51 protein-coding genes (1 of these 51 only partly in view) are annotated in these 56949 nt (G+C 62.8%); 13 read left to right on the top strand and 38 right to left on the bottom strand.

Annotated elements, in window-relative coordinates:
* The first annotated feature begins 335 nt into the window (after positions 1-335).
* Complete coding sequence (locus tag HWE01_RS02320) at positions 336-617, top strand: hypothetical protein (protein ID WP_241821000.1); 282 nt, start codon at positions 336-338, stop codon at positions 615-617.
* Positions 618-1010: 393 nt separating this feature from the next.
* On the opposite strand, the gene HWE01_RS02325 is transcribed toward HWE01_RS02320, so the two are convergent.
* Positions 1011-1919: a LysR family transcriptional regulator gene (locus tag HWE01_RS02325; protein ID WP_008327080.1), complete on the bottom strand. Its 909-nt coding sequence runs from the start codon at positions 1917-1919 to the stop codon at positions 1011-1013.
* A gap of 109 nt (positions 1920-2028) precedes the next feature.
* Here HWE01_RS02325 and HWE01_RS02330 point away from each other — a divergent pair, with 109 nt between their 5' ends.
* A complete protein-coding gene (locus HWE01_RS02330) occupies positions 2029-2835 on the top strand; it encodes a substrate-binding domain-containing protein (protein ID WP_241821001.1) in 807 nt (268 codons plus the stop codon).
* 57 nt (positions 2836-2892) lie between these two features.
* Positions 2893-4200, top strand: coding sequence for an MFS transporter (locus tag HWE01_RS02335; protein WP_241821002.1), 1308 nt, complete (start codon positions 2893-2895; stop codon positions 4198-4200).
* Here the strand turns inward: HWE01_RS02335 and HWE01_RS02340 are convergent.
* From HWE01_RS02340 to HWE01_RS02435, 20 genes are all read right to left on the bottom strand, one after another.
* Positions 4104-5786 carry a methyl-accepting chemotaxis protein gene (locus tag HWE01_RS02340; protein WP_241821003.1) on the bottom strand — a complete coding sequence of 561 codons (1683 nt, stop codon included), beginning with the start codon at positions 5784-5786 and terminating at the stop codon, positions 4104-4106. The genes HWE01_RS02335 and HWE01_RS02340 overlap by 97 nt on opposite strands.
* 230 nt (positions 5787-6016) lie before the next feature.
* On the bottom strand, positions 6017-7102 hold the full coding sequence (locus HWE01_RS02345) for a porin (RefSeq protein ID WP_034350054.1): 1086 nt from the start codon (positions 7100-7102) through the stop codon (positions 6017-6019).
* Between the two features lie 256 nt (positions 7103-7358).
* Complete coding sequence (locus tag HWE01_RS02350; RefSeq protein WP_175343068.1) at positions 7359-8306, bottom strand: PDR/VanB family oxidoreductase; 948 nt, start codon at positions 8304-8306, stop codon at positions 7359-7361.
* A 54-nt stretch (positions 8307-8360) separates the two neighbouring features.
* Positions 8361-8804 (bottom strand): RidA family protein, encoded by a 444-nt coding sequence (locus HWE01_RS02355; protein ID WP_008327075.1) that lies wholly within the window; start codon positions 8802-8804, stop codon positions 8361-8363.
* Entirely contained in the window at positions 8801-9850 is a 1050-nt protein-coding gene (locus HWE01_RS02360) for a Rieske 2Fe-2S domain-containing protein (RefSeq protein ID WP_008327074.1), read from the bottom strand. The genes HWE01_RS02355 and HWE01_RS02360 overlap by 4 nt, the downstream gene beginning before the upstream one ends.
* A gap of 49 nt (positions 9851-9899) precedes the next feature.
* Positions 9900-10133: a recombinase-like helix-turn-helix domain-containing protein gene (locus tag HWE01_RS02365; protein ID WP_034350517.1), complete on the bottom strand. Its 234-nt coding sequence runs from the start codon at positions 10131-10133 to the stop codon at positions 9900-9902.
* A complete protein-coding gene (locus HWE01_RS02370; protein WP_034350516.1) occupies positions 10133-10438 on the bottom strand; it encodes a hypothetical protein in 306 nt (101 codons plus the stop codon). Before HWE01_RS02370 ends, HWE01_RS02365 begins: the two co-directional genes overlap by 1 nt.
* 41 nt (positions 10439-10479) lie before the next feature.
* Positions 10480-11634: an FAD-dependent monooxygenase gene (locus tag HWE01_RS02375; RefSeq protein WP_241821004.1), complete on the bottom strand. Its 1155-nt coding sequence runs from the start codon at positions 11632-11634 to the stop codon at positions 10480-10482.
* Positions 11635-11658: 24 nt separating this feature from the next.
* Entirely contained in the window at positions 11659-12630 is a 972-nt protein-coding gene (locus HWE01_RS02380; RefSeq protein ID WP_241821005.1) for a VOC family protein, read from the bottom strand.
* A gap of 19 nt (positions 12631-12649) precedes the next feature.
* A complete protein-coding gene (locus HWE01_RS02385; protein ID WP_008327064.1) occupies positions 12650-14128 on the bottom strand; it encodes an aldehyde dehydrogenase in 1479 nt (492 codons plus the stop codon).
* A 22-nt stretch (positions 14129-14150) separates the two neighbouring features.
* Positions 14151-14951, bottom strand: coding sequence for an aspartate dehydrogenase (locus HWE01_RS02390; RefSeq protein WP_008327063.1), 801 nt, complete (start codon positions 14949-14951; stop codon positions 14151-14153).
* 10 nt (positions 14952-14961) lie between these two features.
* On the bottom strand, positions 14962-16683 hold the full coding sequence (locus HWE01_RS02395) for a thiamine pyrophosphate-binding protein (RefSeq protein ID WP_034350049.1): 1722 nt from the start codon (positions 16681-16683) through the stop codon (positions 14962-14964).
* Positions 16676-17500, bottom strand: a complete 825-nt coding sequence (locus tag HWE01_RS02400) for an SDR family oxidoreductase (protein WP_034350046.1) — start codon at positions 17498-17500, stop codon at positions 16676-16678. Before HWE01_RS02400 ends, HWE01_RS02395 begins: the two co-directional genes overlap by 8 nt.
* Position 17501: 1 nt before the next feature.
* Positions 17502-18335, bottom strand: a complete 834-nt coding sequence (locus tag HWE01_RS02405; RefSeq protein ID WP_034350045.1) for an IclR family transcriptional regulator — start codon at positions 18333-18335, stop codon at positions 17502-17504.
* A gap of 5 nt (positions 18336-18340) precedes the next feature.
* Positions 18341-19228: an alpha/beta fold hydrolase gene (locus HWE01_RS02410; protein ID WP_008327055.1), complete on the bottom strand. Its 888-nt coding sequence runs from the start codon at positions 19226-19228 to the stop codon at positions 18341-18343.
* A gap of 17 nt (positions 19229-19245) precedes the next feature.
* Positions 19246-19782, bottom strand: a complete 537-nt coding sequence (locus tag HWE01_RS02415) for a cupin domain-containing protein (RefSeq protein WP_008327053.1) — start codon at positions 19780-19782, stop codon at positions 19246-19248.
* Between the two features lie 61 nt (positions 19783-19843).
* A complete protein-coding gene (locus tag HWE01_RS02420; protein WP_175343073.1) occupies positions 19844-20614 on the bottom strand; it encodes an SDR family oxidoreductase in 771 nt (256 codons plus the stop codon).
* Between the two features lie 40 nt (positions 20615-20654).
* The gene (locus HWE01_RS02425) at positions 20655-21515 is read right to left on the bottom strand and encodes an ABC transporter permease (RefSeq protein WP_175343074.1); all 861 of its coding nucleotides are present in this window, start codon (positions 21513-21515) and stop codon (positions 20655-20657) included.
* 2 nt (positions 21516-21517) lie between these two features.
* Positions 21518-22513: an ABC transporter substrate-binding protein gene (locus tag HWE01_RS02430; protein ID WP_008327048.1), complete on the bottom strand. Its 996-nt coding sequence runs from the start codon at positions 22511-22513 to the stop codon at positions 21518-21520.
* Between the two features lie 65 nt (positions 22514-22578).
* Entirely contained in the window at positions 22579-23364 is a 786-nt protein-coding gene (locus tag HWE01_RS02435; RefSeq protein WP_241821006.1) for an ABC transporter ATP-binding protein, read from the bottom strand.
* 717 nt (positions 23365-24081) lie between these two features.
* Here HWE01_RS02435 and HWE01_RS02440 point away from each other — a divergent pair.
* Positions 24082-25710: a methyl-accepting chemotaxis protein gene (locus tag HWE01_RS02440; protein ID WP_241821007.1), complete on the top strand. Its 1629-nt coding sequence runs from the start codon at positions 24082-24084 to the stop codon at positions 25708-25710.
* Positions 25711-25732: 22 nt separating this feature from the next.
* On the opposite strand, the gene HWE01_RS02445 is transcribed toward HWE01_RS02440, so the two are convergent.
* The 9 genes from HWE01_RS02445 to HWE01_RS02485 all read right to left on the bottom strand — a co-directional run bounded on the left by HWE01_RS02445 (position 25733) and on the right by HWE01_RS02485 (position 34067).
* Positions 25733-26407, bottom strand: coding sequence for an amino acid ABC transporter permease (locus tag HWE01_RS02445; protein ID WP_175343076.1), 675 nt, complete (start codon positions 26405-26407; stop codon positions 25733-25735).
* 12 nt (positions 26408-26419) lie between these two features.
* Positions 26420-27091, bottom strand: coding sequence for an amino acid ABC transporter permease (locus HWE01_RS02450; protein WP_008327044.1), 672 nt, complete (start codon positions 27089-27091; stop codon positions 26420-26422).
* A gap of 3 nt (positions 27092-27094) precedes the next feature.
* On the bottom strand, positions 27095-27844 hold the full coding sequence (locus HWE01_RS02455; protein WP_241821008.1) for an amino acid ABC transporter ATP-binding protein: 750 nt from the start codon (positions 27842-27844) through the stop codon (positions 27095-27097).
* A gap of 60 nt (positions 27845-27904) precedes the next feature.
* The gene (locus tag HWE01_RS02460) at positions 27905-28777 is read right to left on the bottom strand and encodes a transporter substrate-binding domain-containing protein (protein WP_008327039.1); all 873 of its coding nucleotides are present in this window, start codon (positions 28775-28777) and stop codon (positions 27905-27907) included.
* Between the two features lie 38 nt (positions 28778-28815).
* Positions 28816-29775, bottom strand: a complete 960-nt coding sequence (locus HWE01_RS02465; protein ID WP_034350039.1) for an N-carbamoyl-D-amino-acid hydrolase — start codon at positions 29773-29775, stop codon at positions 28816-28818.
* Positions 29772-31244 (bottom strand): dihydropyrimidinase, encoded by a 1473-nt coding sequence (hydA, locus tag HWE01_RS02470; RefSeq protein WP_241821009.1) that lies wholly within the window; start codon positions 31242-31244, stop codon positions 29772-29774. The genes HWE01_RS02465 and hydA overlap by 4 nt, the downstream gene beginning before the upstream one ends.
* 15 nt (positions 31245-31259) lie before the next feature.
* Positions 31260-32039 carry an SDR family oxidoreductase gene (locus tag HWE01_RS02475; RefSeq protein WP_241821010.1) on the bottom strand — a complete coding sequence of 260 codons (780 nt, stop codon included), beginning with the start codon at positions 32037-32039 and terminating at the stop codon, positions 31260-31262.
* 10 nt (positions 32040-32049) lie between these two features.
* Positions 32050-32991 carry a dihydrodipicolinate synthase family protein gene (locus HWE01_RS02480; RefSeq protein ID WP_008327032.1) on the bottom strand — a complete coding sequence of 314 codons (942 nt, stop codon included), beginning with the start codon at positions 32989-32991 and terminating at the stop codon, positions 32050-32052.
* Between the two features lie 131 nt (positions 32992-33122).
* Complete coding sequence (locus tag HWE01_RS02485) at positions 33123-34067, bottom strand: LysR substrate-binding domain-containing protein (RefSeq protein ID WP_241821011.1); 945 nt, start codon at positions 34065-34067, stop codon at positions 33123-33125.
* 118 nt (positions 34068-34185) lie between these two features.
* Here HWE01_RS02485 and HWE01_RS02490 point away from each other — a divergent pair, with 118 nt between their 5' ends.
* Positions 34186-34872 (top strand): aspartate/glutamate racemase family protein, encoded by a 687-nt coding sequence (locus tag HWE01_RS02490; protein ID WP_241821012.1) that lies wholly within the window; start codon positions 34186-34188, stop codon positions 34870-34872.
* Positions 34873-34880: 8 nt separating this feature from the next.
* The gene (locus HWE01_RS02495; protein ID WP_241821013.1) at positions 34881-36296 is read left to right on the top strand and encodes an FAD-binding oxidoreductase; all 1416 of its coding nucleotides are present in this window, start codon (positions 34881-34883) and stop codon (positions 36294-36296) included.
* A gap of 81 nt (positions 36297-36377) precedes the next feature.
* Here HWE01_RS02495 and lpdA read toward each other — a convergent pair whose 3' ends face one another.
* The 4 genes from lpdA to gshA all read right to left on the bottom strand — a co-directional run bounded on the left by lpdA (position 36378) and on the right by gshA (position 44829).
* Complete coding sequence (gene lpdA / locus HWE01_RS02500; protein ID WP_241821014.1) at positions 36378-38141, bottom strand: dihydrolipoyl dehydrogenase; 1764 nt, start codon at positions 38139-38141, stop codon at positions 36378-36380.
* A 30-nt stretch (positions 38142-38171) separates the two neighbouring features.
* Positions 38172-39830 carry a dihydrolipoyllysine-residue acetyltransferase gene (aceF, locus tag HWE01_RS02505; protein ID WP_241821015.1) on the bottom strand — a complete coding sequence of 553 codons (1659 nt, stop codon included), beginning with the start codon at positions 39828-39830 and terminating at the stop codon, positions 38172-38174.
* Between the two features lie 163 nt (positions 39831-39993).
* Entirely contained in the window at positions 39994-42690 is a 2697-nt protein-coding gene (gene aceE, locus HWE01_RS02510) for a pyruvate dehydrogenase (acetyl-transferring), homodimeric type (protein ID WP_008327017.1), read from the bottom strand.
* 543 nt (positions 42691-43233) lie between these two features.
* Complete coding sequence (gene gshA, locus HWE01_RS02515) at positions 43234-44829, bottom strand: glutamate--cysteine ligase (protein ID WP_241821016.1); 1596 nt, start codon at positions 44827-44829, stop codon at positions 43234-43236.
* 294 nt (positions 44830-45123) lie between these two features.
* Between gshA and folD the strand changes: the two genes are divergently transcribed.
* Together folD and HWE01_RS02525 are read left to right on the top strand one after the other, a co-directional pair.
* Positions 45124-45969, top strand: coding sequence for a bifunctional methylenetetrahydrofolate dehydrogenase/methenyltetrahydrofolate cyclohydrolase FolD (gene folD / locus HWE01_RS02520; protein WP_241821017.1), 846 nt, complete (start codon positions 45124-45126; stop codon positions 45967-45969).
* 69 nt (positions 45970-46038) lie between these two features.
* Positions 46039-48114, top strand: coding sequence for a M3 family metallopeptidase (locus HWE01_RS02525; protein WP_241821018.1), 2076 nt, complete (start codon positions 46039-46041; stop codon positions 48112-48114).
* Positions 48115-48243: 129 nt separating this feature from the next.
* Here HWE01_RS02525 and HWE01_RS02530 read toward each other — a convergent pair whose 3' ends face one another.
* Positions 48244-49014, bottom strand: coding sequence for a hypothetical protein (locus HWE01_RS02530; RefSeq protein WP_241821019.1), 771 nt, complete (start codon positions 49012-49014; stop codon positions 48244-48246).
* Positions 49015-49326: 312 nt separating this feature from the next.
* Here HWE01_RS02530 and HWE01_RS02535 point away from each other — a divergent pair, with 312 nt between their 5' ends.
* From HWE01_RS02535 to HWE01_RS02555, 5 genes are all read left to right on the top strand, one after another.
* Positions 49327-49746 carry a DNA polymerase III subunit chi gene (locus HWE01_RS02535; protein WP_008327001.1) on the top strand — a complete coding sequence of 140 codons (420 nt, stop codon included), beginning with the start codon at positions 49327-49329 and terminating at the stop codon, positions 49744-49746.
* 22 nt (positions 49747-49768) lie between these two features.
* Positions 49769-50188 (top strand): hypothetical protein, encoded by a 420-nt coding sequence (locus HWE01_RS02540; protein WP_008327000.1) that lies wholly within the window; start codon positions 49769-49771, stop codon positions 50186-50188.
* A 192-nt stretch (positions 50189-50380) separates the two neighbouring features.
* Complete coding sequence (locus tag HWE01_RS02545) at positions 50381-51691, top strand: D-amino acid dehydrogenase (protein ID WP_241821020.1); 1311 nt, start codon at positions 50381-50383, stop codon at positions 51689-51691.
* A 385-nt stretch (positions 51692-52076) separates the two neighbouring features.
* A complete protein-coding gene (gene lpxO / locus HWE01_RS02550) occupies positions 52077-52976 on the top strand; it encodes a lipid A hydroxylase LpxO (protein ID WP_008326998.1) in 900 nt (299 codons plus the stop codon).
* 560 nt (positions 52977-53536) lie between these two features.
* A complete protein-coding gene (locus HWE01_RS02555; RefSeq protein WP_008326997.1) occupies positions 53537-54604 on the top strand; it encodes a GGDEF domain-containing protein in 1068 nt (355 codons plus the stop codon).
* 330 nt (positions 54605-54934) lie between these two features.
* On the opposite strand, the gene HWE01_RS02560 is transcribed toward HWE01_RS02555, so the two are convergent.
* From HWE01_RS02560 to HWE01_RS02570, 3 genes are all read right to left on the bottom strand, one after another.
* Complete coding sequence (locus HWE01_RS02560) at positions 54935-55267, bottom strand: helix-turn-helix domain-containing protein (protein WP_034350035.1); 333 nt, start codon at positions 55265-55267, stop codon at positions 54935-54937.
* The gene (locus tag HWE01_RS02565) at positions 55251-55505 is read right to left on the bottom strand and encodes a type II toxin-antitoxin system RelE family toxin (protein WP_241821021.1); all 255 of its coding nucleotides are present in this window, start codon (positions 55503-55505) and stop codon (positions 55251-55253) included. Before HWE01_RS02565 ends, HWE01_RS02560 begins: the two co-directional genes overlap by 17 nt.
* 156 nt (positions 55506-55661) lie before the next feature.
* Positions 55662-56949, bottom strand: the 3' portion of a protein-coding gene (locus HWE01_RS02570; RefSeq protein WP_241821022.1) for an FdhF/YdeP family oxidoreductase. Its footprint extends 1034 nt past the window's final position; 1288 of the gene's 2322 nt are visible here — the last part of the coding sequence; the start codon falls outside the window, past its right edge — the gene reads right to left on this strand; its stop codon occupies positions 55662-55664.

Genomic DNA, 56949 nt, shown 5'->3' on the forward strand with positions numbered 1-56949 from the left:
ACACGACGCGTCGCGCGCCTTGCCAGCGCCCTTTCTGGACAGAACGCATCTCACGCCTATTTATGAAATGGGTTCTAATTATTTCTTGCGCGCTGCAATGAGATGGCGCGCGCCATTTCGAGAGGGGCGGCTGGACTTAGTTCCCGTATTGCAAGAACTATCGGTTTTACCGGCCCAAGTGGGGACGCGAGTGCATTAGACGAAAAAGGGGCCTATGACCAATCCGGCAGGCATCAAAGAGTTGCGGCTTCCAATGCAGGCGTCTCTCCCAAAGAACTGCTAATCGTCATTCAACGATCAGAACGCGCGGTCAAGCTCAACGACTACCCCCGGAAATGAAAAACCTTCTGCTCCTGCTCTCTGTATTGTCGCTGCCCGGCTGTAGCCAGCCCGAAGGCACATGGCAGGCAACCCAGGACGTGACAGTATTCAAGGCTGCCGATGAGGCCGATGAACCGGCTTTCTTCCTGCGCAAAGGAGAAACCTGTGCCTTGGGCCGGGAGCAGATCGTCAAGGCCTTCATGTATCGGGAAGTCTCCTGCGCACAGGGCAAAGGCTGGATCATCTACGAAGCGGGCTACCCCTTCGTGCGCAAGAATCCCTCTCCTTCTGAGTGAAAATAATTTTCTCAATCGAGCAGTATCATTTTTCCGCCCATGGCTATATAATCGCCCCCTCTTCGAAAAAAGACCGCTGCAGCAGCGTCCCTCGTCATAGCGCAGGAAGCCATTTTTCGACGAGCTGCGGGAATCGCAAAACGGCATCAGACACAGCCGGAATGGCAAAGAACATCCACAAAAAGGCCCTCGCTTGCGAGGGCCTTTTTTATGGCCAACAGTTTTGCAAATAATTTGCGCAACCTCCCCAGAAACCGCGCCAGCGCTGGAAACTTATCCCCGTTTTATGTGCATAAACTTGTGGATAAGCTCCTTTCACCCCACGCAAGTGCCGTCCCCGCCTGCCCTCCCAATAAACCGCACAAAATTTAGGCAAGCTGCAGAGCCCGGAAATCATTTCCGGCCCTTGCCGGCCATGGCTTCCCGCAAGGCTTGCGCCAGCGTTGCCGCAGCCGGTTTCAGCACGCGCCCCTTCAAGGTAATGAGCCCCATCGCGCGGCTCAACACCGGGCTGGTGACGGGGCGCGCCACGATGCCCTTGTACGGCGCATTGCGAATGGCCAGCTCCGGCAGCAGCGCCACGCCCAGACCGGCAGCCACCAGGCTGATGGCACCGGCCACGTGATTGGTCTCGTACTGGATCACCGGCCGCTGCGGCACCCGCGCAAAGGCATTGTCGATCAGGCTGCGGTTGCCGCTGCTGGAGGACACCGACACCAGCTTCTCCCCCGCCAACGATTTCCAGTGCAAAGTACTCTGCGCGGCCAGCGGATGATGGGCCGGCATCACGGCCAGGTAGCGCTCGCGCGTCAATTCCTCGAAATCGATCTCGGCTTGCTGCGCACCGATGAAATTCACGCCGAAATCAGCCTCGCCCTTGCGTACGCTCTCCAGTACGTCCGCCGCACTTTCATCAATGATGCGCACCCGCACCTTGGCATGGCTGCGCGCATACGGCTTCAAGACCTGCGGCAGCAGATTGTTGGCCACCGAGGGGACGCAGGCCACCGTCACGTGTTCGCGCCGATGCGCCATACCCTGCTCGACGCTCTTGACGGCCAACTCCAGCTCTTCCATCACGGCCTGGGCATGCACCAGGAACAGCTCGCCCGCAGGCGTGAGCGAGACACGCCGCGTGGTGCGGTCGAACAGTCTTTCCTGCAAGGCCTGCTCCAGATTCTCGATGCGACGGCTCAGCGCCGGCGCCGTGATGAACAGACCCTCGGCCGCCGCGCGAAAGCTCGACTGCCGCGCCACGGCGAGGAAGGCCTGTAATTCCGCTGTCTCGATATTGATGCGCATTTTTTATCAATCCCAAGATTAATTGCAATTAACTTTTCAAAGGATACTACGCAAACTGCCGGGTCTCGCTCCCCATTACAGCAAGATAAAACACTCACAGGAGATCCGCATGATCCGTTTGAAGCACCCTGCGCGCAGCTTGCGCACGTCTCTTTTCCACCGCAGCGTGCTGGCGCTGGCCCTGGGCGCAGTCAGCACGCTGGCTGCCGCCGCCGATATCCACGTGGTCAGCTCGGGCGGTTTCGCGGCGGCCTACAAGGCGCTGGCGCCCGTCTTCGAAAAGAAGACCGGCCACAAGCTCATCTCCGGCTGGGGCCCCTCCATGGGACAGACGCCGCAGGCCATCCCCAACCGCCTGCAGCGCGGCGAACACATCGATGTGGTGATCATGGTGGGCGACGCGCTGGACAAGCTGGTGGCAGAGGGCAAGGTCTCCAGGTCCGAGCACAAGCTGCTGGCGCTCTCGCGCATCGGCCTGGCCGTCAAGGCTGGCACCCCCAGGCCGGATATTTCCACCCTTGACGCCTTCAAACGCACCTTGCTCACCGCGCACTCGGTGGTCTATTCGGACAGCGCCAGTGGCGTGTTCCTCTCCACCAGGCTCTTCAAGCGTCTGGGCATCGACCAGCAGATGGCCTACAAGGGTCGCATGATCCCGGCCGAACCGGTCGGTGAAGTGGTCGCCCGGGGCGAGGCCGAAGTCGGTCTGCAGCAGATCTCCGAATTGAAGCCGGTCAAGGGCATCGACATCATCGGCCCCATCCCCGAGAGCGCCCAGCAGATCACCCCCTTCTCCGCCGGTGTCGTGGTCGGCACGCAGGAGCCCAAGGCGGCCCGGGAACTGCTGGACTTCCTCGCCTCGCCCGAGGCTGTCGATGCGATCAAGGCGTCGGGCCTGGATCCGGCCGCGCACTGACAAAAGTGAAGGAACGCGCTCAACAACTGCGCCAGAGAGAGAAAGAGAGACACCGACATGAACATAACAACCAAAAACGCCAAGCACTCCAAGCACTCCAAGCTGTCCACCGTCCTGCGCGTGACCAGCGGCAACTTCCTGGAGATGTTCGACTTCTTCCTGTATGGCTTCTATGCCAGCTACATCTCCAGGACCTTCTTCCCGTCGGATAACGAGTTCGTCTCGCTGATCCTGACCTTCGGTACCTTCGGTGCGGGCTTCCTGATGCGTCCCCTGGGCGCCATCATCCTGGGCAGCTACATCGATCGCGTGGGTCGCCGCCAGGGGCTCATCGTGACGCTGGCCATCATGGCTGTCGGCACCCTGCTGATCGCCTTCGTGCCCGGCTATGCCACCATCGGCGTGGCCGCCCCGATCCTGGTGCTGACGGGGCGCCTGCTGCAGGGCTTCTCGGCGGGAGTGGAACTGGGAGGAGTGTCGGTCTACCTGGCCGAGATGGCCACACCCGGCAACAAGGGCTTTTACGTGAGCTGGCAGTCGGCCAGCCAGCAGGCCGCCATCATGGCTTCGGCGCTGATCGGCTATCTGGTCAGCCAGTGGCTGTCGCCCGCGCAGATCAGCCAATGGGGCTGGCGCATCCCCTTCTTCATCGGCTGCATGATCGTGCCGGCCATCTTCGTCATCCGCCGTTCGCTGCAGGAGACCGAGGAATTCCTGGCGCGCAAGCGTCATCCCGGCTTCGGCGAGATCATGCACTCCATCGCGCAGAACTGGAAGATCGTGGTGGCCGGCATGATGATGGTGGTGATGACCACCGTGTCGTTCTACCTCATCACGGTCTACACGCCGACCTTCGGCAAGAACGTGCTCAAGTTGTCGGCCGCCGACAGTCTTGTCGTGACCTTCTGCGTGGGTCTGTCCAACTTCTGCTGGCTGCCGGTCATGGGCGCGCTCTCCGATCGGGTGGGACGCCGTCCGGTGCTGGTGGCCTTTACGCTGCTGACCTTGCTGACGGCCTATCCGGTGATGTCCTGGCTGGTGTCGGATATCAGCTTCAAGCACCTCCTGATCACCGAGCTGTGGCTGTCCTTCCTCTACGCCAGCTACAACGGCGCGGCGGTCGTGGCGTTGACCGAAGTGATGCCGGCGCACGTGCGCACGGTCGGCTTCTCGCTGGCCTACAGCCTGGCTACCGCGATTTTCGGCGGCTTCACGCCGCTGGTCTCGACCTGGCTGATCCAGACCTCCGGTGACAAGGCCGCGCCCGGTTACTGGATGAGCTTTGCCGCCATCTGCGGGCTGATCGCCACGCTGGTACTGTATCGCGGCAAGACAGCGAGCGCGCCTGCCAGTTCGGTTGCCTGAGTAGCTGCCTGAGTAGCTGCCTGAGCGGCTGCCTGCGGCTGCGCCCCGGATAGCCGGAACACGCCCACCAGTTCGCGCAGCCGCTGCGACTGATCCTGCAAGGATTGCGCAGCGGCGGCCACCTGCTCCACCAGCGCGGCATTCTGCTGGGTGGTTTCATCCATGTGCGTGATGGCCTGGTTGACCTGCTCGATGCCGGTCCGCTGTTCCTGCGTGGCCTCGCTGATCTCGCCGACGATGTGCGAGACCCGCCGCACGCTGCCCACCACTTCTTCCATCGTTGATCCCGCCTGCTCCACCAAGCGTGCGCCGGCATCGACCTGCGTCACGGAGTCATCGATGAGCGCCTTGATTTCTTTGGCGGCGCCGGCTGAACGCTGGGCCAGCGAACGCACCTCGGAGGCGACCACCGCAAATCCCCGGCCCTGCTCACCGGCACGTGCCGCTTCCACTGCGGCATTGAGGGCGAGGATGTTGGTCTGGAAGGCAATGCCATCGATCACGCCGATGATGTCCACGATACGGCGCGAGGCCAGGCTGATGCCGGCCATGGTCGCCACGACCTGCTGCACCACCGCGCCACTGCGTGAAGCCACTGCCGAGGCTTCTGCCGCGAGCTCGTTGGCGGCCCGGGCGTTGTCGGCGTTCTGGCGCACGGTGGAGGTGAGCTCTTCCATTGCCGCAGCCGTCTCCTCCAGCGATCCTGCCTGCTGCTCGGTGCGCGCGGAGAGGTCAAGATTGCCGCCGGCAATTTCGGACGAAGCGGTGGCAATGGTCTCGGCACCATGACGCAGCTCTCCGACGATATCGGTCAGGCTCCCGTTCATCTGCCGCAGCGCCTCCAGCAACTGGCCGATCTCGTCGCTCTTGCCCGGTTCGATAGGACTGGCCAGGTTGCCGCAGGCCACCTGCTGCGCGACCTCGACCGCGTGTCGTACCGGGCGCGTGATGGAACGCGTGATCCACCAGGCAAACCCGCCGCCGACAAGCACTGCCAGCAGGGCGATGCCCAGCATGATGCGGGTCTTCTGGTGATATTGCGCAGCGGCTTCTTCACCGCTGCGCTCCATCATCCGGGTGCCGACGGCGATATAGCCCTTCAGGCGCGCAATAGTGTTCTCCTGATCCTGGCGCAAGGTGGTCAGCAGCAATTCGGAGGCGTCCATGGTGGCACCGGTGGAGGCCAGTTGCAGGAAGCGCTGCTGCCCCTGCTGATACTTGCCACGCAAGGCCACGATCTCGGCAAAGGACTTGCGCCCCTGCTCGCTGGACAGGCGCGCCTGCAGCTGGTCCAGCGTGGCCGTGATGGCCGCTTCGCCGCTGGCGATGCGCGCAATCTCCTCGGTCAGTTTCTGATGGTCATCCAGCAGCAGCAGGTTGCGCATGGCGCTGGCGTTTTCGCTGATGCGCAGGAGCACGTCATTGGCCAGCAGGACCTGCGGATACCGGTCCTCGACGATCCGGCGCGTATCCTGGTGCAAGGTGGACAGACTGGCGATGGCCAGGGCCGTGATGCCCGCCAGCAGCGCCAGCACCAGGCCGAAGCCCAGCGCCAGGCGCGCGCCCAGTTTCAGTTGTGCAATCATGAAGTTTCTCCGCAACGCAAGAATGCCGGCGGACCTGCAAGGATGCCGTCCGGCAATGAATTCGGTCTGGACAAAAAAAGGCGGAGAAGAGCACTTCCCCGCCCAAGGCACTACGAAGCGCCCATCCGCTCCAGAATGGGCGCACGCAAGACAAGACTGTTCACAGAAGGTAAAGCTGGCCCTCGCAAGAGGACCTCATGCGAACCTCAGATCCTCAGATCCTCAGATCTTCAGAACGAGTGGTGCATGCCGATGGTGGTCACCAGCTGACTGCGCCCACCGGAGACGCCGGTGGCGCCACCTGCACCGGTACCGTTCATGACGGCAAAGCGCGCATCGCCGCCGGCACGCTGGTAAGCCGCCTGCACATACCACTGGGTACGCTTGGAGAACTCATGCACGTGCGACAGGCTCAAGGTGTTCCAGCGCGCGCCTTCCAGCTTGGAGAGTCCGTAGCCGAAGTTGATGGTGTCGAGCGTCGCATAGCGCCAGGCCGCCCCCAGATCCAGGTTCTTCTGCTTGGGCGTGGCACCGCTGGGCAGGGCCAGCTTGACCTGGGTGTAGGACGTGTTCAGGCGGACGCTGCCGATGGTGTAGCCCAGGCCGGCGGCCGTCGTGGTCAGACTGTTGAAGACCGTCGCCGCATTGCCCAGCCCCACGCTGGTGAGGAAGGTCCCGGCAAAACCGGCAGCGCGGTTGTTCAGCTTGGAATAGGCCAACGCCGCGCGCAACGGACCATTGGTGTAGGTGCCGCCGGCACTGACATTGCGACCATTGCTGCTGTCACCCGCCACTTCGCCAAAGCCGTACATCAGGCTTCCCTGGAATCCGCCCAGGGTCGGCGAGGTATAGCGCACCGCATTGTCGAACTGGTAGGTGTTGGCCAGGCTATCCAGATTGCCCGGATGGAACAGGTACCAGTTGGTCAGCTGGAAACCGTTGGAGAGCTTGCCCACATAGTCGAACACCACGTCGGGCATGTGGCCCAGGGTCACCGCGCCAAAGTCACCGGACAGGCCGATGGTGCTGTAGCGGTTGAACAGCTTGGACGAATTGGGCGTGGCACCGGTATCGGTGTAGAAGCCCGCTTCGAGCTGGAAGATGGCCTTCAGGTTGCCACCCAGATCCTCGGTCCCGCGAAAACCGATGCGGTCCGGCTGCATGGTGCCCTGGTCCAGGCGCGATACCGAGCCGCCATTGAGGTTGTTGATATAGGCTACGCCAGCATCAAGGCTGCCGTAGATGGTCACGCTGCTCTGCGCAAAGGCACCTGCCGACAGGCAGGAAGCCACTGCGGCCATCATTAACTTCTTCATCAAACTCCCCTTCAACGAATAAAGTCCAAACACGCGGCCAGGCCGCATTCACTCACTGCTCCCCTGTGCCCCGTGCGCAGGAAAGGTGACTTCTGCCGGCAAGGCCGCCGCTGCATGGTCAGCGGGCGGCGCAGGCTTGCCGGGTGGTCCGGGTCCGGTGATATTTGTTTCACCTATGGATCGCCGTTCCAAAAATTTTTCAGGCTCAAAAAAATGCCCGGTGCCTGGGCACGGGCATGGTCTTGCGCGAAAACGGCTAGAGATCCAGCACCAGGCGCTGTCCCTTGCAGCCGGAGACGCACACCATCATGGTCTTGCCGGCGGCGCGTTCGGCCTTGCTGAGCACGCCGTCGCGATGATCCAGTTCCCCCTCCAGTACGCGCGTCTCGCAGGCACCGCACACGCCTTCGCGGCAGCTGTGATCGACCGCGATGCCGGCATCGAGCAGGGCATCGAGCAGCGATTTGCCGGCCGGGATGGTGAGGCTGGATTTGCTGCGCGCCAGTTCGGCCACATAGCTGCCGCTCTGCACGGGTGCCAGCTTCTCGGCGGCGAAGCGCTCGATGTGCACATTGGGCAAACCCAGTTCTTCGCAGAGGCTTTCAAAGGCATTGAGCATGGGGGTCGGACCGCAGCAATAGAAATGCGCCTGCTTCGGATAGGCCGCGAGCACTGCACGCAGGTCCGGCGGTGCACCGGCCTCGTCGTCGAAATGGCTGCTCACGCCGGGCTGTCCCAGCAACTGCGCGGTGAAGGCAGCTTCCTTGCGCGAGCGGGCGCAGTAGTGCAGCACTGCCTCCCTGCCCTGGGCGCGCAGGTGGTGATACATGCAGGAGATCGGCGTGATGCCGATGCCTCCCGCAATCAGCACCGACAGGCTCGCCGATGCGTCCAGTGGAAAATTGTTGCGCGGTGCCGAGATCGACAACGTGCTACCGACCCGCAATTGTTCATGTACGTAGCGCGATCCGCCACGACTGCTGCGGTCGTTAAGTACGCCCACCACGTAACGATGACGCTCGAGCGGTGAGTTCGACAGCGAATAGCTGCGCACCAGCCCATTGCCCAGATGCAGGTCGATGTGCGCGCCCGCCTCGAAGGCGGGCAACTCGCCGCCGTCGGGCAGGCACAGTTCCACGCTCACGACACCCTGCGCCTCCCAGCGCATGGCCTGTACACGGACGGAAAGAAGAGGACTGCTCATGAATGCACCACCATCAAATCAGATTCGTTCAAACAAGCTCATGCGGTCACGCGGTCACGCGGTCATGCGCTCTGCGCGCCGCAGATCCACACCCAGACGGGCATACGCATCGATCTCCACCGTCAGTTCCGGAAACACCAGGGCGCTGACTTCCACCAGCGTGGAGCAGGGATACGGACCGTGCTCACCGAAGAAGTCACGGCGCGCACGTCCAACCTCGTCCTTGTGCGCGATATCGGTCAGGTAGATCACCAGCTTGGTGATGCTGCCCGGCGTACCGCCGGCAGCGCGCACCAGGTCGGCGATCTTGCCCAGCACCACCAGCGTCTGCCGGTAGGTATCCAAGGTCTGCTGGCGTGTGGCCGGATGCGCCGTCATGCCGGACATCATGATGTCCTCGCCGATCACCAGGCAGTTGGACCAGGTAGCCGATGCCAACTCCGGCACACTGGCGCACTGCACATGGCGCACGACGGGCGCGTGGGTGGCGTCGTTCATGCCGCGCGGACCGGAGCCTTGGCTGCGGCCAGTTCTTCCTCGCGTGCCAGTTGGGCCTTGGCCAGCCCGCGCAGATGACGACGCAGGCGCACGATGCCCATGTCATGCTGGTACAGCATCTCGCGCTGGTTGGCATCGGGCTCCATCAGTTCCAGCACCACACGATCCTGCTCCAGCACGTTCCAGTGGCGTGCTTCCAGGCGGTTGCGATAGAGGAAGCGCCAGGTGTCCCGCTGCCAGCCCGAGAGCTTGCGGCAGCGCCAGTGGAAGACGGCGGCGATGTTGTCCACGATGGGCGTGTAGCTGCCGATGATGACGAAGCTGCCGCCGGGGCCACCGGTCTTGGGATAGGGAATGGCCAGGCGCATCCAGTGCAGGCCGGTATCGCCCCATTCGGTCCAGTCAAAGTTGACGTCGCGCTGGCCTTCCTTCTCGAAGACGAAACCGATGTCAGTCTCGCGGATGCCGAAGCTGGCGGTATTGTCGCCCTCGGCCATGGAGTGCGACTGCTTGTGCAGGAAGGTGCCGTGCATCGGGTCCATGACATTGTCCAGCACGTAGCGGTAGTCGCCCTTCCATTCGGTGTAGCAGAGGAAGTTGGAATACTCGGGGCTGGTCAGTTCTTCCGGCAGGCGCAGCGGCGGCGGTGTATCGACATCCTCCAGGCTGTTGTAGAGGAAGATGGCACCGGCCGCTTCGGTCACGTGGAAGCGCCGTGTTGCCTTGGCTCCTTCCAGCTTGCAGCCGGGGCTGCCGGGCACACTGGTGACCACGCCGTCGAAGCGCACCTGCACGCCGTGATAACCACAGGCGATACGGTCGCCCATGGGAATGCCCATGGACAGCGGCGCACCGCGATGCGGGCAGTGGTCTTCCAGCGCATGCAGCTTGCCCGAGGGCTCGCGCCAGAACACGAATTTCTTGCCCAGGCGGCGCAGCGAGACCGGCTTTTCAGCCACGAACTCGGACGGGCAGATCGGATACCACAGGTCTTTCAGGCCGACGGCCAGGACGGCATCGACGGGATCATGGGCGGCAGTTCTCATTTCGGGTCTCTCCTGTTAGGGCTGGCAGGCTGGCGATGGACGATGGTCCTCAGGCGGCCAGGCGGGCGATCTCTTCCTGGTAGTTGGCTTCGGTCCAGATACCGGCGTTGTAGGGGCAGCTCGGGCCGGTACGATTGAGATGCGCCACCAGCGCACTCAATTCATGGATACCGGCGGCGTAGGCGCGCTCGATGGAGTCGCCCAGCAGGTCCTCGAACTGGGTCGGCGGGCGGCGGCGCGCCTGGTGCGGGTTGAGATAGATATCGGTAACAGTTGCAACCATCATTGGCCTCCATTTCTGACGCGCTCGCGGATGCGTTCGCGCACGGGAACAAAATCGTAAGTGGGATAGCACTCGGTACGGAACACGCCCCAGGCCGAGCGCTCAAGTTCGACATTGACTTGCGGCAGCAGCGCCGGTGGCAACGCCAGCGTGACGATCTGGCCCAGGCCCATCGCTACGGTCCAGGACACCACGCGGGTCCCTTCAACGGGAAAACGCTCCCACCAGTCCACCTGTTTCATGTGCGCCTGGATCTGCTCGAGATTCATCGACTGGTCATGCTTGAGGACGATGGTCAGCAGCATGGTGTCGGCGGAGGTTTCCGGATTCACTGGCGCTCCTTGTTTCATGCAGTGACGACTTCAGCTTGCGGCTGCAGCGGCACCTGCCAGGCATCGTAGCCATATACCCAGTCGGCATTGCCGCCTTCACGCAGCCAGTTGTTGCCACGTGATCCGATCTGGATGGTCGAGGCGCGCTCCATGCGCAGTTGCGCGTAGCGATGCAAGGCTGCAGGCACGTCGCCCAGCGCAGCGACGCTGGCCAGGCAACGCGCCAGCACCACCGCGTCTTCGATGGCCATGCCAGCCCCCTGTGCCATGAAGGGCATCATGGGATGGCAGGCATCGCCCAGCAGAACCATATTGCCCTTGGCCCAGGCCGGCAGCGGATCGCGTTCGTAGAGGGCGGTCTTGAGCACCTCATCGCAGGCGTCCAGCAGGGCTGTGGCATCCGGATGGAAGCCCGCATAGCTGTCGCGCAGTTCCTGCACGTTGCCCGGCGTGGTCCACGATTCCAGATGCCAGCTTTCCTGAGCGGTGGTGGCAAAGATGAAGATGTCCTGGCCGCGATTCAACGGGAAGGTGACGATCTGGCTTTCCGGATTCGGTCCCCACCATTTGGTAAAGGCCTGCAGGTTGGGCACAGCGGCCACCTTCGCTGCCGGGATCACGGCGCGGAAAGCCACCACCCCGGTGAAGCGCGGACTTTCCGCGCCGAACATGGCAGTGCGTACGGCGGAGTGAATGCCGTCGCCGCCGATGAGGACATCGACACGATCCTCGCTGCCATCGGTGAAGTGCAGGACAATGCCATCGCCCTCCTCCCGGATCGTTTCAGCTCGCTTGGAAAAGCGCACCTGCTCCAGCGGGAACACGTCGGCCAACGCGGCCAGCAGATCGGCACGATGGATGGTCAGCTGCGGCGCACCGTATTTCTGTTCGGCGGTATCGCCCATGGCCAGGCGCGAGGTTTCCTCGCCGGTATTCCAGGTGCGGCTGATGCGATGGGTGGGACGCGCGGCGGTCCGGCGCACGGCCTCGCCGATGCCCAGGCCATCCAGTGCGCGCACTGCATTGGGGGTCAGGTTGATGTCTGCCCCCACGCGCAGGAATTGGCGCGACTGTTCATACACCACTACCTCATGTCCGGCGCGCTGCAGGGCGATGGCTGCCGTGAGGCCGCCAATGCCTGCACCGAGGATTCCGATCTTGAAGGACATCTGGATTTCCTTTCGTGAAATGTCTTACTTGCCGACCGGCGCGCGGTCGGTCAGGAATTTGCCGCTCGGCCCCTGGGCGTTTTTCTGGCGCCGGGTGTTGCCGTCGATGCCGCCATCGATGGCCCATTCGGCAAACACGGTCGGGCCGGGTTCGAAGTCGCGCGGCTCCCAGTGCGCATCGAGCTGGTCTTCGTCGGCGTAATACTCGATGAGGCCACCGGCCGGATTCTTGAAGTACCAGAAATAGGCCGAGGAAATCGGATGGCGGCCCGGCCCCAGTTGCGTATCCCAGCCCTGACGCGACATGTGCATGCCGCCACCGAAGACCTCGTGGATATCGCGCACGGTAAAAGCGACGTGATTGAGTCCGGCGCGCGCTTCGGGCGGTTGCAGCAGGAAAATGTCGTGATGGCCGCCGACGTCGGCGCAACGCAGGAAGGCGCCGCGTTCCGGATAGCGGTCGGAAGGGACGAAGCCGAAATGCTCGCAATAGAATTTTTCACAAGCCTTCACATCCTTGACGAAGAACACCACGTGCCCCACTTCGATGGGCGCAGCGCGCTCGTAGATGGGGCTGCGCTGGTTGATGCGATTCTTCTCGTTCCAGGTGTTCATACGGGCGCATTGCACCTCCACCTCACGCTTGACCGAGACCTGGAAGCGCACCGCCAGTCCGTTGGGATCGGTGCAGCCCACGCGCTGACCATCGTTGACGAAGCCAGGCAAACCACTGATGCGACTGGCGAACTTGTCCAGCACCGCCGCCGAAGAGACGCCCCAGACCACTTCGCGCAGGGTCGGACCGGCTTCGATGGCCGGGGGCAGGCTGGGGTCGGCGCTGTCGCGCACGATGACACGGCAGCCGTTGTGCGATTCAAAGACCAGCCCGGCGGCACTCTCCTCTACCAGCGCCATGCCCCAGTCGAGGAAGAACCGGCGGCAGGTCGGCAGGTCGTCTGCGCCGTAGATGATTTCGTCGATACCCAATACGTCCATGTGACTCTCCAATCCGTGTTCAGCCCGCCCAGGGCAGCGGCTGTTCGTTCAGGCCCCAGTACATGGCCTTCTGCTCCATGTACTGCAGGATGCCCAATCGCCCCTTCTCGCGTCCCAGGCCGCTGTCACGCCAGCCGCCGAAGGGAGTCGAGATCGAGAACTGCTTGTAGGTGTTGATCCAGACATTGCCGGCTTGTACCGCACGGCCCACGCGCCAGGCGCGCTTGTAGTCGCGCGTCCAGATACCGGCGGCCAGGGCGTAGACGCTGTCATTGGCCTGCCGGATCAGATCCTCTTCATCGTCGAAGGGCATGGCGACCAGCACCGGACCGAAGATTTCTTCCTGGCAGATGCGCTGATCATTGCGCAGTCCCTCGATGATGGTTGGCGTATAGAAGTAGCCACGCTCGAAGGCTGCGCCCTTGGGGCGCACGCCACCAGTGCGGATGCGGCCGCCGTCGGTGACGCCCATGTCGACGTAGCGCTCGATGCCCTCGCGATGACGGGCGGTGATCAGCGGTCCCATCTGGGTGCGTTCGTCGGCCGGATCGCCCACCCGCAGGGCGGCCGCACCGGCGGCCAGGCGCTCCATGAAGGCTTCATGCAAGGAGCGCGCCACGAACAGGCGTGAACCGGCGATGCAGGATTCACCGGAGCTGCTGAAGATGCCGTAGAGCACACCGGCGACGGCATGATCGATATCGGCATCCTCGAACACCATGGTCGGCGACTTGCCGCCCAGTTCCAGTGATACCGGCATCATCTTGTCGGCGGCAATGTGGGCGATGTGTTTGCCGGTCGTGGTGCCGCCGGTGAAGGAGACGCGCTTGACCAGGGGATGCAGGGTGATGGCATCACCGATGACCGAGCCCTTGCCCGGCAGTACGCTGATGAGGCCCGCAGGTACGCCGGCCTCGATGCACAGACGCGCCAGCGCCAGCGCGGCCAGCGGCGTGACTTCCGCAGGCTTGACCACCACCGCGTTGCCGGCCGCCAGCGCCGGTGCCATCTTCTGTGCCTCGCTGGCAATGGGCGAATTCCACGGCGTGATGGCGGCCACCACTCCCATGGGCTCATGCACGCTCATGGTGAGATTGTCGCCGCGCATGGGGGTGAGCGTTTCTTCCAGGGTCTCGCAGGCAGCGGCAAAGAACTGGAAGGTGGCAGCGGCACTGGCTACCAGATTGCGCGTCTCGCTGATGGGCTTGCCGTTGTCCAGGCGCTGCAGTTGCGCCAGCGCCTCACCGTTCTCGCGGATCAGTTGCGCCACGCGATAGAGCACGGCAGCGCGTTCATGCGCTTTCTTCTGCGCCCAGCCGCTGGTACGAAACGCCCGGTCAGCACCGCTGATGGCTTCCTCCACGTCGGCTACGCTGGCTGCGTGCAGGCTCGCCACGGCTTCGCCGGTGGCCGGATAGAGCGTGGCATACCGATCCCCGCCCCCCAGGCGCCATTGACCGGCGATGCAGATGGGCTGGATATCGTTCAGATTCAACATGGTTCTTTTCTCCTGCCCCGGTTCAGATCGAGAGCGCATGGGCACGATTGCCCAGGGCGCGCACGACGCTGTAGACGGTCAGCGCCGATGTCTTGGGATTGGCCGCCAGCGGCTTGCCGCGCATGGTCAGCTCAAAGCCGCCAAAGGCACCGCTGGCCTCCACGTGGTGGATGTTCTCGCTCACGCCGGGGTCGGCGTAGAGCCGTACCCGGGTCTGGTCCAGGCCCAGCCCGGCCAGCGACAGCGTGGCCGCGACATTGGCATTCTTGGGATACAGGCGCGCGGCCTCGCGGGCACTGCCCTCAAAGATCACGGTCGCTTCCTGCAAGGCATCCAGATCGAAAGCCGTCTCCGCCGGCGTGTCTTTCCATGCGCGCGGTGGCTTGCGTCCGGTGTAGACCACCGCGTCCAGACCGCCGACCTTGGCCGCCGCCAGGGCATCGATGGCACCGATCGCACCGGAGAGCAGTTGCACCTGGGTGCGGCCGGCACGGGCAGCGGCTTCCAGCTTGTCGACCAGGCCGGGCTCGGACAGGGCACCGATGGAAACCACCATGCAGGGGATACCGCGCTCCAGTGCCGGGATGATGTGTTCGCCGATGGCCTGGTGGCCCGCGCATTCGATGAGCAGGTCGGGACGTTCCTCCCCCAGGCGCGAGACCACCCGCGCCGAAGGGGCCAGCGTGGAGACGGCGCTGCGGGCGCGGTCCATGTGGGCCTCGGGCACCACCACCATGTCGAAGGCGACCTCGGGATCGCTTTTGAGGATTTCCATGACGCCCACTCCAATGGCGCCGCATCCGATCATCGATACGTGCAACATGCGCTTCTCCTTATGCCGTGGCCGCAGTGGCCGCAGCGGCAACCACGGCAGCAGCGGCGGCAGCGGCCTTTTCCTTCTCGTTGACCGGCGGTCCGGCAAAGGCAGTCTTGAAACTGCCGATGGCCAGCATGTCGATCTCCAGCAGGAAGGGGCCCGGTGCAGACGAGGCCTCCTTCAGTGCAGCCGCCACCTCGCCCAGGTTGCCCACGCGCTGGTGCCGCAGCTTGAGCGCCGAAGACAGCTGGGCATAATCGGGCGTGTGCAGATCGACGTAGTGGCGGCGACCACCGTATTGCGCATCCTGAATGTTCTTGATGACGCCGTAACCCTTGTCATTCATCAGCACGATCACCATGTCGGCCTGTTCCTGCACCGCCGTGGCCAGCTCACCCAGATTGAGGATGAAGCCGCCGTCACCGGCCAGGGTGAAGGTCTTCTTGCCCGAGCGCGTGACCGCCGCGCCGATGGCCGCACCGATGCCCATGGCCAGACCCTGACCAATGCCGCCACCCAGGGCGTGCACGCCGGCGCGCGGATCGAAGATGCGCAGATAGCGATTGCCCCAGGTACTGTTGGAGACGGTCACGTCACGCACCCAGTTGAATTGACGACCGGCGCTCTGCTGCAACTGCTCCACCAGGGCACTGTAGGGGCCGAGCCCATCGACCAGTCCATGCACGGCCATCTCGCGCGCCTTGCCCAGATCGCCCATGAAGGCCGGATCGACCTTCAGCGCCGCCAGACGGTCCGCCAGCCCGGCCAGCACCAGCGCCGAATCTCCGCAGACGAAGTAGTCGCTGGTATAGCAGCGGCCTTCGGCCGCCGGGTCAGCATCGACCCGGTACAGCGGGCGCGGCAGCTTGAGTTCATATTTGAGGGTTTCATTGCCGCGCAGGCGCGAACCGACCACGAGCATGGCATCGCAGCTCTGGTAGAACTGCTCCACCGGCTTGTGCAGGTTGAATGCACCCAGCGAGCGTGGGTCATCCTCGGGCACGATGCCGCGCCCTTGGGTACTGGTCACCACGCCAAAGCCCAGATCCAGCAGGCGCTGTACTTGTGCACCGGCATGGCGGGCACCGCCGCCCAGCCACAGCAGAGGACGCTTGGCCTTCATCAGACGCTCGGCCAGTTCATCCAGCGCGCGCGCCGACGGTACGCTCTGCGGGATGGCCAGCGGTTGCAGGTTGATCGGCATGGGGATCATGGCCGCCTGGATGTCGATGGGAATCTCCACCGAGACCGGGCCCATGGGCGGCGTCAGCGCCGTCTGCACGGCCAGTTTGATGGTACTGATGGCAGTCTCGACGCTGCGGATGCGGAAGGCCGCCTTGGAGATGGCCTTGAGCATGCTCAACTGGTCCGGTGCTTCATGGATGTAGGCCAGGCTCTGGTCCAGATAGGGTGTTTCGATCTGGCCGGTCAGGTGCAGCAGGGGCGTACCGGCGGTGAGTGCCTCGACCATGGCACCGGCGGCGTTGCCGGCGGCGGTGCCGGTAGAGGTCAGGCAAACGCCCAGGCCAGCGGTGGTACGGGCGTAGGCATCGGCCATGTTGGCGCCGCCGGCTTCGCCGCGCGCCGGAATGAATCGGATCTTGCCGCGCTCGCCGAAGGCATCGAGGATGGGCATGTTGTGGATCGAGATCACACCGAAGGCAGCCTTCACGCCGCACTGCTCGAGGAAAGCCGCAATGGCGCAGCCGACGGTGACTTGGGGTTGGGTATTAGGCATGGCGGGAAAGTCCTCCTGAAACATCGATATGGCTGCCTGTGGTGTACGAGGAAAGCGGCGTGGCGAGGAACATGATCGCCTGCGCGGCTTCCCGGGGAAGGCCGAGACGGCCGAGTTGGATCTGTTTTCTGGCGGCCAGCGCAGCGGTCCATTGGGCCCAGCTCTGATCCTGCTGCTCCGGGCCACGGGCAGCGTAGCGGCGGCGCCATTGGCCCGACTCCACCAGGCCGATGAGGATGCCGTTGACGCGTACGCGTGCGGCTTCGCCGCCGGCCAGTTCGGTGGCCAGCGAACGCACCAGGTTGTGTACTCCGGCGCGGGCCGCCGAGGTCGCCACCATGTGCGGCTCGGGTTGCGTGGCCAGCAGCGAGTTGACGCAGACGATGGCGGCATCGCCATCTCGCGCACTCATGGCCTGCAGCTGCGGCAAGAAAGCGCGGGTGGGGTAGATCACCGAAAAGAATTTCAGACGCAGCTCTTCGCTCCAGGCCTCATCGGCCGTGTCGGCAAAGGTCGAGACGCGTCCCTGTCCGGCGTTGTTGACCAGCATGGAGACCGGGCCCAGCGTGCTTTCCACCGAGGCTGCAAAGGCTTGCACCTGCTCCTGCGCCAGCACGTCACAGGGCGCGCTGTAGAGTCGGGCTTGGGGATAGCGTTCACGCAGCGCGGCCTCAGCCTGCTTCAGGCGCTCGCCATCGCGGCCGCAGAAGGCCACCGCCGCACCGGCTTCCAGCAAGAGTTCCACGGTGGCCAGGCCGATGCCGGAGGAACCACCGGTCACCACGGCCACCCTGCCCTGAAGAGAAGTCATGGGCATCTCAGCCTCGCCACATGTTGACGACCTTGGCACCACGCTCGGGCGCATGGTCCAGCAGGCGCGAGAGTTCGGCGGCGGTCTCGCGGACCCGGGCCACGATCACGTCCAGCTGGCTGGCGTCGATGTGTGGTGAGGGAATGGTCGCACCCAGCGCCGCCACCACATTGCCGGAATGATCGCGCACCGGGGCGGCGACGGTGGAAATGCTGGTTTCGAAGAAGCCTTCCTGCAAGACGAAGCCGCGCTCCTTGTCGGCCTGCACCATGTCGAACAGCTCGACCACGGTCTTGGGCGTGTTGCTGGAGAATACTTCCAGGTGTTCTTCCGGATACAGAGTGCGCAGTTGCGGCAGGGTCAGGTCTTCCAGCAGCACGCGGCCCAGCACGGTGGCATGCGCGGGCAGGCGGGTGCCGACGTTGACGTGGCTGGTGAAGGCGGTCTGGGTGACCGACTTGGCGACGTAGACGATGGAACGGCCATCGCGCACCACCAGGTTGCAGGAGTAGCCGATCTCGTCGCGCAGGCGCTCCAGCAGCGGGCGGCCGATCTCGGTCAGCTCCAGCGAGGCCAGATATTCAAAGCCCAGGCGCAGTACCGACATGCCCAGACGATAGTCACGTCCGCCATCGGCGCGCTCGACGAAGCCCATGCGTTCCAGCGTGGCCAAGAGACGGAACACGGTGGAGCGCGGAATGTCCAGGCGGCGCGCCAGCTCGGGAGCGGAGAGGGTCTTGTCCTGGCGGCTGAATTCGCACAGCAGGCGCAGGCCACGTTCCAGGCCGGGGACGGAGTACTTGTCTTGCGACTCTTCTTCTGGCATCACTGGTTTGTTCATGATGATTATCTGTTCTGGTTGGTTGAGGTGAACTGCGCGCGCACCAGCGCGGCAAAGGACGACGGCTGCTCGATATAGCAGGCATGGCCGGCGCCGTCCACCAATTGAAAGGGAAGTTCAAACTGCCGGGCCAGCCCTTCACTGGCCTGCGGGGTGGTGACGATATCTTCTGCACCGCAGGCCACCGACACCCCCCGTCGTGGCGCTGCCTGCAGATAAGTCGCGATATCATCACCGCACAACAAGTGCACCGCCTGGGTATAGCCCTGCGCATCGAGCCGCTGCATGTTCCAGCGTACCCAGGCGTGCTGTTCTTCACTGGCCTGTGCCGACAGCAGGCGCGTGCGCTGCAAGGCCAGACCAGCCACACCCAGCCGCTGCAAGGCATCCAGGCGCTCCCGGCGCACCTGCGCAGACCGTTCTTGCTGACCGGCCGCGCCATAGCCCTGGGCCGGGTCGGCCAGCAGGGTGCAGCGTGCGCGACCATCACCGTGGGCCAGGTAGGCGGCCGCCATCAAGGCCCCCAGCGAGTGACCGACCAGCACGCACTGCGTGATCTCCAGCGCCGCCAGCATCTGCTGCAGACGCCGGGCATAATCGTCCGCCTTGGGCACGTCCATCGGCAGTGGCGTGGAGCTGCCATAGCCGGGCGCATTCCAGGCGATCACGCGGGCATCGGCGGCCAGCGCCAACGCCGTATTGAGCCAGGAGGCCGCACCCGAGCTGATGCCATGCAGCAGGACCACGACCCGCTCGTTGTCGCTGCGCCCGCCGACGCGATAGCTGACCTGCCCGCCTGGCACGGCAACGTGCTGCTCGGGAAAATGACGGGCCAGCAGTGCCAGCCAGGCATGCAGGCTGTCATCCGATCCGGCGGGCAACGTGGCGTTCATGGTCGGTCTCTCGGTCTTCAGCGCTTGATCGAGGCCAGTGGATGCTCGGGCGGATAGGTCGGCGTGATGGGCTTCTTGGCGCCCAGCATCACGCACATCAGTGCATCCTCGTCACCGATGTTGATTTCCTCGCGATACACCCCTGGCGGCACCGACACCACGTCGCGGTCGGTGAGGATGGTTTCGAAACGTTCGCCATCCTTCTCAAGTACCAGCTTGAGTTTGCCGCGCAGTACAAAGAAGACTTCCTCGACATCGATGTGCAGATGCGAGGGACCTTCGTGGCCGGCCGGGATGATCATGGTCGAGAAGGTGAAGTGTTCGGACGGAATCACGTTGGCATCTTGCGCCACCCCGGTTCCGCCGGTACCGATGTAGCGCATCTGGGCGCGGCGATACTTGGGGTCGTAGTCGGCCTGGAACTTCAGCGCATTCCAGTCGTACGTGCGGGTCGACAGGCGCGCCACGCGCGACTCCATCCAGTCGGCAAAGCTGGCGCCGGCCGGGCGGTCCCAGCTGCGGCCCATGTTTTCCTGTTCGGACATATCGGTCATGCTTTTCTCCTTGAATTGATTCTGAATTGATCCGGGTCCAGCACCTGCCCTGCAGGCAGCTTCAGTGCATCACGAATCCGCCATTGACGGCCATTACCTGGCCGGTAAAGAAACGCGCCAGATCCGACAGGGCGAACACCACGGCACCGCACACATCCTCCGGCAACTGATCTCGTTGCAGGGCGCGGCCATCGAGGTAATGTTGATGACGCGCCTGCGGCACGTACTCGGTCGCCTCCACCAGGGTCAGGCCGGGTGCCACGGCATTGACCGTGATATTGTCGCCGCCCAGTTCGCGCGCCAGCGAGCGGGTCATGCCGATGACCGCACTCTTGCTGGCGACATAGGCCAGCAGATTGGGCGCGCCCCACAATGGCGTGTCCGAAGAAAGATTGACGATGGCGCCACGCCCCGAGGCGCGCAAGGCCGGCAGGCAGGCATTGGTCATGAGCCAGGTACCGCGCACGTTGACGTCCATGACGCGGTCCCACATCTCCAGCGCCAGTTGCTCGCTGCTCCTGCCACCGGAATTGGTGATGGCGGCGTTGTTGACCAGCCCGTCAAGTCCCCCCAGCCATGCGATGGCGGCCTGCGCAGAGGATTGCACCGATGCCGGATCCGCCAGGTCCAGCGTGAAACCCTCGACGGCCAGACCGCGTTGCTGCAACGTACAGACCGCAGCCGCCAGGGTGTCCTGCAGGATATCGGCCATGGCCACCCTGGCCCCGGCGGCGGCAAGGGCTTCGACGAACGCCAGGCCGAGGCCGCGTGCCGCGCCAGTGACCAGAATGCGTCGTCCTGCCAAAAGAGTCGCCGTGCTTGCTGCTGACATGTTCATGCTCCTGTGTCCTGTCGGGAAATCGCCATCAAGCTCAGACGGTGCTGGTATGGACCTTGGGCAGGTAGTGCAGTACCTTGCGTTCGGCCCAGACCACCGCGCCGTAGGTGACTACGCCGATCAGGGTCAGGGCGACGATGGAGACGAAGACGGCGGCGGTGTTGCCCTGCCCTTCGCCATCCACCAGCAGATAGCCCAGACCCTGGTTGCCACCGACCAGCTCGCCCACGGTCACGCCGATCACCGACAGCGTGGAGGCGATACGCAGCCCCGAGAACAGTGCCGGCAGTGCCGAGCGAAACTCCACCAGATGGAAAATCTGCCAGCGCCCGGCATTGAGCGTACGCACCAGGTTGACCATATCGGGGTCGACGGTACGGATGGCCGAGAGCACGTTGATCATGATGGGGAAGAACACGATCAATACCGCCACGATGATCTTGGGATAGATGGTGTAGCCCAGCCACATCACGAACAGCGGCGCAAAAGCGACCTTGGGCGCGATCTGCAGTGCCAGGATGTAGGGCGAGAGCATGGCTTCGGCACGCGGCGAGAGGCCCAGCGCCACACCGACGGCCAAGCCGAGCAAGGCCCCGAAGAGGAAACCGAACACCACCTCCATGGCAGTCACACCGAAGTGCTGCAGCAGTTGTGCGTTGTTCCACATCACCACGCCCTCACGCACGACCTGCATGAAATTGGGCAGGATGTATTCGGGCAGGCCGAGCATGCCGGGCCCCCATTGCCAGGCGGCGATGAAGAGCACCAGCAGCACCAGGCTGCCACATACGGTACGTGCCTTCTCACTGAGCAGCGGACGACGTGGCTGGGTCGCGGGTACAGCGGATGGCTCGGAACTGGACATGGTCAGGTCTTTGGCTGTCGTGGTGTTCATGATTACTTGGCCACTCCCACGAACTGGTTGGTGAAGAGTTCATTGAGCGGCGTGGCTTTGCTCACGATGCCTTCGCTGACGTAGAACTTCTGCACCGCATCCATGCGCGCCGGGTCGATCTGGCCCAGGGTCTTCTGGTTGGCATAGACGTATTTGTCGTACATCTCGAAGGTGGCCTGGATGCTGGCTTCCTTGCCCTTGTAGCTGGGCAGCGCGGCGACATAGTCATCGGCAGCGGCCTTGGGGTCTTTCATGATGTCCTGCATGCCGCGCAGGGTGGCGCGCACCAGCCGCTTCAACAGTTCGGGGTTCTTCTTGATGGTGTCATCCGAGGCCAGGATGGCCTGCGCCATGCTCTTGAAACCGCCGTTGTCCAGCAGTTCCAGCTTGGCGCCGGCATCGGTCGCATTGACCACCCAGTCGGGCACCCCGGCAAAGCCCTGCGACTTGCCCGAGGTGTAGAGCTGCCACACGCCGGCGGGACCGGCGGCCTGGATCTGCACATCGGTCTTGGACAGTCCGGCAGTCTTGAGGCTACCGAGGAAGGCGTAATAGGTGGTGTCGGTATAGGACATGACGGTCACTGTCTTGCCCTTCAGATCCTTTAGGGTCTTGATGCCATCGGCCGGATTGGCCGCCACCATGGTGACGGAACCTGCCCCCAGCACGGCAATGGCCTTCACCGGAATGCCGTTGGCACGTACCACGATGGGCGTATCCCCGATGGCACCGCCGATGACGGCATTGCCGGCACCGATCTGCTTGGCCACGTCAACGCCGCCCTTGGCGACGATGAAACTGACCTTGAGATTTTCGTCGGCGTAATAGCCCTTGTGCTGGGCCAGCACCCAAGGGGCGAAGGCTGGTGAATTGGGGGGCGCGGGCAGCAGGTAGGTCACTTCTTCCGGGGCCGCATGGGCCACTGCCGGAACGACGGTCACGCCGACGGCGGCAACCAGGGCAAGTGCACTGGCGGCGGATGCAAACAGGTTCTTCATGTTTCTGGCTCTCCCTTGAGGTCTCTCTGTTGACGGGTGAAAACGGGTGAAGATGCAGCGTGAAATCAGTGGAGCTCGGCGGTCTCTTTGCCCACCTTGAGCAGTTCCATCAGGCGTCCTTGCAACGGACCGATCTCGGGCAGCTTGCGACGCTCCAGCGGGTTGTCGCGGAACGGCAGGTTGACTTCGATTTCCTCGACGATGGTGCCGGGACGTTCGCTCATGACCAGCAGACGGTCCGACAGGGCGATGGCTTCCACCAGGTCGTGGGTGATGAAGAGCGCGGTCTTCCTCTTTTCGTAGAGCATCTTGGCCAGGTCCTGCTGCAGCACCATCTTGGTCTGCGCATCCAGGGCAGAGAAAGGCTCATCGAGCAACAGCACCTGCGGATCCACCGCCAGCGTCCGGGCCAGCGCGGCGCGCTGGCGCATGCCACCGGAGAGCTGGTACGGGTAATGCTCCTCGAAGCCCTTGAGGTGGCACTTGGCCAGCAGTTCATCGGCGATGCGACGGCGTTCGGCCTCGCGCATGCCATCGATCTCCAGGCCGAGGGTGACGTTGGCGCGGATATTGCGCCAGGGCATGAGCAAATCCTTCTGCAGCATGAAGGCCACCTTGCGGACCGGCTTGGTCACTTTCTCGCCACCGACGAAGACCTCGCCCTCGCTGGGCAGGTACAGGCCGGCCCCCATGTTGAGCAGCGTGCTCTTGCCACAGCCCGAGGGACCGATGATGGAGACCACCTCGCCACTTTTGATGGACAGATTGACATTGGTGACGGCCGCCCGTGCTTGTGCCGTCTGGCGATCGACAAAACGCTTGCCGACCTTGCGGAATTCGATTTCGATCATGTTGCCTCTGCTCTTTGCTCTGGCACGCGGTTGCGCCCCAGCTAGTCTTCCCGGCTGCCGCCTCTGATGGACGGGTGTCTCCTGCCGGGCGCGGAAACGTTCCATATATGAAACAACAATTTATATATGGGAGATATTCAACGCCAATATAGCAGATATCTCGGCGCGGAATAACTTATTTTGTTCCATATATAAACTGATGGTTTATATAAAAACCGTTTCAGAGCAAAAAGCAAATTACATACCAGGCTCGAAAGCCCCGTCTGACCGGGTTTATGTCAGGCAGGACAAACTTCGTCGCCCCAAAATCTCCCGTCGCCACCAAAGTACGGTGCAGCTTTGCACTGCCTTGGCGCCTGTCGCGGCTGCGCGACGCTGGGCATTACGCCGGGCTTCCCCGTGCTTGTCGTGGAAATGCCATGAGAAAGCAACTGAATCGACATCACGGAAAAATAATCACAACTTCATGGATCTTTTCTGGATGAGCCAACTCAATAGCGTTACAAGATCCGTGCATATCGTCATAAAGCAGGCAATTAGTTGCGCAAATTGCATGCAATTAAACGAACATGGCGTATAGACCGCGTAAAAATGTGTAATTGCATCATTTATATACGGGAATTTCATTCACCCTGTACATGGCGGCCACAGCCATGGCAGGTCTGAGGGGGTCTTGCAACCTGATCGGAAGCAAATTACATCTAGAGGGGCTTTTCCATGAACAAATTGAAAGTATCCACCCGCCTGGCCTTGGGCTTTGCCAGCGTTGTCGTCTTGCTGGTCGTCATTTCTCTCGTCGGCGTGTGGGGCATGTCCACGGTCAAGGGCAACCTGTCCGACATCATCGTCAACAACCAGCAGGGTTCGATGGTGGACCAGATGAACACCAGCGTGCGCGTCCGTGCTCTGGCCATCCGCAACATTGCGCTGTTCCAGGATCCGGCGCTGATCAAGCGCGAGATCGATCGCATCAAGGTGCAGGAAAAGTCCTATCAGGAGGCGCGCACCAAGCTCGCCAAGCTCTTTGAACAGCCGGGGACGACGCCAAAGGAACATGAACTCTTTGATCGGATCGCGCAGAACGCCGCCGAGACCGAGCCACTGCTGGCCCAGGCCGTGGCGCTGGCCCAGGACAACAAGACGGCGGAAGTGACCAGCCTGCTGGTCCAGAAGATCCGCCCGGTCCAGGCCAAATGGCTGGACAACCTTGATGAACTGGGCAGTTTCGAAGACAAGCTCAACGCCCAGGCGGCTGCCGACTCTGACGTCACTTACAGTGGCATCCTGACCACCACCTGGACGCTGGTGGCCGTTGCGGTACTGCTGGCCTTGGGCGCAGCCTTCCTGATCGTGCGCAGCGTGCTGCGCCAGCTCGGTGGCGAACCGGCACATGCCCAGGAACTGGCGGCCCAGATCGCCCAGGGCAACCTGGCCGTGACGATCCCGCTGGCCAAGGGTGACCACAGCAGCCTGATGGCCTCGCTGGAGAACATGCGCGCCCAGCTGACCAGCATCGTCGATGGCATCAAGCGTTCGGCCGAGTCGATTTCCACCGCCGCCGGCCAGATCGCGGTAGGCAACCTGGATCTGTCGCGCCGTACCGAAGAGCAGGCGGCGTCGCTGGAAGAAACTGCGTCGAGCATGGAAGAGATCACCTCCACCGTGGAGCAGAACACCCAGAACGCCGGCCAGGGCAACCAGCTGGCGCGCTCTGCCTCACTGCATGCGCAAAAGGGCGGCGAGGTGGTGGAACGTGTGGTCGATACCATGAAGGATATTTCCGACAGCGCCAACAAGATCACCGAGATCATTTCGACCGTGGAAGGTATCGCTTTCCAGACCAATATCCTGGCACTCAACGCCGCCGTGGAAGCCGCTCGTGCCGGCGAACAGGGCCGCGGCTTCGCAGTGGTGGCGACCGAGGTGCGTTCGCTGGCCCAGCGCAGTGCCTCGGCGGCCAAGGAAATCCGGGGCTTGATCGAGTCGTCGGTACAGCACGTGGGAGCAGGCCAGAAACTGGTCGACGAGGCCGGCCAGACCATGAGCCAGGTGGTGCAGTCGATCCAGCAGGTCAATGACCTGATGAGCGAGATCACGGCGGCGTCCAGCGAACAGAGCTCGGGCATCAGCCAGATCAACATCGCCATCTCGCAGATGGATGAAGTGACGCAGCAGAACGCGGCGCTGGTGGAAGAATCGGCCAGCGCGGCGCAATCCATGGCGCAACAGGCCGACAGCCTGCGACAGGCCGTGTCGGTATTTCGTATCGAGCCGCCAGCGCTGGCGCCGCTTGTTTCTCGTGAACCCGGCTTCGGCAGCACGACTGCCCTGCTGAGCCCGGCCTGAAGTCGCGCCGCCGGCCGCCTCCTCAATGCAGGGCGCGGCCGCGGTGCTCCAGCCACGACAGCCAGCGCACCAGCGGCAGCAACAGCGCCAGGTAAAGCAAGGCCGCCAGCACGATGGGCGAAGGATTGTAGACCAGCGACTGGGCATCGCGCGCCACGCGCAGCAGTTCGGGCAGCGCCACCACGCTGGCAATGGTGGTGAGCTTGATGACTTCGATGCCATTTCCCACCAGGTCCGGCAAGGCGTTGCGCACCGCCTGGGGAACCACCACATACGCCAGCGCCTGGGCGCGCGAGAGACCAGTGGAGCGCGCCGCTTCCATCTGTCCGCCGGGAACGCTCTCGATGCCGGCGCGCAGCACCTCGGCGAAGTAACTGGAATTGTTGAGCATGAAGCCCAGCGCCACCGCCAGCAGCTTGGGCAGTTCCAGCCCCAGGAACGGCGCGCCGAAATAGATCAGGATCAGCAGCACCAGCGGCGGGAAGGAACGGAAAAAGTCCACATACACCGCCACGGCAATGCGCACCGTGCGCGAACGGCTCTGGGTCGCCAGCAAGGCCAGCAGCAAACCCGAGATCACACCGATCGGAATGACCAGCAGCGACAGCCACACCGTGGTCCACAAGCCTCCCAGCAGGAAAGGCAGGACCTGGCGGTACACCTCCAGGTTGAAGAAATTCTGCAGCAAGGCATCCATGATGGCCCTCTCCTATCGTTTCCAGCGCCAGCGCGTTTCCAGCCAGCGCGCCAACAAGACCACCGGAATGAAGATCAGCAGGTAGGCTGCCGCCCCCAGCATCAGCGGGGTCGGATTGCCGGCATTGCTGCTGGCGGCCTGGGCCGTGTTGAGAATTTCGGACAAGGCCACCACCGAGCCCAGCGCTGTATTCTTGGTGATCGAGATGACGCGGTTGGTCAGCGGCGGCACGGCCATGCGCAAGGCCTGCGGCAGGATCACGGCGGCCATGGTCTGCCCCCAGGACAGCCCGGTCGAGCGGGCCGCCTCGCTCTGCCCGCGCGGCAAGGAAGCGATGCCGGCCCAGATGCTCTCTTCGGCATAGGCGGCCAATACAAGCGTCAGCGCCAGCCAGGTCGCGGTGAAGGACGACATGGCCAGGTCGATATACGGAAACGCAAAGAAGAGCACGATGATCAGGATCAGCGGCGGCAAGGCCCGCATCACGTCGGCAAAGGCCACCACCAGCCACACCAGGCCACGCTTGCCGGTAGCGCGCAGCACCGCCAGCAGCAGGCCCAGCAGCAGGCCGGAGACGATCACGGCCAGGCTCAGCAGCACGGTCACGCCCATGCCGCGCAGGATGTCGGGCCAGTAGCGGGCGGCGATCTCGGCGTTGAAGAAGGTGAAGAGGAATTGCTCCATGGTTCAGCCGTGCTGTGCAAAGCGCGCCACGAAGGCTTTGGTGCGGGCTTGCTGCGGATCGCCGAAGATCTGCTCGGGCGGTCCTTCCTCGACGATCACACCACCGTCCATGAAGACCACGCGATCGGCCGCCGCGCGGGCAAAGGCCATTTCGTGCGTGACCACCAGCATGGTCATGCCGGCTTCGCGCAGTTGACGCATCACCTGCAGCACGCTGCCGACCAGTTCGGGATCGAGGGCGCTGGTCGGTTCATCGAACAGCATCACCTTGGGTTCCAGTGCGATGCCGCGAGCGATGCCCACGCGCTGCTGCTGGCCGCCGGAAAGCTGGCCGGGGAAGGCTGATGCCTTCTCCAGCATCCCCACCTGCTCCAGGGCCCGCCGCGCGCGCCGCTCGGCCTCGGCATGGGAATGCTTCTGCACCTTCTTCAGGGCCAGCATCACGTTGCCCAGCACGCTCATGTGTGGATAGAGGTTGAACTGCTGGAACACCATGCCGACCTTCTGGCGGATCGCATTGAGGTCGGCGCGGGCGTGCATGATGTCCACGCCGTCCACCACGATCTGGCCGGCGCTGGGTTCTTCGAGCCGGTTGCAGCAACGCAGCATGGTGCTCTTGCCCGAACCGGACGGGCCGATCACGCAGATCAACTGGCCCGGCCGCACACGCAGGTCGATCCCGCGCAGGACCGTATTGCCCTCATAGGACTTGTGCAGGCCGACGATTTCAAGGATGGGTGCGGCGAGGTTCATGGCGGCATCAGTCTCGGTTCGTTCAGGCGATTCGGGCAATTCGGGCGCGGTGCTGCGGGCTCACTTGCACTTGAGCGTCACGGGCGTCGGGTCGTAGCCATCCAGGCCCGGCACGCCCTGCCCCACGCCGACCTTGACCACGGTGGCATCTGGCGCCGGGGTATAGCCGAACCACTTCTGCGCGATCTTGCCCAGCGTGCCGTCTTGCTTCATGCACTTGAGCGCCATGCCGGCGGCGTCGCGGCCGGCCTTGTCATCCAGGCGGAAGGCCAGTGCCCACACCAGGCCGGTCTTGACGGTGTAGGAGGTCTGCACGGCCGGATTCTGCTTGGCGGCCCAGGCGGCCACGGTGCTGCCGGCCAGGTTGGCGTCGGCACGGCCGGATTGCACGGCCTGCACCGCATCGGCGTTGTTGCCATAGACGTCGTACTTGAAGCCGTACTTGGGTGCGTTGTCGCGTGCCCACAGCTCATAGGCCGAGCCCTTGTTGACCGAGATGGTCTTGCCCTTCAGGTCTTCCAGCGCATGGATGGGGGCGGCGCCCTTCTTGATGACGAAGGTGTAGTCGGTATCCAGATAACCCTCGGTGAAGAGCATGGACTTGGCGCGCTCGGGGGTGGCCGTCACGGGCGCCAGCACGAAGTCATATTTCTTGGCATTGAGCCCCGGTACCAGGCCGGAAAACTCGGTGCCTTCGATCTCGATCTTGCGGCCCAGGCGGCGCGCCAGTTCTTCGCCCAGGTCGATGTTGAAGCCTTGCAGGCCACCGCCCAGCTTGACCATGGCATGCGGCGCAAAGGTGGCATCCACACCGGTACGCAGCGGACCACTCTGCGCCATCGCGCCGGCCGACAACAGCGCACTGGCCGAGAGCACGGCCAGCAGGGAACACTTCAGGGAAGACTTGGAAGGCAGGGCCAGGAACGGGAACATCGCAACACTCCTCGATTGGGTGGAAGGTGGACAGTGATTCAGGTAGACAGCTCGGACGGCGACAGCGGCTCGCCGGCCCCGGTGCGCTCGACGATGAGGCGGTAATGTTCCGGACGGCGATGCTTGGCGAAATTGAAGACGTGCTGCAGGAAGGTTTCACCTAGTTGCAGGTCGCAACTGGCGAAGATCACCTCATCCTCCTCACCCTGCGCCTGCGCCACGATCTCGCCGGAAGGCGCGACGATGGCCGAGCCGCCGATCATGTGGAAACCATCCTCGAATCCGCACTTGGCAGCGGCGGCCACCCACAATCCGTTCTGGTAGGCATTGGCCTGCAGCGACAGCAGGTGGTGGAACATGCGCAAATGGGGCGGTTCGTTCCAGTGGATGTTCCAGGACGGCGTGTTGTAGCCCAGCGTGACGATGCGTGCGCTCTGCAGGCTCATGACGCGATAGGTCTCGGGCCAGCGGCGGTCATTGCACAGGCACTGGCCGATGCGCGTGCCCAGCATGTCGGTGACACCGAAGCCATCGTTGCCGACTTCGAAGTACTTCTTTTCCAGATGCTGGAAAGGCGCATCGGGCTTGTGGTCGCTGTGTCCGGGCAGGTGGATCTTGCGATAGCGCGCCACGATCCTGGCCTGGTCATCCACCAGGATGGCGGTGTTGTAGTGATGGCCATCGGGTGTAAGTTCACCATAGCCCAGGTAGAAGCCGATCCCCAGCTGCGCGGCCAGATCGAACAGCGGCCGGGTCTGCGGGCCGGGCATCTCGGACTCAAAGAAACGGGCATCGATCTCGGCCTGGTCTTCCATCCAGTAGCGCGGGAAGAAGGTGGTCAGTGCCAGTTCGGGAAACACCACCATCTTCGCGCCACGGGCGGCGGCCTCGCGCATCATCTCCAGCAGGCGGCGCACCACCGTGGTCCGGTCTTCGGCCAGTTGCACCGGCCCCATCTGGGCCACGGCCAGGCCGAAACGATTGTCCTTGTTGCTCATTGCGATTCCCATGCCTTTCCCTTGAGGCCGAGCAGACCCGGCAGATGGCTGCGTGTCGGCCGCTGCGCAATGCTGGCCGGCTCCGGACACTGGCGCGCGATATAGCGGCCCGAGCCGCGCGCCACTTTCAGTTCACCCGCGCTGACCACCACGCGGCCACGGCTGATGACCACTTCCGGCCAGCCCTTGATCTGCCGTCCTTCGTAGGGCGTATAGCCCACGTTGTCGTGCAGGAGAGCGGCAGTGATGGTGGTCTCGCGTTCCGGGTTCCAGATCACCAGGTCGGCATCGAGCCCCTCGGCAATGTTTCCCTTGCAGTGCGACAGCCCATACATGTGGGCGTGATTGGTGGCGGTGAGGCGCACGAATTCGTGAATGTCGATGCGGCCCTTCTGCACGCCCTCGGAAAACAGCAGCGGCAGGCGCAGTTCGATCCCCGGCACGCCATTGGCCATTTCCTTGAAGGTGGTGTCCTCGCCGCGCGGCAGCTTGCCGCTTTCATCAAAACGATAAGGTGCATGGTCCGAGGAATACATGCCCAGCGTGCCATCCTTGAGCCCGGCCCAGACCGCCTCCTGGGCGTTGGCATCGCGCGGCGGCGGGCTGCAGCAATACTTGGCCCCCTCCACGCCGGGCAGGTCGATATCCTCCGCCGTCAGGAACAGGTATTGCGGGCAGCTCTCGGCGTAGATCTGCGCGCCCAGCAGCCGGGCGTTGCGGATGGTCTGCACGGTCTCGGCACCAGCCACGTGCACGATCAGGACTGGCACGCCGATCAGGCGCGACAGGGCGATAGCACGATGACTGGCTTCGGCCTCGGCCAGCGGATCGTGGGCCACCGAGTGGAACTTGGGAGCCGTATGCCCCTGGTCCAGCAGGCGCGAGGCGAGCCAGCGGATCATGTCGTGGTTCTCGGCATGGATCATCACCAGCGCCCCTTCGCGGCCGGCCAGCGCCATCACGTCCAGCAGTTGGTAATCGTCCAGCTTGAGCGCGTTGTAGGTCATGTAGACCTTCAGCGAAGTGATGCCATCGCGGATGGCCTGCGGCAAATCGTGCTGCAGGGCCTGCTCGTCGGGATCGGCCAGGATCAGGTGGAAACCATAGTCGATCACCGCCTTCTCGCGGGCGCGTTGCGCATAATCGGCGATCACGTCGGGGATGCGGTTGCCGCGATGCTGGGCCGCGAACGGGATGATGGTGGTGGTGCCGCCGAAGGCCGCCGAGACCGATCCCGAATAGAAATCATCGGCACACATCATGCCCATGCCGGAGAGCTGTTCGATGTGGCAATGGCTATCGATGCCACCGGGCAGGACCCAGCGGCCTGCGGCATCAATGTCGTCGCGGCCGGGCGGCAGGTCCGCCGCGATGCGCACGATCACGCCATCCTTGACGCCGATATCGGCCAGGAAGGTCTCGCGATCAGTACTGATGCGGCCATTGCGGATGGTCAGGTCGAAGTCCATGCGGTGGTCTCAGGGTCAGAAGGTTCCGGGATAGGCGCCGCCATCCATGAGCAGGTTTTGTCCGGTGACAAAACCGGCCTGGGCGCTGCACAGCCAGGCGCAGGCATCGCCGAATTCGGCCGGCTGGCCGAAGCGGCCGGCCGGGTTGGCGGCACGGCGCGCGGCCAATACTTCCTCAGCCGTCTTGCCGGTGCCACGGGCGCTGGCTGCCGCCGTGGTGAGAAGGCGCTCGGTCTCGAAGGGACCGGGCAAGAGATTGTTGATCGTCACATTGTGGGCCACGGTCTTTCTCGCCAGACCGGCAACGAATCCGGTCAGGCCGGAACGCGCGCCATTGGACAGGCCAAGGATGTCGATGGGTGCTTTCACCGCCCCGGAAGTGATGTTGACGATGCGGCCGAAGCCTCGCTTCATCATGCCGTCCACGGTGGCCTTGATCAGTTCGATGGGGGTGAGCATGTTGGCGTCGATGGCGGTGATCCAGTCTTCGCGCGACCACTCGCGGAAGTCGCCCGGCTTGGGGCCACCTGCATTGGTCACCAGGATGTCCGGCGCGGGACAGGCGGCCAGCGCCAAGGCACGGCCCTCGGGGGTGGTGATGTCACCGGCCACGGTGATGACGGTGGCGCCGGTGGCGTCCCGCACCTGCTGCGCCGCTGCCTCAAGCACCTCGGCACCCCGTGCGGTCATGGTCACGGCCACACCCTCGCGTGCCAGCGAGATGGCGCAGGCCAGTCCCAGGCCTTTGCTGGAAGCGCAGACCAGTGCGCGTCGTCCGGCGATTCCCAGATTCATCGGCGGCTCCTCAGCGGATCACCAGCGCGCCGCGCTGATCCAGGTCCAGGCCGACGCGGGCGATCACGGCTTCCAGTTCACGCTCGGTCTCAGGATCGATGCGCATGCCCGGCGAACGAATGGCATCGCTGCTGATGACGCCGCGCTTGCGATAGACATACTTGCGCAGTGACAGTCCGATCTTGGGCTGGAATTCATAGCGGATCAGCGGGCAGTACTTGTCGAAAGTGGCCGCCGCACCGGCCAGGTCACCGGCCGCGAACTGGTCATAGATGCGCACCAGGATCTCCGGGAAGGCAAACCCGGTCATGGTGCCGACCGCACCGCGCTGCAACTCTTCCAGGAAATACACCCCGCCCAGGCCACCGAAGATGCGCATCGATTCCCCGGCCAGGTCGCGGATGCGGCTGATCTTCTGGCCTACCGGCGGCTCTTCCATCTTGATGAAGTTGACGCCGCCTTCGCGTCCCAGGCGGGCGATCACCTCGGCCTTGATCTCGGTACCGAAGGAATCCGGGAAATCATGGATCACCACGGGGATGGAGAGCGCCGCCGCCAGCGATTTGTAGTAGTCGAACTGCACCGCATCGGAGGCCATGTCCAGCGGTGCCGCGAAGACGGCTGCCGCACCCGCCTCGGCTGCCTCGGTGGCTTGCTCGATGGCACCGGCCAGGCCCAGTGCGCGCACACCGACCCACACCGGCACCCGTCCGGCAGCACACTTGACGAACGTGGACGTCACCGCGCGGCGCTCGGCGTTGGAGAGCTTGTGGGCTTCGCCGAGGAAACCGAGGATGGCCAGGCCGGACACGCCAGCTGCGATCTGGAATTCGACCAGGCTGGCGATGCTGCCCAGGTCGAGTGCGCCATCGGCGTGGAAAGGCGTGGGGCAGATGGTATAGACACCGCGCGCAGTGGCCAGCGCGGAAGCAGGGGCGAGAGTTGAAGACATGCGCGACGTTCCATGAAAAAAGAGTGGGCACGGCGGCCAACCTGGCGGCGGACCGGAGAAGTTGCAAACGATTGTCGTGGAGTCATCTGCGCTTGTCGCTTGCCTTTTTGTATGCTTGCCTTAACGTCGTGTTAATCGCCGCTTGCAGCCGATATGTTCGTTTCTTCATCGGGCAAGCCATAACCCTGCGTGCGCACCAGTTGCTGCAGTTCGGCAATGAAGGCCTGGGTCAATTGCGACAGCGGCTCGGTGCGCACGTGCACCAGGTTGGCCCGCAGAATGGGGGCCCGCGCCACCGGCCGCACCACCATCTGGCTGGTCCCGGCCCAGCTGCGCACCGAGAATTCATCCACCAGCGCCACGCCCGCGCCCATCTGCACCAGCGAACAGGCGTTCTGCGGCGAACCCACTTCCATGATGGGCCGCAAGGCTTCTTCTTCGGACTGGTAGAAGCGCCCGACGATGCCGCCGAAGGGCGAATCGCGGTTGTACGAGATCAGCGGGAAGGGCCGCAGATCGGCCAGGCTCAGGGTGCCGCGCCGCGTCAGCTCATGGTTGTAGGGCAGCACGCAGACCAGGCGATTGCTGCACAGGGGCGTGACCTGCAGGCTGGGATGTTCCATCGGCAGGATGATGATCCCGAGGTCGGCCTGGCGCGCCAGCAGCCGATCTTTCAGGTAGCCATAGTTGAGGCAGTGGAAGGTCAGCTTGACGTCCGGATGGCGATTGCGGAACAGCGCGATGGCCTGCGGGATCAGCATCTGCCCGATGCTCGGGCTGGAGACGATGTTGAGGATGCCGCTGCGGTTTTCCGACAGGTCGGTGGCCAGCTCATTGACGCGCTGCACGGCCTGGTACACGTGCTCCACTTCATGGAACAGCTTCTTGGCCTCGGGCGTGGCATACAGCCGGCCCTTGATGCGTTCGAACAGGGCGAAGCCGACCCGCTGCTCGGTGTGGGACAGCAGGCGGCTGACGGCCGGCTGCGAGACGAACAGCAATTGCGAGGCGCCGCTGATGGAGCCGGTCGTCATGACCGCCCGGAACACCTCGATCTGGCGCAGGTTCAGTGCCATGGATCCTCATCGCGCATAACAGCATGTTAAGGGGAACCGACAAATGAGCAAGGAGCATGCCCGTCAGCCTGGGGTACAGTCGTTGCCTGTGCTGACTCCTGTTTTGCGAGAAACCATCATGTCCCTTGTCCCGGCCGACGGCCCTGCCCTGTTCGTCATCAATCCCAATAGTACGGCCGCCGTCACGCGCGGCATCGATGCAGCGATGGCGCCGCTGCGCATGGCCGGGGGGCCGGTCATCGAATGCCTGTCGCTGCCCTCCGGCCCGCCCGGCATCCAGACCCAGCAGGACGTGGACAGCGTGGCGCCACAGCTGGTATCGCTGGCGCGCTCCTTGCGTGCCCGTGCCGGTGCGTTCGTCATCGCCTGCTACTCCGATCCTGGCCTGCATGCGGTGCGCGAGGCGGTCGACGTGCCGGTGCTGGGGATTATGGAAAGTGGTGTGCTGACGGCCCTGACACTGGGCCAGCGCTTCGGCGTCATCGCCATCCTGCCGGGCTCGATCCCGCGCCATCTGCGCGCCTACGGGGCGATGGGCGTGCAAGCGCGGCTGGCGGGCGAACTGGCCATCGGCCTGAACGTGACCGAACTGGCCGATTACGACCGCACGCTGGCGCGCATGTGTGATGTCGGCCTGCGCCTGCGCGATACACATGGCGCCGACGTGATCGTCATGGGATGTGCCGGCATGGCGGTCTATCGCGACGCCTTGCAGGAAGCCCTGGGCATACCGGTGGTCGAACCCAGCCAGGCGGCGGCGGCCATGGCGATCGGCCGCATCAAGATGAACTGGCATGGTGCGTGAGGGCCGATATGAATGAAAATACCCAGCAACTGATAGCGCAGCTGCGCAGCATCGTCGGCGACGCGGGCCTGGTCACGGCAGCCGAGGAGCAGTCTTTCTATGTGAAGGATTGGCTCAATAAATGGCAGGGTCGCGTCGCCGTGGTGGTGCGCCCGGCTGACACGGCGCAGACCGCCGAGGTGGTCCGCCTGTGCCACCTCACCCACACCCCCATCGTCACCCAGGGTGGCAATACCGGCATGAGCGGGGGAGCCACGCCTGACGACAGCGGCGCCCAGGTGATCCTCTCGACCACCCGCATGAACCGCATCCGCGCGGTGGATCCGATCAACAACACCATGACGGTCGACGCCGGCGTGATCCTGGCGCATGCGCAGGAAGCGGCGCGCGCGGCGGGACGCTATTTCCCGCTCAGCCTGGGTGCCGAAGGCAGTTGCACGGTCGGCGGCAACCTGGCCACCAATGCCGGCGGGATTGCGGTGCTGCGCTTTGGCAACATGCGCGAGCTGGCCCTGGGGCTGGAAGTGGTGCTGCCGGATGGGCGCATCTGGAATGGCTTGCGCGGCCTGCGCAAGGACAATACCGGCTACGACCTGCGTGATCTGTTCATCGGTTCGGAAGGCACGCTGGGCGTGATCACCGGGGCCGTACTGAAACTGTTCTCGCAACCGCACGCCCGTGCCACGGCCTGGGTCGGCAGCGACAGCCTACAACAACTGGCCGAGCTGCTGGCGCGCACCCGGGCACGCTGCGGTGACCGGCTGGTGGCCTTCGAGATGATGTCGGCCGCCTCGCTGGCGCTGGTCCTGCAGCACGTCAGCGACACCCGTGCGCCGCTGGCGCAACCGGCCCGCTACAACGCCCTGATCGAACTGGCCGATACCGAGGACGTGGGCTTGCAGGCCATGCTGGAAGAGCTGCTCGGGCAGGCCATGGAGGATGGGCTGGTGAGCGACGCCATGCTCTGCACCAGCGGCACGCAGGCCGCGGCGCTGTGGAAAATCCGGGAGGGAATCTCGCAGGCGCAAGTGCGGGCCGGCAAGGTCATCAAGCATGACATCGCGCTACCGATCTCGGCCATTGCCGGTTTCGTGGACGAGGCTGAAGCGCTCATCTCTGCGTGCGGGTTGCAGGCAGAGATCATCAACTTCGGCCACCTGGGCGATGGCAACCTGCACTTCAATGTAATGATCCCGCTGTCCTCCTCGTATGAAGAGGTCAAGCAGGCCACGCTGCAACTGAACCGGCTGGTGCACGACCTCGTAACGGAGAAACTAGGCAGCATCAGCGCCGAACACGGCGTGGGCCAATTGCGGCGCGACGAACTGCGACACTACAAGTCGCCGCTGGAGATGGAACTGATGTTGCGCATCAAACAGGCGTTTGATCCGAACCTGATCATGAATCCGGGGAAGCTGCTCTAGAGGATGAACCACGCAGGCGTGACCCCATGAAAAAAATGGCGGCCCCGAGGGTCCGCCATTTTTTCATGCATGACGCTGCGCTTACTTCTTGCGCTGCGGCGGCAAGTCCGTGCAATGCCCTTCTGCCACTTCCGCTGCCATGCCCAGGGACTCGCCCAGGGTCGGGTGCGGGTGGATGGTCTTGCCGATATCGACCGCATCGGCGCCCATCTCGATGGCCAGCGCCACTTCGCCGATCATGTCGCCTGCATGGGTACCAACGATGCCGCCACCGATGATGCGATGGGTCTCGGCATCGAAGAGCAGCTTGGTGAAGCCTTCCGAACGACCATTGGCCACGGCGCGGCCGGAAGCGGCCCACGGGAAGTGACCCTTCTCGATCTTGATGCCCTTGGCCTTGGCTTCGTCTTCGGTCACGCCGACCCATGCCACTTCCGGATCGGTATAAGCCACCGAAGGAATGACGCTGGCGTCGAAGAAGCTCTTCTCGCCGGCAATCGCTTCGGCGGCCACGTGGCCTTCGTGCACCGCCTTGTGCGCCAGCATGGGCTGGCCCACCAGGTCGCCGATGGCGAAGATGTGCGGCACGTTGGTACGCATCTGCTTGTCGACAGCGATGAAGCCGCGATCCGAGACGATCACGCCAGCCTTGTCGGCCGACAGCTTCTTGCCGTTCGGGCTGCGGCCCACGGCCACCAGCACCAGGTCGTACAGTTGCGGCTCGGGTGCGGTGGCACCGGCTTCAGCGGCTTCGAACGTGACCTTGATGCCTTCGGGCAGGGCTTCCACGGCCACGGTCTTGGTCTTGACCATGACGTTGTCGAAGCGCTTCTCGTTGAACTTCTGCCAGACCTTGACCATGTCGCGGTCCGCACCTTGCATCAGGCCGTCCATCATCTCGACCACATCAATGCGCGCGCCCAGGGTGGAATAGACGGTCGCCATTTCCAGGCCGATGATGCCGCCACCGATGACCAGCATGCGCTTGGGCACCTGGCGCAGTTCCAGCGCGCCGGTCGAATCGACGATGCGCGGATCCTGCGGCACGAACGGCAGGTTCACCACCGAGGAACCGGCGGCGATGATGGCGTGCTTGAACTGCACCACCTTCTTGCTGCCGTCCGCTGCAGTGACTTCGATGTGGTTGGGGCCGGCGAACTGGCCGTCGCCATTGACCACCTGCACCTTGCGGGCCTTGGCCATGCCGGCCAGGCCACCGGTCATGGTGCCGATGACCTTGTCCTTGTAGGCGCGCAGCTTGTCGATGTCGATTTCGGGCTTGCCGAAGGTGACACCGTGCGAGGCCATGGCGGCAGTCTCGTCGATCACGGCGGCCACGTGCAGCAGCGCCTTGGACGGGATGCAACCGACGTTGAGGCAGACGCCACCGAGCGTGGCTTCGCGTTCGACGATGACGGTGTTCAGGCCCAGGTCGGCGGCGCGGAAGGCGGCCGAGTAACCACCAGGACCACCACCCAGCACCATCACGTCGCACTGCACGTCAGCGCTGCCGCCGAAGCTGGCCGCCGTCGGTGCGGCAGCGGGAGCGGCTGCCGGAGCAGGCGCTGCAGCCGGTGCAGCCGGAGCCGGGGCTGCAGCGGCTTCGCCGGCCGCTTCCACCATCAGCAGCAGCGAACCTTCGGCGACCTTGTCACCCACCTTGACCTTGACTTCCTTGACCACGCCAGCCTGGCTGGACGGAATTTCCATGCTGGCCTTGTCGGATTCGACGGTGATCAGCGACTGATCCACCTTGATGGTGTCGCCAACCTTGACCATCACCTCGATGACTTCGACTTCCTTGAAATCCCCGATATCGGGGACCTTGACTTCAGAGAGACTCATTGTCCTGACTCCGTAATGTTCGGGGGTGGCTTAGAGGAGCGACTTGCGCAGATCGCCCAGCACGTCGGCGAGATACGCCGAGAAACGCGCGCCCATGGCGCCGTCGATGACGCGGTGGTCATAGGACAGCGAGGTCGGCAGCATCAGGCGCGGCACGAATTGCTTGCCATCCCACACCGGCTTGGTGATCGACTTGGACAGGCCCAGGATCGCCACTTCCGGCGCATTGATGATGGGCGTGAAGGCGGTGCCGCCAATGCCACCCAGCGAGGAGATGGTGAAGGTGGCACCCTGCATGTCGGCCGGCTTCAACTTGCCGTCGCGGGCCTGCGCGGACAGTTCGCCCATTTCGGTGGCGATCTGGCCGATGCTCTTCTGGTCGGCGTTCTTGATGACCGGTACCACCAGGCCATTCGGGGTATCGGCGGCGAAGCCGATGTTGTAGTACTTCTTCAGGATCAGGTTCTCGCCCTTCTCGTCCAGGGACGCATTGAAGGCCGGGAATTTCTTCAGCGCCGAGACGCTGGCCTTGATGACGAAGGCCAGCATGGTCAGCTTGACCGGCGACTTGGCCTTGGCGAAGGCGTCGTTGGAGGTCTTGCGGAATTCTTCCAGCTCGGTCACGTCGGCTTCGTCGAACTGCGTCACGTGGGGGATCATCACCCAGTTGCGATGCAGGTTGGGGCCGCTGATCTTCTTGATGCGCGACAGCGGTTGCAGTTCGGTTTCACCGAACTTGCTGAAGTCCAGCGACGGCCACGGCAGCAGGTTCATGCCCGCGCCGCTGCCATTGGTCGCCGGTGCGGAAGCGGCCACCGAGGTGGAACCGGCCATGACACCCTTGACGAAGTTCTGCACGTCCAATTGCAGGATGCGGCCCTTGGGACCGGTGGCCGGCACGCGCGACAGGTCCACGCCCAGTTCGCGAGCAAACTTGCGCACGGAGGGCGAAGCGTGGGCCTTGCCACCGGTGCTGGTGGCCGACGCGGTAGCGATGGCAGGCACGGCGGCCGCAGCGGCGGGCGCGGGTGCTGCTGCAGGAGCGGGGGCAGTTGCAGGCGCTGCGGCAGGCGCAGCAGCAGCAGCAGCAGCAGCAGGTGCGCCGCCCGCAGCTTCGATGGTGGCGATGATGCTGCCCTTGGCAACCTTGTCACCCAGCTTGATCTTCAGTTCCTTGATCACGCCAGCGTGGCTGGAGGGGATCTCCATGCTGGCCTTGTCGGATTCCACGGTCAACAGCGACTGCTCGGCCTTGACGGTGTCACCCACCTTGACCATGACTTCGATGACTTCCACTTCCTTGAAGTCGCCAATGTCGGGCACTTCGATCTCGACGGTACCGCCAGCAGCGGCTGCCGGTGCAGCAGCAGGGACCGGTGCCGGGGCGGAGGCCTGCGCGGCCGCAGGAGCGGCAGCGGCGGCTTGCGGTGCGGCGGCGGGAGCAGCAGCGCCCTCGCCTTCGACGATCACCAGCAGCGAGCCTTCCGCGACCTTGTCACCGACCTTGACCTTGATTTCCTTGACCACGCCGGCCTGGCTGGACGGGATTTCCATGCTGGCCTTGTCGGATTCGACCGTGATCAGCGACTGGTCGACCTTGATCGTGTCGCCGACCTTGACCATCACCTCAATGACTTCGACTTCCTTGAAATCGCCGATGTCCGGGACTTTTACTTCGACTTGACTCATCTGATGCGCTCCGTTGTTCTGTTCCCAGGCGCTGTGCCGGGAGAAGTATTCGCTTAGGGCAGGTGCTGCCTGAGCAGCGGACCTCCCCATTGGGGTGGCTTTCCAGACACGACACATCCCCGCGATCAGCAGGCTGAGGCGGGGATGGTCGGTCAGGCAGTCCTTACAGGGTCACCGGGTTGGGCTTGTTCGGATCGATACCGTACTTGGCGATGGCTTGCGCCACCACTTCCGGCTTGATCTTGCCTTCATCGGCCAGCGACTTCAGGGCCGCCACGGTCACGAAGTAGCGGTTCACTTCGAAGAACTCACGCAGCTTGGCGCGGGTATCCGAACGGCCATAGCCGTCGGTGCCCAGCACCTTGTACGAACGGCCCTTCGGCACGAAGGCACGGACCTGCTCGGCATAGGTGCGCATGTAGTCGGTGGAGACCACGATCGGGCCTTCGCTGCCTTCCAGCGATTGCTCGAAGTAGCTCTTCTTCGGGGCCTCGGCCGGGTGCAGCATGTTCCAGCGTTCCACATCCTGGCCATCGCGGGCCAGCAGGGTGAAGGACGGTGCGGACCAAACGTCGGCATCGACCTTCCAGTCATCACGCAGCAGGTCGGCGGCGGCGATGACTTCGCGCAGGATGGTGCCCGAACCCAGCAGTTGCACGCGCAGCTTGTTTTCCTTGCCACCTTCGTTCAACAGGTACAGGCCCTTGATGATGCCCTCTTCCTGGCCCGGCTTGATGCCAGGGTGGCCGTAGTTCTCGTTCATCACGGTGATGTAGTAGAACACGTCTTCCTGGTTGGCCACCATGCGGCGCAGGCCGTCATGGATGATCACGGCGACTTCGTGGGCGAAGGTCGGGTCGTAGGGGATGCAGTTCGGGATGGCCGAAGCGAACACGTGGCTGTGGCCGTCTTCGTGCTGCAGGCCCTCACCGTTCAGAGTGGTACGGCCGGCGGTGCCGCCGATCAGGAAACCGCGTGCGCGCATGTCACCGGCTGCCCAGGCCAGGTCGCCGATACGCTGCAGACCGAACATGGAGTAGTAGGTGTAGAACGGAATCATCACGCGGTTGTTGGTCGAGTACGAGGTCGCCGCAGCGATCCACGAGCTCATGCCGCCCGCTTCGTTGATGCCTTCCTGCAGGATCTGGCCGGCCTTGTCTTCGCGGTAGTACATCACCTGGTCCTTGTCGACCGGTTCGTACAGCTGGCCGACCTGGCTGAAGATGCCGATCTGGCGGAACAGGCCTTCCATCCCGAAGGTACGGGACTCGTCGACCATGATGGGTACCACGCGCGGGCCCAGGTTGGGGTCGCGCAGCAGTGCGGTCAGCACGCGCGAATAAGCGGCGGTGGTGGAGATTTCACGGCCTTCGGCAGTGGGCTCCAGCATGGCCTGGAAGGCCGACAGTTCCGGCACCGGCAGCTTTTCGTCCGCGTGCACGCGGCGTTGCGGCAGGTAACCGCCCAGGGCCTTGCGGCGCTCGTGCAGGTACTGCATTTCCGGTGCGTCGTCAGCAGGCTTGAAGAACGGAATGTTCGGCAGTTCAGCGTCCGAGATCGGCAGCTGGAAGCGGTCGCGCATGGCGCGGATGGCTTCGTCGTCCAGTTTCTTGGTGTTGTGCGCGGTGTTGCGCGCTTCGCCGGCCTTGCCGAAGCCATAGCCCTTGATGGACTTGGCCAGGATGACGGTGGGCTGGTCCTTGGATTCCTGCGCGACCTTGAAGGCGGCGTAGATCTTGTGCGGGTCGTGGCCGCCACGGGTCAGGCGCCAGATGTCGTCATCCGACATCTTGGAGACCATTTCCAGAAGCTTCGGATGCTTGCCGAAGAAGTGCTTGCGCACGTAGGCGCCGTCCTTGGCCTTGTAGTTCTGGTACTCGCCGTCGACGGTTTCCATCATGACCTTCTGCAGGATGCCGTCCTTGTCCTTGGCCAGCAGCTCGTCCCAGCCGCTGCCCCAGATGACCTTGACCACGTTCCAGCCGGCGCCGCGGAAATCGGATTCCAGTTCCTGGATGATCTTGCCGTTGCCGCGCACCGGACCGTCCAGACGCTGCAGGTTGCAGTTGACCACGATGACCAGGTTGTTCAGCTTTTCACGGCCGGCCATGCCGATGGCGCCCATCGATTCCGGCTCGTCCATTTCGCCGTCGCCACAGAAGGCCCAGACCTTGCGGTTGTCGGTCTTGGCGATGCCACGGGCATGCAGGTACTTCAGGAAGCGGGCCTGGTAGATCGCCATCAAGGGGCCCAGGCCCATCGAGACGGTCGGGAACTGCCAGAATTCCGGCATCAGCTTGGGGTGCGGGTAGGACGACAGACCATGGCCATCGGCTTCGCGGCGGAAGTGGATCAGTTGGTCTTCGGTCAGGCGGCCTTCCAGGAAGGCGCGTGCGTAGATGCCGGGCGAGGAGTGGCCCTGGATGTACAGCAGGTCGCCACCGTGGTCTTCGGTCGGAGCGTGCCAGAAGTGGTTGAATCCGATGCCCAGCATGTTGGCAAGCGACGCGAAGGAAGACAGGTGTCCACCCAGGTCGCCATCGACGCGGTTGGCCTTGACCACCATGGCCATGGCGTTCCAGCGCATCCAGGAGCGCAGGCGCTCTTCATATTCCAGGTTGCCCGGGCAGTGCTCGCCCTGGTCGGCGGGAATGGTGTTGACGTAGGCGGTGTTGCTGGAGAAGGGGATATGGGCACCACGACGGCGCGCCAGATCGACCATGCGTTCCATCAGGTAGTGGGCGCGATCCGGGCCTTCCTTTTCGATCACGGCTTCGAGGGCGTCAAGCCACTCCTGGGTTTCCATCACATCGGGATCGTTGGCGGCCTGCGCCAGAACTTGATCGATTTGGGCTGACATGTCATGTCTCCTGGTTGTTGAGAGATCCGTCCGGTCGGATAAACCAGGCGGGTCGGTCGGGTCATTCGGTACGCAATGCCGCCGGCAGGTGATGCAGGAAGTTGTCATGTGTTGCCTGTATTGCAATCTTTCCTGACCCTTGGGGCAAGGCGTCGGAGGCGAAACAGGCTTAAATGTACGGTCTTCCAGCCGTGTGGACGACGAATTTTATCAGGGAATTTTCAATTTTCAAATTACGATAATCGATTTCATAATACGAAAATATGCTGCAAAGCGGCATGAATAGGGGCTTCCAGGGCCTCGTATTTTTACTATATCGCCCTTGCGGCGGGGTTTTCTTGCCCTGTTTGCAATGCGGCAAAGACCTGCCGGAGCGCACAAAACAGCATTTTTTGCCCAATAAAAGTGAACATAAAGAATTGCCAGGACAGCAAGCATGGGGCTTTCCGACCGACCAGCAAAAACGCCTCGTCCGGGGACGAGGCGCTCTTGTCGGTTTCTTGTTCAGTTATTGCTCTATATAAGTGAATAAGCGAAGGTGGGCTAGATAGCGATATTGCCCAGGGTGCTGGCCCGGTAAGCCGCCACGAAGGTATCGAAGTCGCCCACCTGGGTGCGTTCGATCTCGCGCTGGGCATCCAGCGAAGCCTGAGCGATGGCGACGAAATCGGCGGTCTGGTCGGACGACAACGGACGGGCGATCAGTTCGGCGGCCTGGCGCTGACTCTGGGCGAGGGTATAGGCCGGGAAGGAATTGCCGGCGGCGCGGATTTCCCGCAGCACGCGTGCCGAGGGCGTGGCATCGGGATCGGCCAGCTTGGCGCGCTGGGCGGCCAGGCTGTCGCGGTGCTGGCTGCCGCCGCGCTGACGGTCCAGCAGCTCGGCCACCGGTGCCATGCGGTCCAGCAACTGGCGGCCCCAGTCGGTCAGCAGCAGGGATTCCCCCTTGAATTGCAGGCGCAGGCCCGGCCGACGACCTTCCTTGACGGTGGCCAGGAAGTTGGCGCGATTTTCCACGCCTTCCTCGTCCGAGGTCAGGCAGCTCGATTCCAGCGCCAGGAAGTGCAGGAACACATCCAGGAAGCGCGCGGCTTCCAGCCCGATGCCCAAGGGATTGAAGGGATCGATGTCCATGCAGCGCACTTCCACATACTGCACGCCGCGCGCCGAGAGCGCCTGTATCGGCCGCTCGCCGCTGTTGATGACGCGCTTGGGACGGATCGAGGAGTAGAACTCGTTTTCGATCTGCAGGATGTTGGTATTGATCTGTACCCATTCGCCGTCGCGCTTGGTACCGATGGCTTCATAGGGCGGATACGGCTCGCTGACCGCATGCGACAGGCTGCGGATGTAGGCCGGCAGGTTGTTGTAATGCGGGGTGATGTTGGCCTGGGCGTGGTTCTGGTAGCCCAGGTCGCTCATGCGCAGGCTGGTGCCGTAGGGCAGGTAGAGCGTGTCCTCGGAGAGGGTCTCCAGCTGGTGCGGGCGGCCGCGCAGGAAATTGGTCGCCACCGCCGGCGAGGCGCCGAACAGGTACATCAGCAACCAGCTGTAGCGGCGGAAGTTGCGGATCAGGGCGATGTAGCGCTCGGACTGGTAATCGCGGCGCGACAGCGAGGGATCGACGCTCTCATCGCCCTCGCGCAGGACTTCCCACAGGTCTTCACTCAAGGAGAAGTTGTAGTGAATACCCGCGATGCACTGCATGGTGCGGCCATAGCGCAGCGCCAGGCCACGGCGGTAGACGTGTTTCAACATGCCGATGTGAGAGCTGCCGTACCAGGCGATGGGAATCTCGTCTTCCGGCGGCAGCACGCAGGGCATGGAGGCATTCCACAGGAATTCGCCCCCCAGTTTGGTATAAGCAAAGCGGTGGATCTCATCCAGGCGCTGCAAGGCATCGGCGATGTCGGGCATGGCCGGGGTGATGAATTCCAGCAGCGCTTCAGAGTAATCGGTGGTGATCAGGTCATTGGTCAGGGCCGAACCCAGTGCCGGCGGATGGGGCGTGCGGGCCAGGTGGCCCCGGGCGTCCACGCGCAGCGTCTCCCGCTCCACCCCGCGCAGACCCTGGCCCAACAACGCAAGATGTTGCGGCTGGGATAGCTGGTGCAGGCGGCGGGTCAGGAGATCGGTCATGCGGTAATCCTTGTTTCTTCAGGGCGGTCTATCAGGGGCCGGGAGGCTTGGTTGCGGGAGCATAACCGAAATTGCAAATCCCCGTCGTGCGCTGCCCCAAAAGCCAATGTCAGATCAAGGGGACAATATCTATTTGCAATATAGCAACAAATCCTCGCTCGCCGGCATTTCGTCCGGCCTGCCGCCTGGCTTTATAATCACGGGTTCTGGCGCCTTGCGCCCTTCAGTGGCCCCGGCCTGTCCGGGCGCTTTCTTCCCTGCCCTGCCCTTCACTTTCTATTTGCCCTATCTGCCATGTCTGCCCAACTGATCGACGGAAACCTGCTCTCCCAACAACTGCGCGCCGAAGTGGCCAAGCGCGCCGCCGCCCTCACCGCCCAAGGCAAGCAACCCGGCCTGGCCGTGATCCTGGTGGGCGACAGCCCGGCTTCCCAGGTCTACGTGCGCAACAAGGTCAAGGCCTGCCAGGACAATGGCCTTCATTCTGTTCTTGAGAAATATGAAGCCACGATGACGGAAGCCGAGCTCCTGGCCCGCATCGACGCCCTCAACGGCGATCCCAAGATCAACGGCATCCTGGTGCAGCTGCCGCTGCCGGCGCACATCGACGCCCACAAGGTGATCGAAGCCATCGCCCCGGAAAAGGACGTGGACGGCTTCCACGTCAGCAACGCCGGCCTGTTGATGACCGGCCAGCCGCTGTTCCGCCCCTGCACGCCCTATGGGGTCATGAAGATGCTGGAATCGATCAATTACCCGGTGCGCGGCGCCAATGCCGTAGTGGTCGGGGCTTCCAACATCGTCGGCAAGCCGCAGGCGATGTTGCTCTTGCAAGCCGGTGCCACCGTCACTATCTGTAACTCCAAGACCCGTGACCTCGGCCACCACACCCGCCAGGCCGACATCCTGGTGGTCGCCACCGGCAAGCGCAACATTGTCACTGCGGATATGGTCAAGCCTGGCGCGGTCGTCATCGACGTCGGCATGAACCGCGATGACAACGGCAAGCTGTGTGGCGACGTCGATTTCGCCAATGCCAAGGAAGTCGCCGGCTGGATCACCCCGGTGCCGGGTGGCGTGGGTCCGATGACCATCACCATGCTGCTGGTCAACACCATCGAAGCCGCCGAACGCAGCTGATCGGCACGCCTTTAGCGCAATACCCTCCGGCAGCCTGGCTGCCGGATGTTTTCAGAGAAACGAGAGCCCATGACCACCAACGACATCGCCGCCAATCCCCTGCTCGATTTCTCGGGCTATGCCCAGTTCGACGCCATCCAGCCCGAACACGTCACCCCGGCGCTGGACAAGCTGCTGGCCGACGCCAGCCGTCTGGTCACCGAACTGGAAGCGCCGATGGCCGAAGTCACCTGGGACAATTTCGTCGAGCCGCTGGAATCGGCCACCGAAAAGCTGGGCCGCGCCTGGAGCGTGGTCGGCCACCTCAATTCGGTGATGGACACCCCGGCCCTGCGCGCCACCTACAATGAGAACCAGCCGCGCCTGGTGGAATTCTGGACCGGGCTGGGCCAGAACCTGGCCTTGTTCGAGAAGTACAAGGCGCTGCAGGCCAGCCCGGCCTTCGCTTCCCTGACGGCCGCGCGCCGCAAGGTGGTGGACAATGCCGTGCGCGATTTCCGTCTGTCCGGCGCCGAACTGGCCGAGGACAAGAAGGAACGCTTCGCCGAGATCCAGGAAAAGCAGGCCATGCTGACCACGCGTTTCTCCGAAAACGTGCTGGACGCCACCAATGACTTCGCCCTCTTCGTCGAGGACGAGGCCGAACTGTCGGGGCTTCCGACCGATGTGAAGCAAGCTGCACGTGCCGCCGCCGAGAAGGACGGCAAGCCCGGCTACAAGTTCACCCTGCACTTCCCCTCTTATTTCCCGGTTCTGCAATATGCAGATAATCGCGCGCTGCGCGAGAAGATCTACCGCGCCAACGCGACCAAGGCGTCGGAACTGGGCGCAAAGCCCGAATGGGACAACAGCGCCAACATCGACCAGATCCTGCAACTGCGCAAGGAAGAAGCGCAACTGCTGGGCTATGCCAACTTCGCCGAAGTCTCGCTGGTGGCCAAGATGGCCAAGTCACCCAGCGAAGTGATCGCCTTCCTGGAAGACCTGGGCCAGCGCGCCCGCCCCTTCGGTCAGAAAGACTATGAAGAACTGAAGACCTTCGCCCGCGAAAAGCTGGGTCTGGATGAGCTCAAGGCCTGGGACAGCACCTACGCCTCCGAAAAGCTGCGCGAGCAGCGCTACGCCTTCTCGGAACAGGAAGTGAAGCAATACTTCCCCGAACCCAAGGTGGTCGGCGGCCTGTTCCAGGTGGCGCAGCAACTGTTCGGCGTGCAGATCAAGCCCGATACCGCCCCGGTCTGGCACAAGGATGTGAAGTTCTTCCGCATCGAGCGCGATGGCCAACTGGTTGGCCAGTTCTATCTGGACCTGTATGCCCGCTCCGGCAAGCGTGGCGGCGCCTGGATGGATGACGCCCGCGCCCGCCGCCTCACCGCGCAGGGCGTGCAAACCCCGATTGCCTATCTGGTCTGCAATTTCACCGAACCTGCCGTGGTCGATGGCGTGACCAAGCCGGCCCTGTTCACCCATGATGAAGTCATCACCCTGTTCCATGAGTTTGGCCATGGTCTGCACCACATGCTGACGCAGGTCGATGAAGTGGGCGTATCGGGTATTTCCGGCGTGGAATGGGATGCGGTGGAACTGCCTTCGCAGTTCATGGAAAACTTCTGCTGGGAATGGGATGTGCTGCAGCAGCTGACCGCACATGCCGAGACCGGCGAGCCGCTGCCGCGCGCGCTGTATGACAAGATGATCGCCGCCAAGAACTTCCAGTCCGGCCTGCAGATGCTGCGCCAGGTGGAGTTCTCGCTGTTCGACATGCTGATCCACCATGAATATGAAGTCGGTGGCCAGCAGACCGTACAGCAGTTGCTCGACAGCGTGCGCGACCGCATCGCCGTGATCCGCCCGCCGGAATTCAACCGCTTCCAGCATTCGTTCTCGCACATCTTTGCGGGTGGGTATGCGGCGGGTTACTACAGCTACAAGTGGGCGGAAGTGCTGTCGGCTGACGCTTACAGCGCCTTTGAAGAGGCAGCTGCCAGCAGCGGCAATGTGATCTCGCTGGAAACCGGCCGCCGCTTCCAGCAGGAAATCCTGGCCGTGGGCGGTTCGCGTCCGGCCATCGAGTCCTTCAAGGCGTTCCGTGGGCGGGAGCCGAGCATTGATGCGCTGTTGCGGCATAGTGGGATGGCGGCATAAGCGGGACACTTCCTGCACGCCATAGCGCCCTGCGCGCTTGTTCACACCATGCCGTTGAGCCCGAGGCTCAACGGCATTTTTCTTCAACCCCTGCTGCATCCATCGAACAGGGCGAACTATCTGGTCAGGTTAAAAGCGCGGAACCGGAGGGTCGTGATAGGTCTCATCAATTCGCGCTCCCTTCGCGCGCCATCCCTGTTCAGCCCGCTGGCGCTGTTCCTGCAACTCCTTGACGACACCGGGCAGCAACTCTTTCCAGCGGTCCCGGTCTTTCGGCGCCACATAAGTCCGGAAATGCTGGTTTTCTCCCATGACCGTATAGGTCAATAAATAAGAACCAGGTTTGACTGGGTCCCCCAGACTGGCCTCTCGTTTGAACGCCACCGCCAAATAGGTGTGATCAGCACAGAACGTCCATTTGGAAAGATCTTCCAAGGCCATCCACTCGGTGAAAGTGGGCTCGTAATCAGGATCGAGACTGCTGGCTGACGAATTTCTCATGACATAGTCAAGCCGTTGCTCACCCCGGATTCTCGGATCATCACGCTCAATGAAGGGCGTCCAGCCCGCCTTGCGGATCGCTTGCAAGAGAGCGAAGAGCTTCTTGCGCGCTTCGTCATGCCCGATCAAGTCCGGGGCAGTGACACCCGCGAACACTTCATATTGAACGATTCCTTCGGAAGGAGCACGCGACTCTTCCATGCCTTGAAAACCCAGCACGTAAGGTATCGTCAACGTGTATCTGCCATGCGCAATCGTGACGGAGCCAGGATTCTGCTGCGCCCAATGCGCCGTGTAGAAATTCACGCCTGGCCCCTGCTGCGTCACCTTGATCTGTCCTGCATTGTCACGCAGCAGTTTTTCTGGCGACTCATTGATGGAAACGGTAAGAGATGACATAGGGGGACGTTCGGGAGATGACGGGGAACAAGCCGACAGGAGACAAGCAAGGGACGCGAAAGCGAAAACGAATTTCATGGTTCAGAACGGCGGCGCAAAGACCGGATCCGTTTCCAGTACGGCATCGGACAAGTTTATGTTTCCAAGGATAGGCGCAGTTCATTCTTATCGACTCTGCGAATTGCCGTGGATAAGTTCTGTAGAGAAAAGTTCTTGCCAGATGAGGTTCTTTCCGCTGCAGTTCCTGCTGCGGGCCATTTGCTTTTTCTTGCCCGAATAGCACACCGCACCGCGACCCACTATACTGGCGGGATGACCCGAATCGACTTTCACAGCAACGTCCCGCAAAAGATCGCCTACGTGTGCCGTCTGGTGCGCAAAGCGCGCGCTTCCGGCGCCAACCTGGTGCTGCGCACCCCCGACCGCGCCGAGTTGCAGCAGCTCGACCAGGCTCTATGGAGCTTCTCCGAGCAGGATTTCCTGCCCCACGTGATGGCCGGCGACCCGCTGGCAGCGCAGACGCCCATCATCCTGACCGCCGACGACAGCACCGAACTGCCGCACCACCAGATCCTCATCAACCTGGGTGGCGACACCCCCGCGCACTTCGCCCGCTTCGAACGCCTGCTGGAAATCATTTCCGCCGACGATGCCGACAAGGCCGCCGGCCGTGACCGCTACCGTTTCTATAAAGAACGCGGCTACCCCCTCTCGCACCATGTGGCCGCCTGAGCCCGCCCCGCCCGCTCATGCCATGAACCACGACGACAACAGCATTCCCCTCCTCACCGAGATCATCCCGCTGGCACCTGCCGCCCCGGATTACACCGCGCCCGCGCAGCCCGGCGCCTTCCATACCCAGCCTGCTGCGGCCAGCTACCAGGCACCCGCCGCTGCGGCGCCCATGATGGCCGCCATGCCCCCGGTTACCCCGGTCGCCGAGCAATACCGCCAATGGGAACAGGAAATCCGCGAAAACGTCCTGCAAAGCCTGCTCGAACGCGTCGATACCGTGCTGCACCAACACCTGCAAGACCAGATGGCGCTGGCCCTGGACCATCTTTCCGAGATCGTGATGCAGCGCGTCAGGGAAGGCCTGCGCGATGCCTTGACCGAAACGGTAGAGCGGGCCGTCGCGGAAGAGATGGCACGTTTCACATCTTCAAAAATGTAAATACGATCTGATTTTTCTTTTTATTTTGAATAAAAATTCCGCATCAGTCTTTTTATTCACAAAAAATCGATCCAGTATTGATCACATCTGCAATCGCGCTTTTCTTACAATGCTTGCATTGTTCGCATTTGAATTCAGGGATGCGAACGTCCGAACAACCACAGCAAGTTCACGCAACACCGGGAGAGCAAGATGAAAGTGATCGTATTGGGCGCAGGCATTATCGGAACCGCTTCGGCCTGGTTCCTGAAGAAGCAGGGCTACGACGTCACCGTCATTGACCGTCAGCCCGGCGCAGCGCAGGAAACCAGCTTCGCCAACGGCTGTCAGATCTCGGTCTCGCACGCTGAACCCTGGGCCAATCCGGCTGCCCCGATGAAGGTCCTGAAGTGGCTGGGCAAGGAAGACGCCCCGCTGCTCTACCGCTTCCGTCCGGAATGGCTGCAATGGAAGTGGGCCGTGGCCTTCCTGCGCGAATGCACCGCCGCCCGCACCGACGAGAACATCCGCAACATCGTCGCCCTGTGCGAATACAGCCGCCAGACCCTGCAGGCCGTGCGCGCAGAGACGGGCGTGCAGTACGACCACCTGACCCGCGGGATCCTGCACTTCTATACTGAAGAAAAGGAATTCCAGGACTCCCTGCCGGCCGCCAAACTCATGCGCGACCTGGGCTGCCCACGCGAATCCATCGGCGCCGATGAAGTGATACGCATCGAACCGGCACTGGCCTCGATCCGCAACAAGATCGTCGGCGGCGACTTCACCGCCACCGATGAATCGGGTGACGTCTTCAAGCTCACCACCGGCCTGGCCAAGAAGAGCGAGGAAGCCGGCGTCGAATTCCGCTATTCCACCACCATCACCCGTCTCATTACCGAAGGTGCCGGTGCATCGGCCCGCGTGACCGGCGTGGAAATCATCAACCCGGACGGACGCCATGAAGTCTTGCAGGCCGATACCTTCGTGGTCGCCATGGGCAGCTTCTCGCAGCAACTGGTCAAGCCGCTGGGCATCGACCTGCTGCTCTACCCCGGCAAGGGCTATTCGGCCACCTACAAGGTCACCAACCCGGACGCCGCCCCCACCGTCTCGCTCACCGACGACGGCTACAAGCTGGTGGTCTCGCGCCTGGGCGACCGCCTGCGCGTGGCCGGTACCTGCGAACTGAACGGCTATACCCGCGAACTGAACACCACCCGCTGCGAAGCCATCACCCGCCGCACCCGTGAACTGTTCCCCGATGGCTGCGACTACGAAAACCCGACCTACTGGACCGGCCTGCGTCCGCTGACGCCCTCCAACGTCCCCTATGTGGGCAAGACCAAGTTCGCCAACCTGTACCTGAACACCGGTCACGGCACCCTGGGCTGGACCATGGGCTGCGGCTCAGGCCGGGCCATTGCCGAGATCGTCTCCGGCCACGTGCCGGAAATCGATTTCGCCTTCACCGGCCTGCCGCGCTGGAACCGGGCACGCCAGGTGGTGACCCAGGCCGCTTGAGCCTTTTGCTTTACCCTCTCGCGAAGGACCGGACTCCCGGTCCTTTTTTTATCCCCTTGATCTGGATCAGCGCAAGCCGCTGTTGAAAGAATATTCACATAGGGCAATCAGCCCTCCTTACAAACGCTGACTCCCCCTTGGTGTAGAATCCTCGCTTGCTCTGCGTCGCCGGCGTCTGGCCGGGCCTGCGCAGTGAGCGGGATTTCAACTCATCATCGTGCATCTTGCGGCATCATGGCTTCTTCCAGCCTGTTTTTTTCTGCTGCTGCCCCGGCTCGAACCGCTTGTTGTCGTTGATCTCCCTGCTCCCGACCCCATATGGACGGATATCCGTCACAGCCTTTTCCTTCAGTTGAAAAGGCCGGCAACATCAAAGGACCCTGCAATGAAATGGGCAATTGTCTTCATTTATCTCTTTTCCATCCTGTTCATCCACTTCCGTGGTCGGGTGCGCCTGCCCTTCCTGCGGCAGTTCTTCGACCACTCGTCGATCATGTCGCCGATCAATCTGTTCATGTACGCGTTTTCGCGCGTGCCAGCCGTGCCTTATCCGGCCGTCAAGCAGTTTGATGACCTGGCCATCATCGACCAGAACTGGGAAGTGATCCGCGACGAAGCCGTGGCCCTGCGTGAAATGGCCAAGATCAAGGCGGCGGAGAAGAATGACGACGCCGGTTTCAACTCCTTCTTCAAGGCTGGCTGGAAGCGCTTCTACCTCAAGTGGTACAACGCCAGTCATCCCTCGGCCGAGAAGTTCTGCCCCAAGACCGTGGAAATCTTGAAGCGCATTCCCTCGGTCAAGGCCGCCATGTTCGCCGAGCTGGCCCCGGGCGGGACCCTCAATCCGCACCGCGACCCCTTCGCCGGTTCGCTGCGCTACCATCTGGGCCTGGTCACGCCCAACGATGACCGCTGCTTCATCGAAGTCGACGGCCAGCGCTACAGCTGGCGCGATGGCCAGAGCGTGGTGTTCGACGAGACCTTCATCCACTGGGCGCAGAACGGCACCGAGACGAACCGCATCATCCTCTTCTGCGATGTCGAGCGGCCGCTGCGCTATCGCTGGGCAGAAGCCATCAATGGCTTCCTCGGCCGCACCATGATGACCGCCGCCGCCTCCCCCAATGAGACCGGCGACCAGACCGGGCGCGTCAACAAGCTGTTCCGTTTCGTCTGGCTGGCCGGGCAGTATCGCCGCCGCTTCAAGAACTGGAACAAGACCGTCTACAAGATCACCAAGTTCGGTCTCATCATTGCCGTCGCCCTGCTGATCATCTATGCCTGAGGCTGGATGGAGGGTAGCCGCCATCGGCAATCCGAAACAAGATCGTAAATGATATAAACAAAAATCGCCGGCTACCCAGTCGGCGATTTTTTTAAGTCAATCCCGGAACTGGCGTATTGATTTTCGGAGCATGAGAAGCAGGACCGGTCGCCGGCAGACAATGTCAGATCAGCGTCAATTCCGCTACACAGCTGGTTTGTAGCCGGTTTGTCTGATATCGGAAGGCGCCCGGGAGAGAAAAACTCACCAAGTCGCACGTAAGTGAAAATCACGCAAGAGTTGAAGTTTCCACATGGAAATGAAATGGAGATTTTTCTGCAGTGAAATGCAGAAACTGCTTCATTCCCCTGCTTGCCGCCTGTAAAATCGCTTTGCTTCCGTGCTAGCTTGATGGCGTGAATCTTGCAACGGGATCGTCTTCGTTGCGCTGTGACATGCCTTGCTCCTGACTGCGCTCCTGCCGATGGCCGGGCACTGCTTCATGGCATGTCAGCCAGCCCGCTGTCGAAGACGCCGGGCAAGCACAGCCGAGTACCGACCATACATAGAACAATGGGCTCATGCAGGACATCGACGACGAGATGAAAAAACCGCTGCTCAAGCATCTGGTAGAAATCACGGCCCACCGGGAGCATTCCCGCCTGGCCATCTCCGTCATCTCCGCGCTGTACCAGCTGACCGACGTCGAGGCCATCCGCATGCTCGACATCTTCACGCTGCGTGATGAACACTTCGTGCAGGAAAAGATGGTCATCCGCGATGGCGCCGTGCACACCATCGCCGAGCTCACCAGCGACGATCCCAAGGAACCGCTGTCGACCTATCCGGCCATGCTGGCCTGCATCCGCAATCATCTCAATGAGTTCCAGGAGACCACGGCCGATGGCCAGCATCTTTTGTGGCTGCCGGTCTGGCTGCATGGCAAGATGAATTCCTGCCTGGAGATCCGTAGCCAGGTTCCCTTTGCACCGGCCATGCTGGACGTGATCCACGGCATCTTCCACGTCTATTGCAATTACCAGAGCCTGCTCGACTACAGCGAGCGCGATGCCCTCACGGGCCTGTTCAACCGCAAGACCTTCGATGAACAGTTCACCCGCTACGCCTTTGCCATCGCGCCGCACGAGGCGCACTCGGTGGACCGGGACGAGCGCCGTCACGAGAGCAACGACGAACCCAAGGGTCACTGGCTGGCGGTGGTCGACATCGATCACTTCAAACAGGTCAATGATCGCTACGGCCATCTGTACGGGGATGAGGTGTTGATCCTGGTGGCCAATATCCTGCGCGCATCGTTCCGTGCGCATGACCGCATCTTCCGTTTCGGTGGTGAGGAATTCGTGATCCTGCTGCGCTCGACCACGCTCACCGATGCGCGCAAGATCTTCGATCGCTTCCGCCAGAACGTGCAGGAATACGATTTCCCGCAGGTCGGCAAGGTGACGGTGAGCCTGGGTTTCGTCAATATCGCGCGGGAGACGCCGGTGGTGATCCTGGGCCATGCCGACCAGGCGCTCTATCACGCCAAGAAGAGCGGTCGCAATCGCATCTGCTACTACCAGGAACTGGTCAATTCGGGTGTGCTGCGCTCGGGTATCACGACCAACGACACGGTGGAATTCTTTTAGTCGATCCACCTGCACAGCACAGACCTGCACCGGGGCCGCGCGAGCGGTCTTTTTTTCACCTGCGCTTTGTGTGTGCTGCCCTGCAAGGCAGATGGGGACTGGCCGGACTCATGCACGGCGTGCATTCGTTCATGTTTCAAAAGCATGAGACAACGACGTGCCGCTTCCGTATGATCGCCCTCGTCCGGCAGCGCATGCCTGAGGCGATATCCATCATTGCTCAGGACAGGCGCGCCAGCAAGCAAGGTGTTTTTGTGTTGTAACCTGAGGTATCCTCAGTTCCCTCTTGGCCCCGCTTCGGCGGGGCTTTTTTCGCTCTTGCAAAGTAGCTCAGAAATCCAGTTGCTCGATGCTTACTCCCAGTGCCGCTGCGATCCGCTCCAACGACAGCGGGCGCAAGCGGGTACTGCGTTCCTGCTGTGCATAAGCCGACTGCGAGATACCTATGCGCGCGGCGACCTCCTGCTGGGTCAGGTTCAGATGCTCGCGCCAGCTGCGCATGGGGGTCCATTGGTGTTCGACCATCATCGCGACGACCTCGTGCGGAACGTAGGCTTCATCCTCTTGAGGGAGCTCCTTGACATAATCCGCATACGGGATCACGACGAAGGCCGGCTTTCCATCGGCCCCGTGGATGATCTGAGTATTAGTACGGGCGTTCATTGCGCTTGCTCACTTCCTCGATAAAGACAATGCGGACAGTTCCGTCGAAGTTGAAGAAGACTCGATAGTGACCAACCCGAAGCCGAAATTGACAAGGATGATTCGTCAGCGATTTCACTTGCTGGCAATGCGGCATCAGTTCCAACTTGGCCGTTGCGTCCTTGATTCTGATTTGATCGGAGCGGTTGATCTTCAATAACTGCCTGATAGCTCTTGGGTGCCACTTGATCGAATTCATGCGCCTTAATTATAAGTCCATTATCAGTATTTACTCAATTTATTAGACCTGGACTTATTTCTCCGAGTCAGCACGCCAGCTTGCCCATGCCTCCCCTCTGCGGCAAGTCTGTCCCTCCATTCTCTGACGACTTCTCGAAAAACCTGAGCTCCGTGCTCAGGACAACACTGGCTCGGCAATTTCCGGAATCAAGCGAATCGGAATCGACTTGGCCGCCGGCACCTTGCTGCCCCGCGCGTGATGGAACAGCGGAATGAGCCGGTTGAGTTCGGGGAAGTAACCCATCACGCAGCCCACCGGAATATCGAAGGGTTCCACGCGCAGATGATCCACGCGGCGCTCCACGCCATCCTCCGATACCGTCTCGGCCGTCACGAAATCACCCGCCCCCAATCCCTGCTGCTGCAGATCGCGCTGGTTCATCAGCAGCACGCGGCGCGTTCCCCAGACTCCACGGAAACGATCGTCCAGCGAATACACGGTGGTGTTGAACTGGCTATCCCCACGCGTGGTCATCAGGCGCAGCACGCCCGCCGCATCAGCGGGCATGTCGGGGTCCGGCTCGAATCCCTGCGGGGTCTTGAAGTTGGCCTTGCCATTGGGTGTCGTCCACCGCCGCTCGCGGGCCGCCAGCGGACGCGCAAAGCCGCCGGGCGTCCACATGCGCTCATTGAAGTCACGGAAGATGTCCGGATAGGTCGCTTCGATGGCGTCACGAATCAGGGAGTAATCCCCGACCCAGGCATCCCAGTCCACGTGTGCATTCGCAGGCAGCAGGCGCTTGGCCAGCTCGGCCACGATGGCCGGTTCCGACAGCAGCCGGGGCGAAGCCGGCTCGGCGCGGCCGCGTGAACCGTGCATGCAGCCGGTACTGTCTTCCACCGACACCGCCTGCTCGCCACTGCGCTGGCGATCGATCTCGATGCGTCCCAGGCAGGGCAGCACGTAGGATGTCTGTCCGTGGACCACGCAGGACCGGTTGAAGTGCGTCACCACCTGAACCGTCAGTGGCAGCTTGCGCCAGGCAGGTTCCATCACACCATGATCGGGAATGGCGCGCACGAAATTGCCGCCCAGCATGAAGAAGGCGGACAACGCGCCGTCACGGATCTTCTCGCAGGCTTCCACCGTATTGAGCCCCTGCTCCATCGGCGGCTCGAAATGATAAAGCGCGCGCAGCTTGTCATTGGGTACCATCTGCGGTTTTTCGGTGATACCCACGGTACGCTGGCCCTGCACATTGGAGTGGCCTCGGATCGGGCAGATACCGGCACCGGGCTTGCCGATATTGCCGCGCATGAGCAGCAGATTGGTCAGCATGTGGATGGTGCGCACCGCTTCGCGATGCTGGGTCACGCCCATGCCATACATGAGCATGGCGCGACCGGCACTGGCATAGGTATCCGCAGCCAGCTCCAGCTCTGCACGCGAGACGCCGGCGTGG

Origin of the sequence: Herbaspirillum sp. C7C8, from assembly GCF_022627875.1 — a bacterium.
Classification (GTDB): Bacteria; Pseudomonadota; Gammaproteobacteria; order Burkholderiales; family Burkholderiaceae_D; genus Herbaspirillum.

What these genes read in the sequence shown, in the direction of transcription:
- HWE01_RS02535 (WP_008327001.1), top strand. Translation starts at nt 49,327, where the DNA reads ATGACCCGAATCGACTTTCACAGCAACGTCCCGCAAAAGATCGCCTAC.
- HWE01_RS02435 (WP_241821006.1), bottom strand. Translation starts at nt 23,364, where the DNA reads ATGATCGAAATCGAATTCCGCAAGGTCGGCAAGCGTTTTGTCGATCGC.
- HWE01_RS02400 (WP_034350046.1), bottom strand. Translation starts at nt 17,500, where the DNA reads ATGCCCATGACTTCTCTTCAGGGCAGGGTGGCCGTGGTGACCGGTGGT.
- lpdA (WP_241821014.1), bottom strand. Translation starts at nt 38,141, where the DNA reads ATGAGTCTCTCTGAAGTCAAGGTCCCCGATATCGGGGATTTCAAGGAA.
- HWE01_RS02410 (WP_008327055.1), bottom strand. Translation starts at nt 19,228, where the DNA reads ATGAACGCCACGTTGCCCGCCGGATCGGATGACAGCCTGCATGCCTGG.
- HWE01_RS02555 (WP_008326997.1), top strand. Translation starts at nt 53,537, where the DNA reads ATGCAGGACATCGACGACGAGATGAAAAAACCGCTGCTCAAGCATCTG.
- HWE01_RS02455 (WP_241821008.1), bottom strand. Translation starts at nt 27,844, where the DNA reads ATGAACCTCGCCGCACCCATCCTTGAAATCGTCGGCCTGCACAAGTCC.
- HWE01_RS02430 (WP_008327048.1), bottom strand. Translation starts at nt 22,513, where the DNA reads ATGAAGAACCTGTTTGCATCCGCCGCCAGTGCACTTGCCCTGGTTGCC.
- lpxO (WP_008326998.1), top strand. Translation starts at nt 52,077, where the DNA reads ATGAAATGGGCAATTGTCTTCATTTATCTCTTTTCCATCCTGTTCATC.
- HWE01_RS02395 (WP_034350049.1), bottom strand. Translation starts at nt 16,683, where the DNA reads ATGCCTAATACCCAACCCCAAGTCACCGTCGGCTGCGCCATTGCGGCT.
- HWE01_RS02450 (WP_008327044.1), bottom strand. Translation starts at nt 27,091, where the DNA reads ATGGAGCAATTCCTCTTCACCTTCTTCAACGCCGAGATCGCCGCCCGC.
- HWE01_RS02330 (WP_241821001.1), top strand. Translation starts at nt 2,029, where the DNA reads ATGATCCGTTTGAAGCACCCTGCGCGCAGCTTGCGCACGTCTCTTTTC.
- HWE01_RS02320 (WP_241821000.1), top strand. Translation starts at nt 336, where the DNA reads ATGAAAAACCTTCTGCTCCTGCTCTCTGTATTGTCGCTGCCCGGCTGT.
- HWE01_RS02375 (WP_241821004.1), bottom strand. Translation starts at nt 11,634, where the DNA reads ATGTCCTTCAAGATCGGAATCCTCGGTGCAGGCATTGGCGGCCTCACG.
- HWE01_RS02350 (WP_175343068.1), bottom strand. Translation starts at nt 8,306, where the DNA reads ATGAGCAGTCCTCTTCTTTCCGTCCGTGTACAGGCCATGCGCTGGGAG.
- HWE01_RS02340 (WP_241821003.1), bottom strand. Translation starts at nt 5,786, where the DNA reads ATGATTGCACAACTGAAACTGGGCGCGCGCCTGGCGCTGGGCTTCGGC.
- HWE01_RS02420 (WP_175343073.1), bottom strand. Translation starts at nt 20,614, where the DNA reads ATGTCAGCAGCAAGCACGGCGACTCTTTTGGCAGGACGACGCATTCTG.
- HWE01_RS02460 (WP_008327039.1), bottom strand. Translation starts at nt 28,777, where the DNA reads ATGTTCCCGTTCCTGGCCCTGCCTTCCAAGTCTTCCCTGAAGTGTTCC.
- HWE01_RS02380 (WP_241821005.1), bottom strand. Translation starts at nt 12,630, where the DNA reads ATGGACGTATTGGGTATCGACGAAATCATCTACGGCGCAGACGACCTG.
- HWE01_RS02485 (WP_241821011.1), bottom strand. Translation starts at nt 34,067, where the DNA reads ATGGCACTGAACCTGCGCCAGATCGAGGTGTTCCGGGCGGTCATGACG.
- HWE01_RS02360 (WP_008327074.1), bottom strand. Translation starts at nt 9,850, where the DNA reads ATGAGAACTGCCGCCCATGATCCCGTCGATGCCGTCCTGGCCGTCGGC.
- HWE01_RS02545 (WP_241821020.1), top strand. Translation starts at nt 50,381, where the DNA reads ATGAAAGTGATCGTATTGGGCGCAGGCATTATCGGAACCGCTTCGGCC.
- aceF (WP_241821015.1), bottom strand. Translation starts at nt 39,830, where the DNA reads ATGAGTCAAGTCGAAGTAAAAGTCCCGGACATCGGCGATTTCAAGGAA.
- HWE01_RS02390 (WP_008327063.1), bottom strand. Translation starts at nt 14,951, where the DNA reads ATGTTGCACGTATCGATGATCGGATGCGGCGCCATTGGAGTGGGCGTC.
- HWE01_RS02540 (WP_008327000.1), top strand. Translation starts at nt 49,769, where the DNA reads ATGAACCACGACGACAACAGCATTCCCCTCCTCACCGAGATCATCCCG.
- HWE01_RS02480 (WP_008327032.1), bottom strand. Translation starts at nt 32,991, where the DNA reads ATGTCTTCAACTCTCGCCCCTGCTTCCGCGCTGGCCACTGCGCGCGGT.
- HWE01_RS02365 (WP_034350517.1), bottom strand. Translation starts at nt 10,133, where the DNA reads ATGGTTGCAACTGTTACCGATATCTATCTCAACCCGCACCAGGCGCGC.
- gshA (WP_241821016.1), bottom strand. Translation starts at nt 44,829, where the DNA reads ATGACCGATCTCCTGACCCGCCGCCTGCACCAGCTATCCCAGCCGCAA.
- hydA (WP_241821009.1), bottom strand. Translation starts at nt 31,244, where the DNA reads ATGGACTTCGACCTGACCATCCGCAATGGCCGCATCAGTACTGATCGC.
- folD (WP_241821017.1), top strand. Translation starts at nt 45,124, where the DNA reads ATGTCTGCCCAACTGATCGACGGAAACCTGCTCTCCCAACAACTGCGC.
- HWE01_RS02415 (WP_008327053.1), bottom strand. Translation starts at nt 19,782, where the DNA reads ATGACCGATATGTCCGAACAGGAAAACATGGGCCGCAGCTGGGACCGC.
- HWE01_RS02445 (WP_175343076.1), bottom strand. Translation starts at nt 26,407, where the DNA reads ATGGATGCCTTGCTGCAGAATTTCTTCAACCTGGAGGTGTACCGCCAG.
- HWE01_RS02440 (WP_241821007.1), top strand. Translation starts at nt 24,082, where the DNA reads ATGAACAAATTGAAAGTATCCACCCGCCTGGCCTTGGGCTTTGCCAGC.
- HWE01_RS02405 (WP_034350045.1), bottom strand. Translation starts at nt 18,335, where the DNA reads ATGAACAAACCAGTGATGCCAGAAGAAGAGTCGCAAGACAAGTACTCC.
- HWE01_RS02465 (WP_034350039.1), bottom strand. Translation starts at nt 29,775, where the DNA reads ATGAGCAACAAGGACAATCGTTTCGGCCTGGCCGTGGCCCAGATGGGG.
- HWE01_RS02525 (WP_241821018.1), top strand. Translation starts at nt 46,039, where the DNA reads ATGACCACCAACGACATCGCCGCCAATCCCCTGCTCGATTTCTCGGGC.
- HWE01_RS02560 (WP_034350035.1), bottom strand. Translation starts at nt 55,267, where the DNA reads ATGAACGCCCGTACTAATACTCAGATCATCCACGGGGCCGATGGAAAG.
- HWE01_RS02370 (WP_034350516.1), bottom strand. Translation starts at nt 10,438, where the DNA reads ATGCTGCTGACCATCGTCCTCAAGCATGACCAGTCGATGAATCTCGAG.
- HWE01_RS02495 (WP_241821013.1), top strand. Translation starts at nt 34,881, where the DNA reads ATGAATGAAAATACCCAGCAACTGATAGCGCAGCTGCGCAGCATCGTC.
- HWE01_RS02475 (WP_241821010.1), bottom strand. Translation starts at nt 32,039, where the DNA reads ATGAATCTGGGAATCGCCGGACGACGCGCACTGGTCTGCGCTTCCAGC.
- HWE01_RS02355 (WP_008327075.1), bottom strand. Translation starts at nt 8,804, where the DNA reads ATGAACGACGCCACCCACGCGCCCGTCGTGCGCCATGTGCAGTGCGCC.
- HWE01_RS02325 (WP_008327080.1), bottom strand. Translation starts at nt 1,919, where the DNA reads ATGCGCATCAATATCGAGACAGCGGAATTACAGGCCTTCCTCGCCGTG.
- HWE01_RS02565 (WP_241821021.1), bottom strand. Translation starts at nt 55,505, where the DNA reads ATGAATTCGATCAAGTGGCACCCAAGAGCTATCAGGCAGTTATTGAAG.
- HWE01_RS02345 (WP_034350054.1), bottom strand. Translation starts at nt 7,102, where the DNA reads ATGAAGAAGTTAATGATGGCCGCAGTGGCTTCCTGCCTGTCGGCAGGT.
- HWE01_RS02385 (WP_008327064.1), bottom strand. Translation starts at nt 14,128, where the DNA reads ATGTTGAATCTGAACGATATCCAGCCCATCTGCATCGCCGGTCAATGG.
- HWE01_RS02490 (WP_241821012.1), top strand. Translation starts at nt 34,186, where the DNA reads ATGTCCCTTGTCCCGGCCGACGGCCCTGCCCTGTTCGTCATCAATCCC.
- HWE01_RS02425 (WP_175343074.1), bottom strand. Translation starts at nt 21,515, where the DNA reads ATGAACACCACGACAGCCAAAGACCTGACCATGTCCAGTTCCGAGCCA.
- HWE01_RS02530 (WP_241821019.1), bottom strand. Translation starts at nt 49,014, where the DNA reads ATGTCATCTCTTACCGTTTCCATCAATGAGTCGCCAGAAAAACTGCTG.
- HWE01_RS02335 (WP_241821002.1), top strand. Translation starts at nt 2,893, where the DNA reads ATGAACATAACAACCAAAAACGCCAAGCACTCCAAGCACTCCAAGCTG.
- aceE (WP_008327017.1), bottom strand. Translation starts at nt 42,690, where the DNA reads ATGTCAGCCCAAATCGATCAAGTTCTGGCGCAGGCCGCCAACGATCCC.